Origin of the sequence: Cobetia sp. UIB-001, assembly GCF_044789135.1 — a bacterium.
Lineage (GTDB): Bacteria > Pseudomonadota > Gammaproteobacteria > Pseudomonadales > Halomonadaceae > Cobetia > Cobetia amphilecti.
Window position 1 is genome coordinate 2,818,769 of record NZ_CP058244.1, and the last position, 57,347, is coordinate 2,876,115.

General features: G+C 61.7%; 52 protein-coding genes and 3 tRNA genes (1 of these 55 cut by a window edge). 18 read left to right on the forward strand and 37 right to left on the reverse strand.

The features are described 5' to 3' along the window. Window positions 1–207 precede the first annotated feature (207 nt). Window positions 208–1,788: a ribonuclease J gene (locus HA399_RS11725; protein ID WP_404326969.1), complete on the forward strand. Its 1,581-nt coding sequence runs from the start codon at window positions 208–210 to the stop codon at window positions 1,786–1,788. A 209-nt stretch (window positions 1,789–1,997) separates the two neighbouring features. Here the strand turns inward: HA399_RS11725 and HA399_RS11730 are convergent, their stop codons facing one another. The 10 genes from HA399_RS11730 to HA399_RS11775 form a co-directional block, all read right to left on the reverse strand. Then, window positions 1,998–2,282, reverse strand: coding sequence for a hypothetical protein (locus HA399_RS11730; RefSeq protein ID WP_043336782.1), 285 nt, complete (start codon window positions 2,280–2,282; stop codon window positions 1,998–2,000). Window positions 2,283–2,522: 240 nt separating this feature from the next. After that, entirely contained in the window at window positions 2,523–3,512 is a 990-nt protein-coding gene (gene moaA / locus HA399_RS11735; RefSeq protein WP_404325077.1) for a GTP 3',8-cyclase MoaA, read from the reverse strand. Continuing rightward, window positions 3,509–4,129 carry a molybdenum cofactor biosynthesis protein MoaE gene (locus tag HA399_RS11740; RefSeq protein WP_404325078.1) on the reverse strand — a complete coding sequence of 207 codons (621 nt, stop codon included), beginning with the start codon at window positions 4,127–4,129 and terminating at the stop codon, window positions 3,509–3,511. Before HA399_RS11740 ends, moaA begins: the two co-directional genes overlap by 4 nt. Window position 4,130: 1 nt before the next feature. Continuing rightward, complete coding sequence (gene moaC / locus HA399_RS11745; protein WP_404325079.1) at window positions 4,131–4,979, reverse strand: cyclic pyranopterin monophosphate synthase MoaC; 849 nt, start codon at window positions 4,977–4,979, stop codon at window positions 4,131–4,133. A 163-nt stretch (window positions 4,980–5,142) separates the two neighbouring features. Then, window positions 5,143–6,582, reverse strand: coding sequence for a gephyrin-like molybdotransferase Glp (glp, locus tag HA399_RS11750; RefSeq protein WP_404325080.1), 1,440 nt, complete (start codon window positions 6,580–6,582; stop codon window positions 5,143–5,145). After that, a complete protein-coding gene (gene mobB / locus HA399_RS11755) occupies window positions 6,579–7,178 on the reverse strand; it encodes a molybdopterin-guanine dinucleotide biosynthesis protein B (RefSeq protein ID WP_054556297.1) in 600 nt (199 codons plus the stop codon). The genes glp and mobB overlap by 4 nt, the downstream gene beginning before the upstream one ends. 518 nt (window positions 7,179–7,696) lie before the next feature. After that, entirely contained in the window at window positions 7,697–8,413 is a 717-nt protein-coding gene (mobA, locus tag HA399_RS11760; RefSeq protein ID WP_404325081.1) for a molybdenum cofactor guanylyltransferase, read from the reverse strand. Window positions 8,414–8,566: 153 nt separating this feature from the next. Next, window positions 8,567–9,379 (reverse strand): ATP-binding cassette domain-containing protein, encoded by an 813-nt coding sequence (locus HA399_RS11765; protein WP_404325082.1) that lies wholly within the window; start codon window positions 9,377–9,379, stop codon window positions 8,567–8,569. A gap of 118 nt (window positions 9,380–9,497) precedes the next feature. Beyond that, entirely contained in the window at window positions 9,498–10,172 is a 675-nt protein-coding gene (locus tag HA399_RS11770) for an ABC transporter permease (protein WP_199852303.1), read from the reverse strand. Window positions 10,173–10,198: 26 nt separating this feature from the next. Next, window positions 10,199–11,122, reverse strand: coding sequence for a substrate-binding domain-containing protein (locus HA399_RS11775; protein ID WP_215823197.1), 924 nt, complete (start codon window positions 11,120–11,122; stop codon window positions 10,199–10,201). 628 nt (window positions 11,123–11,750) lie between these two features. On the opposite strand from HA399_RS11775, the gene HA399_RS11780 reads away from it, so the two are divergent. The 3 genes from HA399_RS11780 (at window position 11,751) to HA399_RS11790 (ending at window position 16,435) form a co-directional block, all read left to right on the forward strand. Next, window positions 11,751–13,340, forward strand: coding sequence for a sigma-54-dependent transcriptional regulator (locus HA399_RS11780; RefSeq protein WP_404325083.1), 1,590 nt, complete (start codon window positions 11,751–11,753; stop codon window positions 13,338–13,340). Further along, window positions 13,337–15,613 carry a cache domain-containing protein gene (locus HA399_RS11785; protein WP_404325084.1) on the forward strand — a complete coding sequence of 759 codons (2,277 nt, stop codon included), beginning with the start codon at window positions 13,337–13,339 and terminating at the stop codon, window positions 15,611–15,613. Before HA399_RS11780 ends, HA399_RS11785 begins: the two co-directional genes overlap by 4 nt. A 183-nt stretch (window positions 15,614–15,796) precedes the next feature. Beyond that, window positions 15,797–16,435, forward strand: coding sequence for a helix-turn-helix domain-containing protein (locus HA399_RS11790; protein WP_404325085.1), 639 nt, complete (start codon window positions 15,797–15,799; stop codon window positions 16,433–16,435). A 109-nt stretch (window positions 16,436–16,544) separates the two neighbouring features. Here HA399_RS11790 and HA399_RS11795 read toward each other — a convergent pair whose 3' ends face one another. The 15 genes from HA399_RS11795 to HA399_RS11865 all read right to left on the reverse strand — a co-directional run bounded on the left by HA399_RS11795 (window position 16,545) and on the right by HA399_RS11865 (window position 31,325). Next, window positions 16,545–17,768, reverse strand: a complete 1,224-nt coding sequence (locus HA399_RS11795; RefSeq protein ID WP_404325086.1) for a glycosyltransferase — start codon at window positions 17,766–17,768, stop codon at window positions 16,545–16,547. A 190-nt stretch (window positions 17,769–17,958) separates the two neighbouring features. After that, window positions 17,959–19,245, reverse strand: a complete 1,287-nt coding sequence (locus tag HA399_RS11800; protein ID WP_404325087.1) for a uracil-xanthine permease family protein — start codon at window positions 19,243–19,245, stop codon at window positions 17,959–17,961. A gap of 121 nt (window positions 19,246–19,366) precedes the next feature. Beyond that, window positions 19,367–19,996, reverse strand: a complete 630-nt coding sequence (gene upp / locus HA399_RS11805; protein WP_043335602.1) for a uracil phosphoribosyltransferase — start codon at window positions 19,994–19,996, stop codon at window positions 19,367–19,369. Window positions 19,997–20,278: 282 nt separating this feature from the next. Then, window positions 20,279–21,340: a pseudaminic acid synthase gene (gene pseI, locus HA399_RS11810; RefSeq protein WP_404325088.1), complete on the reverse strand. Its 1,062-nt coding sequence runs from the start codon at window positions 21,338–21,340 to the stop codon at window positions 20,279–20,281. A gap of 6 nt (window positions 21,341–21,346) precedes the next feature. Then, a complete protein-coding gene (pseH, locus tag HA399_RS11815; protein ID WP_404325089.1) occupies window positions 21,347–21,865 on the reverse strand; it encodes a UDP-4-amino-4,6-dideoxy-N-acetyl-beta-L-altrosamine N-acetyltransferase in 519 nt (172 codons plus the stop codon). After that, the gene (gene pseG, locus HA399_RS11820; RefSeq protein ID WP_404325090.1) at window positions 21,862–23,004 is read right to left on the reverse strand and encodes a UDP-2,4-diacetamido-2,4,6-trideoxy-beta-L-altropyranose hydrolase; all 1,143 of its coding nucleotides are present in this window, start codon (window positions 23,002–23,004) and stop codon (window positions 21,862–21,864) included. The genes pseH and pseG overlap by 4 nt, the downstream gene beginning before the upstream one ends. Next, window positions 23,001–23,738, reverse strand: coding sequence for a pseudaminic acid cytidylyltransferase (pseF, locus tag HA399_RS11825; RefSeq protein ID WP_404325091.1), 738 nt, complete (start codon window positions 23,736–23,738; stop codon window positions 23,001–23,003). Before pseF ends, pseG begins: the two co-directional genes overlap by 4 nt. After that, window positions 23,735–24,898, reverse strand: coding sequence for a UDP-4-amino-4,6-dideoxy-N-acetyl-beta-L-altrosamine transaminase (gene pseC, locus HA399_RS11830; RefSeq protein WP_404325092.1), 1,164 nt, complete (start codon window positions 24,896–24,898; stop codon window positions 23,735–23,737). Before pseC ends, pseF begins: the two co-directional genes overlap by 4 nt. Further along, a complete protein-coding gene (gene pseB, locus HA399_RS11835) occupies window positions 24,899–25,897 on the reverse strand; it encodes a UDP-N-acetylglucosamine 4,6-dehydratase (inverting) (RefSeq protein ID WP_404325093.1) in 999 nt (332 codons plus the stop codon). Window positions 25,898–26,078: 181 nt separating this feature from the next. Beyond that, window positions 26,079–27,089 (reverse strand): hypothetical protein, encoded by a 1,011-nt coding sequence (locus HA399_RS11840; RefSeq protein ID WP_404325094.1) that lies wholly within the window; start codon window positions 27,087–27,089, stop codon window positions 26,079–26,081. A gap of 96 nt (window positions 27,090–27,185) precedes the next feature. Then, complete coding sequence (ung, locus tag HA399_RS11845) at window positions 27,186–27,896, reverse strand: uracil-DNA glycosylase (protein WP_404325095.1); 711 nt, start codon at window positions 27,894–27,896, stop codon at window positions 27,186–27,188. A gap of 1 nt (window position 27,897) precedes the next feature. Beyond that, window positions 27,898–28,395 carry a xanthine phosphoribosyltransferase gene (gene gpt / locus HA399_RS11850; RefSeq protein ID WP_043335607.1) on the reverse strand — a complete coding sequence of 166 codons (498 nt, stop codon included), beginning with the start codon at window positions 28,393–28,395 and terminating at the stop codon, window positions 27,898–27,900. Between the two features lie 171 nt (window positions 28,396–28,566). Beyond that, the gene (locus tag HA399_RS11855; RefSeq protein ID WP_043335609.1) at window positions 28,567–29,112 is read right to left on the reverse strand and encodes an adenine phosphoribosyltransferase; all 546 of its coding nucleotides are present in this window, start codon (window positions 29,110–29,112) and stop codon (window positions 28,567–28,569) included. Continuing rightward, window positions 29,112–30,413, reverse strand: coding sequence for an NCS2 family permease (locus tag HA399_RS11860; protein WP_192837612.1), 1,302 nt, complete (start codon window positions 30,411–30,413; stop codon window positions 29,112–29,114). Before HA399_RS11860 ends, HA399_RS11855 begins: the two co-directional genes overlap by 1 nt. 300 nt (window positions 30,414–30,713) lie before the next feature. Then, window positions 30,714–31,325 (reverse strand): riboflavin synthase subunit alpha, encoded by a 612-nt coding sequence (locus HA399_RS11865; RefSeq protein WP_404326971.1) that lies wholly within the window; start codon window positions 31,323–31,325, stop codon window positions 30,714–30,716. Between the two features lie 693 nt (window positions 31,326–32,018). On the opposite strand from HA399_RS11865, the gene HA399_RS11870 reads away from it, so the two are divergent. From HA399_RS11870 to HA399_RS11890, 5 genes are all read left to right on the forward strand, one after another. Beyond that, a complete protein-coding gene (locus HA399_RS11870; protein ID WP_107336315.1) occupies window positions 32,019–33,062 on the forward strand; it encodes a methionine ABC transporter ATP-binding protein in 1,044 nt (347 codons plus the stop codon). Beyond that, window positions 33,043–33,696: a methionine ABC transporter permease gene (locus HA399_RS11875; protein WP_107336314.1), complete on the forward strand. Its 654-nt coding sequence runs from the start codon at window positions 33,043–33,045 to the stop codon at window positions 33,694–33,696. The genes HA399_RS11870 and HA399_RS11875 overlap by 20 nt, the downstream gene beginning before the upstream one ends. 160 nt (window positions 33,697–33,856) lie before the next feature. After that, window positions 33,857–34,675, forward strand: a complete 819-nt coding sequence (locus HA399_RS11880; protein ID WP_153636936.1) for a MetQ/NlpA family ABC transporter substrate-binding protein — start codon at window positions 33,857–33,859, stop codon at window positions 34,673–34,675. 218 nt (window positions 34,676–34,893) lie between these two features. Further along, a complete protein-coding gene (locus tag HA399_RS11885; protein ID WP_107336313.1) occupies window positions 34,894–35,382 on the forward strand; it encodes a GAF domain-containing protein in 489 nt (162 codons plus the stop codon). A 164-nt stretch (window positions 35,383–35,546) separates the two neighbouring features. Further along, window positions 35,547–36,596 carry an alpha/beta hydrolase gene (locus HA399_RS11890; protein ID WP_404325096.1) on the forward strand — a complete coding sequence of 350 codons (1,050 nt, stop codon included), beginning with the start codon at window positions 35,547–35,549 and terminating at the stop codon, window positions 36,594–36,596. A 103-nt stretch (window positions 36,597–36,699) separates the two neighbouring features. On the opposite strand, the gene HA399_RS11895 is transcribed toward HA399_RS11890, so the two are convergent. The 6 genes from HA399_RS11895 to glpK form a co-directional block, all read right to left on the reverse strand. Further along, window positions 36,700–36,776: transfer RNA gene (locus HA399_RS11895), tRNA-Val, on the reverse strand. 42 nt (window positions 36,777–36,818) lie between these two features. Next, window positions 36,819–36,895, reverse strand: a tRNA-Val gene (locus tag HA399_RS11900). Between the two features lie 37 nt (window positions 36,896–36,932). Further along, window positions 36,933–37,009, reverse strand: a tRNA-Val gene (locus HA399_RS11905). Between the two features lie 353 nt (window positions 37,010–37,362). After that, complete coding sequence (locus HA399_RS11910; protein WP_404325097.1) at window positions 37,363–38,085, reverse strand: MIP/aquaporin family protein; 723 nt, start codon at window positions 38,083–38,085, stop codon at window positions 37,363–37,365. A gap of 215 nt (window positions 38,086–38,300) precedes the next feature. Then, window positions 38,301–39,023: an MIP/aquaporin family protein gene (locus HA399_RS11915; RefSeq protein WP_052384798.1), complete on the reverse strand. Its 723-nt coding sequence runs from the start codon at window positions 39,021–39,023 to the stop codon at window positions 38,301–38,303. A gap of 2 nt (window positions 39,024–39,025) precedes the next feature. Further along, the gene (gene glpK, locus HA399_RS11920; RefSeq protein ID WP_404325098.1) at window positions 39,026–40,558 is read right to left on the reverse strand and encodes a glycerol kinase GlpK; all 1,533 of its coding nucleotides are present in this window, start codon (window positions 40,556–40,558) and stop codon (window positions 39,026–39,028) included. A gap of 471 nt (window positions 40,559–41,029) precedes the next feature. On the opposite strand from glpK, the gene HA399_RS11925 reads away from it, so the two are divergent. Both HA399_RS11925 and glpD read left to right on the forward strand, forming a co-directional pair. Further along, complete coding sequence (locus HA399_RS11925; RefSeq protein ID WP_052384800.1) at window positions 41,030–41,821, forward strand: DeoR/GlpR family transcriptional regulator; 792 nt, start codon at window positions 41,030–41,032, stop codon at window positions 41,819–41,821. Between the two features lie 589 nt (window positions 41,822–42,410). Next, window positions 42,411–43,913: a glycerol-3-phosphate dehydrogenase gene (glpD, locus tag HA399_RS11930; RefSeq protein ID WP_404325099.1), complete on the forward strand. Its 1,503-nt coding sequence runs from the start codon at window positions 42,411–42,413 to the stop codon at window positions 43,911–43,913. A gap of 105 nt (window positions 43,914–44,018) precedes the next feature. Here the strand turns inward: glpD and HA399_RS11935 are convergent, their stop codons facing one another. Next, a complete protein-coding gene (locus HA399_RS11935; RefSeq protein WP_279838507.1) occupies window positions 44,019–45,410 on the reverse strand; it encodes a class II fumarate hydratase in 1,392 nt (463 codons plus the stop codon). Window positions 45,411–45,980: 570 nt separating this feature from the next. On the opposite strand from HA399_RS11935, the gene HA399_RS11940 reads away from it, so the two are divergent. Together HA399_RS11940 and nadB are read left to right on the forward strand one after the other, a co-directional pair. Continuing rightward, complete coding sequence (locus tag HA399_RS11940; protein ID WP_404325100.1) at window positions 45,981–47,330, forward strand: FUSC family protein; 1,350 nt, start codon at window positions 45,981–45,983, stop codon at window positions 47,328–47,330. After that, entirely contained in the window at window positions 47,327–49,033 is a 1,707-nt protein-coding gene (gene nadB / locus HA399_RS11945) for an L-aspartate oxidase (RefSeq protein ID WP_404325101.1), read from the forward strand. Before HA399_RS11940 ends, nadB begins: the two co-directional genes overlap by 4 nt. Before the next feature lie 5 nt (window positions 49,034–49,038). On the opposite strand, the gene HA399_RS11950 is transcribed toward nadB, so the two are convergent. Both HA399_RS11950 and HA399_RS11955 read right to left on the reverse strand, forming a co-directional pair. Beyond that, entirely contained in the window at window positions 49,039–49,908 is an 870-nt protein-coding gene (locus HA399_RS11950) for a hypothetical protein (RefSeq protein ID WP_404325102.1), read from the reverse strand. Continuing rightward, window positions 49,868–50,143 carry a succinate dehydrogenase assembly factor 2 gene (locus HA399_RS11955; RefSeq protein ID WP_043335628.1) on the reverse strand — a complete coding sequence of 92 codons (276 nt, stop codon included), beginning with the start codon at window positions 50,141–50,143 and terminating at the stop codon, window positions 49,868–49,870. Before HA399_RS11955 ends, HA399_RS11950 begins: the two co-directional genes overlap by 41 nt. 269 nt (window positions 50,144–50,412) lie before the next feature. On the opposite strand from HA399_RS11955, the gene HA399_RS11960 reads away from it, so the two are divergent. From HA399_RS11960 to lapB, 3 genes are all read left to right on the forward strand, one after another. Next, on the forward strand, window positions 50,413–50,709 hold the full coding sequence (locus HA399_RS11960) for an integration host factor subunit beta (protein ID WP_043335630.1): 297 nt from the start codon (window positions 50,413–50,415) through the stop codon (window positions 50,707–50,709). 242 nt (window positions 50,710–50,951) lie between these two features. Beyond that, window positions 50,952–51,257: a lipopolysaccharide assembly protein LapA domain-containing protein gene (locus tag HA399_RS11965; RefSeq protein WP_024952295.1), complete on the forward strand. Its 306-nt coding sequence runs from the start codon at window positions 50,952–50,954 to the stop codon at window positions 51,255–51,257. Beyond that, window positions 51,258–52,436: a lipopolysaccharide assembly protein LapB gene (gene lapB / locus HA399_RS11970; protein WP_043335632.1), complete on the forward strand. Its 1,179-nt coding sequence runs from the start codon at window positions 51,258–51,260 to the stop codon at window positions 52,434–52,436. Window positions 52,437–52,600: 164 nt separating this feature from the next. Here lapB and HA399_RS11975 read toward each other — a convergent pair whose 3' ends face one another. Further along, window positions 52,601–54,064, reverse strand: coding sequence for a sodium-dependent transporter (locus HA399_RS11975; protein WP_348472807.1), 1,464 nt, complete (start codon window positions 54,062–54,064; stop codon window positions 52,601–52,603). A gap of 433 nt (window positions 54,065–54,497) precedes the next feature. Here HA399_RS11975 and HA399_RS11980 point away from each other — a divergent pair, with 433 nt between their 5' ends. Both HA399_RS11980 and HA399_RS11985 read left to right on the forward strand, forming a co-directional pair. Further along, window positions 54,498–55,151, forward strand: coding sequence for a TrkA family potassium uptake protein (locus HA399_RS11980; protein ID WP_043335637.1), 654 nt, complete (start codon window positions 54,498–54,500; stop codon window positions 55,149–55,151). Then, window positions 55,148–56,542: a TrkH family potassium uptake protein gene (locus tag HA399_RS11985; RefSeq protein ID WP_404325103.1), complete on the forward strand. Its 1,395-nt coding sequence runs from the start codon at window positions 55,148–55,150 to the stop codon at window positions 56,540–56,542. The genes HA399_RS11980 and HA399_RS11985 overlap by 4 nt, the downstream gene beginning before the upstream one ends. A gap of 126 nt (window positions 56,543–56,668) precedes the next feature. On the opposite strand, the gene ihfA is transcribed toward HA399_RS11985, so the two are convergent. Beyond that, window positions 56,669–57,025, reverse strand: a complete 357-nt coding sequence (ihfA, locus tag HA399_RS11990; protein WP_107336300.1) for an integration host factor subunit alpha — start codon at window positions 57,023–57,025, stop codon at window positions 56,669–56,671. A 26-nt stretch (window positions 57,026–57,051) separates the two neighbouring features. Continuing rightward, a protein-coding gene (gene pheT, locus HA399_RS11995) for a phenylalanine--tRNA ligase subunit beta (RefSeq protein ID WP_404325104.1) crosses the window boundary here: on the reverse strand, window positions 57,052–57,347 show its 3' portion. 2,089 nt of this gene lie beyond the right edge of the window; the window shows 296 of its 2,385 coding nt (coding positions 2,090–2,385); its start codon lies off the right edge, out of view; the stop codon is at window positions 57,052–57,054.

Below are 57,347 nucleotides of genomic sequence, written 5' to 3' on the forward strand. Positions count from 1 at the left end.
TCAAGGCGTCACGCTGACGGCCGGGCCGCCCTCGAATCGACGCGACCGGACAACAGCGCCATTTGTGGCGCTTCGCGGGATTCCCGTATAGTTGAGCCACATTTTATAGATGGCATGACATCCATGTTGAAACCCCGCGTTCAAGTCCGTCAGAGACAACGTCCGCCGCTGCACCTGCTACCGCTGGGTGGCTGCGGCGAGATCGGCATGAATCTGACGCTGTATGGTTATCAGGATCACTGGATTGCCGTGGATTGCGGCATGATGATTCGCCAGGACCTGCCGGAAGGTCCGCTGCAGGTGCCGGATATCGAGTCTCTGGCAAGCCTGGGCATCAGCCCGCAGATGCTGGTGATCACCCATGGCCACGAAGACCACATCGGCGCGGTCGCCTGGCTGTGGCCGAAATGGCGCTGCCCGATCATCGCCACGCCCTTGGCGGCCGGCCTGCTACGCGCCAAGTTTGCCGAGCGCGAGCTGGAAACCTCCAGCCTGCAGATCATCGAGGTGGATGAAGGCTTCGAATCCGGCCCCTTCGCGCTGCGATTGTTGCCGCTGACCCACTCCATTCCGGAAAGCTGCTCGTTGTTGATCGTCACGCCGGAATATCGCGTGATGCATACCGGCGACTGGAAGCTGGACCCGGAGCCGTTGATCGGCGAGCCCACCGATCCGGAGCGCTATCAGGCATTGGCGCCGGTCGACCTGGTCGTCGGCGACTCCACCAATGCGCCGCTGGCGGGTCATTCGCGCAGTGAGGGCGAGGTGGCACGCGCACTGGAGAAGACGCTGGCCGGCTGTCGCGGACGCGTCGTCGTGACCTGCTTTGCCAGCAACCTGGCCCGCATCCTGGCGCTGGGGCGCGCCGCCGCACGCAATGGCCGCCGCATCACACTGCTGGGTCGCTCGATGGAGCGCATGGTGCGCGTCGCCCGCGGTCTCGGCTATCTGGAAGACTTCCCGCCGCTGGTACCGGTGAAGGACCTGGGCTACCTGCCCCCGGAAGAGGTCATGGTGATCGCCACCGGCAGTCAGGGCGAGCCGCGCGCCGCGCTGTCACGCCTGGCCAATTCCCGCCATCCGGACTTCGAGCTGGCTGCCGGCGACACCGTGATCTTCTCTTCCAAGGCGATTCCCGGCAATGAGCTGGCCATCGGCAAGCTGCACAACGCCCTGACACGCCTCGGCGTCGGCATCATGGAAGAGAAGCAGTTCCCGGACCTGCACGCCTCCGGGCACCCGGCGCAGGAAGAATTGCGCACCTTCTATGGCTGGCTGAAACCGGTACGTCTGCTGCCGGTGCATGGCGAATATCGCCACCAGCTCGCTCACACCCAGGTGGCACAGTCCCTGGGCATCGAGGCACCGCTGATTCCCGTCAATGGTGACGTGATTCGCCTCGATGCTCAGGGGCTGTCGGTGGAAAAACGCCTGACACTGCACGAGCGCATCATCGAGCATGACAAGGTGCGTCCGCTGGATTCCATGGACCGCCGTGCCCGCGCGCGTCTCGGCCGGCATGGCAGCGTCTCGCTGGCGTTGCCCGTCACGCTGCAGGAGGCCGGCTGGGTTCGCATCGGCCGCTTGATGCTGGATATCAGCGGCACCTCAAGCCTCGATGAAGACAGCTTCGCCGAGTGGCTGGATGACACCCTGGCAGGCCTGGATGCCAGCAATGAACGTGAACTCAAGCAGCAACTCGATGGCCGCATCAATCGCTGGCTGCGCAACAACCTGCGCCATGAGCCGGTGCTATTCCTGCATATCATGGCCATGAATCAGGAGTGAGTGTCGCGCCATCATTGAAGTGATGGCCGCCTTGAGCTCACTGCCCTGCACAAAGCAGCGCATGAAAAAGCCCGCCCGGGAAATACCGGGCGGGCTTTTCTGCTGCTGGGAGGCGCTCAGGGACTGGTGATGGCGAGATTGCCGACTGGCCGACTGGCAATCTCGATCTCAAGCGCTTCAGCCACCTCCATGACGTCAGACCGAAGGTCTCAAACGGACTTGTTCTTCGGCGGACGGCCACGACGCTTGGGCTGATCACTGACCAGATCATCCACGGAAAGGCCTGCTTCGATCATCGCATCACGAATCTCGGCAAGCTTGCGCTCCTTGGCGATTTCTTCTTCGCGGCGCTGCTCGTCTTCTTCGGCTTTCTGCTCGATCACCTCATTGATGACCTCGGACAGCTTGTGCAGTTGTTCCATGGACAGCTGACGCGCTGCTGCACGAGCAACATTCTTGTTACGAGCGATCTTTTCGAGAGAATCGGCTGTCATTTCGCTACCTCCACCATATGCACTGAGCTGGAATCCCTGCGAGTCATCGCATTGGATGTGATAATGCAGCAAAGTATAAGCGCTAAATATGAACTAACAAGCCTTGTCAAAAGCAAGGCAGTGTTTCCATAGGATAGACCAACAAAAACCCCGCTTGATAGCGGGGTTTTTGTCAGCGCCTGTGAGTTATCCGAGATAGCTCGATCAACATGAGCGCCACGACTGATGACGAAAAAGGACTCAGCCTCCCGTCATGTTCATGAAGCGAACGATCTGGACATCACCATCTGTCGTGAAGTGATGACGCTCGGGCTTGAGGTGCATGGCATCGATGATCGCGGCCTTGAGCGGCCCGATGTCACCCGGGTGGCGACGCATGATGTCACGCAGGTCAAGCGAGTGCTCATTGCCAAGACACAGCAACAGACGCCCCTCTACCGTGACGCGAACGCGGTTGCAGGTCGAGCAGAAGTTATGACTGTGCGGTGAGATGAATCCCACCCGTGATTCGCTGTCCGCCATGCGGAAATAACGGGCTGGCCCCAGACTGTCTTCAAGCGTGGGAATCAGCGGATAACGCGTCTCGATGCGCGCCTGGACATCATCACTGGAGCAGAAGGTCTCGTCACGACCGTGGTCAGAGACCTGGCCCAGCGGCATCTCCTCGATGAAGCTGATGTCCAACCCTTCCTCACGAGCGAATTCGACCAGCGACACCACTTCGTGATCATTGCGCCCTTTCAGCACCACTGCATTGAGCTTGATGCGGAAACCTTCCTCGCGCGCAGCACGGATGCCGGCGATCACCTTGTTCAGGTCGCCGGTACGCGTCAACGCCTTGAAGCGCTCCGGGTCCAGAGAATCAAGGCTGATATTCAGCCGTGACATGCCGGCGGCCTTCAACTGCGCGGCGTGCTTGGCAAGGCCCGCGCCGTTGGTGGTCATCGAGAAGTCCTTGAGCCCCTCGAGCGCGCCGATTTCATCGACCAGCTTGCCGATATCACGCCGCACCAGCGGCTCCCCGCCGGTCAGGCGAATCTTCTCGACCCCCAATTCCACGAAGGCGCGCGCCAGCAACGCGATCTCTTCGAGGCTCAAGACCTCGTCGCGTGGCAGAAAGGTCATCTCTTCGCTCATGCAATAGACGCAGCGAAAGTCACAGCGGTCCGTCACTGACAGGCGAACATAGCGGATGCGACGACCGAAGTCATCGACCAGGGTTTCCATCATGACTCTCCCGAAAACTTGGGTGTTGCCAGCGCTGATTGTCTCTCTTCGCTGCTGGCCTCGGCCAATGAGTCATCAGCCTTGTGTTGCTCGACAAAGGGGGATACCGCTTCACCCTCTGCTGTCACCGCGGACTCTGGATGCCAGCGCTCGAGTGCCTCGCGATCGCTCGAGCGTTCCCGCACCCAATAATCTCCCGTGGCGGTGTGCTCCTTTTTCCAGAAAGGCGCCCGCGACTTGAGGTGGTCCATCAGGAAGTCACAGCCGGCAAAGGCAGCCTGACGATGCGCACTGGCGACCAGCACCAGCACGATATTGTCGCCGGGCTCGAGCCGTCCGACACGGTGAATGATGCGCACCCCGGTGAGCGGGAAGCGCTCGCGCGCCTCTGTGATCAAGCGCTCGAGGCTACGCTCCGTCATGCCGGGGTAGTGTTCCAGCGTCAGCGCGACGACATCCGGTCGCTGATTGAAATCACGCACCAGCCCCGTGAAGGACACCACGGCACCGATGTCGCCGCGCCCACGCGTCAGGACGTCCTGCTCGACACGCAGATCAAAATCGCTGGCCTGAATACTGACAGAAAAGGCCTGCGAGGCTTCGTTTGCGACCTGGGTCATGTCAGCCCCCCGTCACCGGTGGGAAGAAGGCGACTTCATCACCGGCATTCAATGGGTGGTCATCGCGCACCATGTCCTGATTGACGGCGCATAGCACGCGAGTGTCATTGAGCGCTTCAAGCTGAGGGTCACGCAGCGCCAAGGTGCGCTTCAGGCCCCCGACCGTCGCTTGGGACAGCGTCGTCAGGTTAAGCGCCAGACTGTCGAGGTCCAGGCGTTCCCGCAGTTCCGCCAGGAAGAGAACCCGCACGGTGGCATCACCGCGGGCCGCCGGAGCGGCCTGTCCCGCTGTCGCTTCGATGGGCTCAGCTGTTGCAGCACGGCTTGGTTCAGACCGGCTTGGCTCAGCCGACGTCTGCTCGACAGCGGCGGCTTCGTCCGGGCGCTGCCAGTCACCACTCTTGCCGCCGGTCTTGGTCTCGAGCTGGATATCGCCGATCACGATACCCTTGTCGACCGCCTTGCACATGTCATAGAGCGTCAATGCCGCCACCGAGGCCGCCGTCAGTGCCTCCATCTCGACACCGGTACGCCCATTGAGGCGGCACAGCACCTGAATTTCCACGCAGCTGTTGGCGCTGTCCAGCGTGAAGTCGACCGTCACCTTGGAGAGCATCAAGGCATGACAGAGCGGAATCAGCTCATGAGTGCGCTTGGCCGCCTGGATGCCGGCAATACGCGCCGTCGCCAGCACATCCCCTTTGGGCAGGCCACCTTCGGCGAGCAGAGCGAGCGTGGCAGGCAGCATGCTGACGCGTGCGCTGGCTCGCGCCTCGCGGCGGGTTTCCTGCTTGTCCGCAACATCCACCATATGGGCTTCGCCGCGTGCGTTGAGATGAGTAAGGCTCATGAGCTGTCTCGTATCCGTATCGGGTGCGCCTGACTGGCGGCAATCTCAGAAATACCAAAGCCTGAAGAAGCAGGCAGGCAAGCCCTGATGGACAGGACTGGCCAAGAAATTAGCAGACTATCTTTTCATGAATCAGCTGGCATGACCACTGGGCGGGCATCGCCTAGACGATGCCGCGACTGCCCAGCCACTGCACCATGACCGGCTCACCGGCGTGAAGCGTGGCGCAGCCGGCGGGAATCTCGATCAGGCATTCGGCCAGCAACATCGAGGTCAGAATACCCGAGCCCTGCCGCCCCGTGGTCATCACCACCTGACGCCCCTGGTCATCCAGCACGATCTGGCCGCGATGATAGTCGACACGCTCGGCACGTGAGCACAGCGTCTCGCCGGCGATCAACTGCAGGCGCGGGGCTTGCCACTGCGCCAGCGTCGTCGCGGAGGCGCTCGCCTCATCCTTCGCCAACCGCTGCTGGCCCGACAACAGGCGCAGCGCGGGCAGCACGAACTGCAGGAAGGTGACCATGGTCGCCACCGGATTGCCCGGCAAGCCGAAGAACGGCACCTGGCCAGATGACGACTCGGCGTCGGCGGGAGTGGCACGCAACATGCCGAACGCCAGCGGGCGCCCCGGACGCATGGCGATGCGCCACAGCGCGAGCTCACCACAGGCAGCGAGGGCGCTGCGCACATGATCGGCCTCGCCCACCGACACGCCGCCGGAGGTGATGACCATGTCGGCACGCGTCGCGGCATCCCGCAGGGCAGCACTCACGCTCGCCTCGTCATCGCTCAGGATGCCGAGATCCAGCACCTCGATGCCCTGGTCGCGCAGCAGCGCCACGAGGCTGAAGCGATTGGCGTCATAGATACCGCCGGCCGGCAGCGTCTCGCCGGGGGCCGTGACCTCGTCACCGGTGGAGAAGATCGCCACCATCAGTGGCCGATAGACGGCGACCTCGGCGAGCCCGAGCGACGCCAGCACGCCCACGGCGGCAGGCGTCAGCCACTGGCCCGCCGCCATCACCTGGCTGCCGCGCGCGATGTCCTCTCCGGCCTGACGCACATTCTGGCCACGGCGAATGCTGGTCACGCCCTCGATCACCACCCGCTCGCCTGCTTCGCTCTCAATCAAGCCCTCGCCCAGCCCTTCGCCCTGCGCGGAGCGATATTCGAGCTGCTCCTGCATGATGACGGTGTCGGCGCCTGCGGGCAGGGCCGCACCGGTCGTGATGCGCATGGCCTCCCCCGCGGCCAGCGCCCGGCCCGTCCAGGGATGGCCCGCCAGCGAGCTGCCGATCACGCTCAGCTCGCAGTGATCGCTCAATTCGCCGCGATCGCTCAGGGGCTCGCCGCTCTCCGCGTCTGGCAATGAAGCCCGCGCCAGCGCGATGCCATCCATCGCCGCGTTGGTCTGCGCCGGGACATCCAGCGGCGAGATGACCGTCTCGGCGAGCACACGTCCGGGCGCCTGCGCCAGGGCGACACGTTCGCTGCGTGGCGTGCGCATCACGCCCGCCAGGCTCTCCCCCAGCACGCTCAAGGCTTCATCGACACTCAGCATGCGCTCGCCGAAACGCGGATCGAAACACGACAGACTCATGCGCCCACCTCGCCACGCGGCTTGCCGCCTTCCAGACGCCAATGCACCGGCCAGGCGGCGATCCAGGCGGCCAGCGCCTGAGGATCGTCAAGATCGAGCCGCTTGAGGTCCTGCGGCACATCATCACGAGGCGGCAGCTGCGCCGCCGGTGTCGCCAGCGCATGGATCCAGGGGTCCTCTGGGGCTCGCAGCGGCTTGCCCACGGCCTCGCGGTACAGCTCAAGCTTGGGCAGCGGCCACTGCTTGAAGCCCTCGACCAGAATCAGGTCCACCTCCAGCCCCTCAAGTTGCGCCACCAGCTGCTCCAGATCGGCCTCCGCCTGGTCCGGCGTCTCCATCATCAGCGCAAAGCGCTTGGCGGACGCCACCAGCATCGGCACGGCACCGGCCGTTCGCAGACGATGGCTGTCCTTGCCCGGCGTATCGACATCGAAGGCATGATGCGCATGCTTGATCACGGCGACGCGGAGGCCGCGCGCTCTCAACTCGGGCAGCAGCTGCTCGAGCAGCGTGGTCTTGCCGGTGCCGCTCCAGGCCGCGATGCCCAGCAGCGGACACGCTGACGCCGCCAGACGTGCCTGCCAGGCGGGCGACATCCCGACTTCATGAGAAATATCACCACGCGGCGTGGGAGCATCACTGCGGGGGGAGGAATGTTCAGCACTGACAGCGGTATCAGCACGCTGGTCAGTCGTGGAGGAAGACTCAGGCATGAAGGTTCTCTTGATGATTCCGGCGTAAGGCGGCCTGTCGACGGGCTCACCGCAGCGCTCCCGCGCCCGCAAAGGAAAGAGGTGACGATGACAATGCGGGCTGAGCGGATGCCATGAAGGTGAACACGCATGGCGCTCATTTCAATGGGGCAACGGCTCGATATGAGCAAGGGTTCAATGGGGGCAACGACGCAGAGTGGCAAGACAGCCGCCAGAACCGCCAGACACGACACTTTCAAGTGTGCAACGCCAAGGCCATCAATACCGGGCAGGCAAAGACAATAACCCGCCAGACTCCTGAAGAGACGCCCCTTGCGATGACGACCTGCATCACAATGACACACTCTGAGCGTGCAAGCGGGAACGGATGACACGCAGAGGACGTCAGGAAAGAAGCACGCTCAGCGCGAGCCGGCTTCCATCTCACGGCATTCTTCAAGGGTATTGAGATTGGCGAAGTCCTGCTCGCTGCCCGCCTGCACCTTGAGCCAGACATGCTGATCGAACCAGCGGTCGATCTTGCGCTCGCCAGCGGCCAGCGCCGCCTGCAGCGAGGGCAGCAGGCCACGGTGCATGAGACAGATCACCGGATGGTAACGGAACTCGTCTGCCGCCACGGCCAGCAGCGCAGGCCCGGCATCAACCGCGTGACCGCCCTCGACAGTGAAGCCTTCCAGATGATCGCCGTTGGCATGGTCGATCAGCGCCACACTCAGCGTCTCGACCAGCTCATTGGGCAGATGCGGCACATCGCAGGCCACCATCATCACCCAGGGCGTCCGCGCTGCCGCCAGCGCACTGGCCATGCCCATCAGGGGGCCGTGGTAACCCTGCTCGCTGTCTTCGACCAGCGGATGCCCATAGGCGGCATATTCGGCGTGCGAGCGATTGGCATTGATCAACAGCTCACCCAGCTGAGGGGTCAGGCGCGCCAGCACATGCGCCACCAGCGGCACCTCATTGAGCATGACCAGACCCTTGTCGACGCCACCCATGCGCCGCGCCTGGCCACCGGCCAGCACCACCCCGGTGATATTGGCGGGCGTGAGCGAGGCCTTGAGCTGCTCGGCATCGCTCGGCAGTGGCGTGGCGTCAGAGGTGTGATTGGAGCTCGGCATGAAGGCGTATCCCGGTCGAGTGCGCAAAGGCGCAGGTAATGTCATGCAGCAGGGCTGATGGCAGAGCATCCAGTGCAAGGGGCTGATGCACAGGGCTTTCTCAGCCCTGAAGCTTGAGGTGCTTGCACTGAAGGCTCAGCCCATGAAGACGACTCAGCCCGCTGAGGGCTCAGTGTGCAGGCTGGCAGCGCTCAGCGTCCAGCGCGCACTCGAGCCCTGACTCAAGGCATTGTCCTGATGCGAGGACAGGATCACCGCACACCCCTGCTGGCACATCTGCTCCAGTCGCAGCGCCAACTGCTCGACGGCGGCCTGGTCCAGATTGGCGGCAGGCTCATCCAGCAACAGCACCGGCGGACGCGACAACCAGGCGCGCGCCAATGCCAGTCGCGCCCGCTCGCCACCCGACAATGAGCGGGCGGGCTGACGGGCCTGATCGCTCAGCCCGCTCCAGCGCAGCATCTCCTCAACCTGATCGCGCTGCTGGCCGGCAGAGCCGCTGTCGGGTTGCCAGCGAGCCGCCAGCACCAGATTGCCGGCCACGCTGGTGTCGAACAGATACGGCTGCTGGTGCAGGTAGCGCACCGGATGAGCGTCACGGGTCTGCCATTCAAGCTTGCCGCCTGTCGCTGGCTGCATGCCGGCCAGCACGCGCAGCAGCGTGGTCTTGCCACTGCCGTTGTCACCCTTGAGGTGCACCCAGCCGGACGCCGGGGTCGGCGCCCAATCCAGCGCCGCCACATGCCACAACAGGCGCCCTTGCGCCTCGGCGCCCTCGCCGGATGCCTGCGCCGCAGGCGGCAAGCGATATTCGAGGCCGCGCACACGCAACAGAGGGGCAACGCTTGCGTCGGCAGCGAGTACCTGGGCAGCAGGCGGCGCGGCTTGCGCGAAGCCAGTCCCCGCCACCGGGCAGGAGGGGGCGCCCGGGGGAACAGACGAGGACGAAGAACTAGGGGGGAACATCATGACTCCATACGACGATTCAGCCTGACACGATCAGTGCTGGTGTGCTTGTCTCAACTGGCAGGCAGGCGGCTTGCAGGCTGCGGGAGCAGAACGTGACTTGTGGCGAGGCCGCGGGTCACGCCTGCACCACCAGCTGACCACGACCACGCAACAGCCCCAGCATCAGATTGAGCGCCAGTGCCAACACCAGCAATACCATGCCCAGGGCGACCCCCTGGGCGTACTCGCCCTTGAGGGTTTCCAGCGCGATGGCCGTGGTGATATTGCGCGTGAAACCGGCAATGTTACCACCCACCATCATGGCGCAACCCACTTCAGCGATGATTCTACCAAACGCGGCCACCAACGCCGCCATCACGCCGAACCGGGCCTCCATCACCAGCCGCCACAGCGCCGCCCGGCGCGACGCCCCCAGCTGCAAGGCCGTCTCCCAGGCACGCTTGTCGACGCCCGCCAGCGCGGCATGCAGCATCACTACAAGAATCGGCAGGGCGAGCAGAATCTGCCCGATCACCATCGCCGGCTGGGTGAACAGCAGATGCCAATCGCCCAGCGGGCCAGCGCGCGACAGCAGGATGAACAGCAGCAGCCCCACCACCACGGTGGGGACAGCCATCAGGGTATTGATCAGCGAGATCAGCAGCCAGCGCCCCGGGAAGGCACAGCGAACCAGCACGAAGGCGATCAACAGTGCCGGTGGCACCGCGATCAACATCGCCATCAACGAGACACGAAACGACACGCCGATGATCTCCCACAGCGCGCCATCCATGCTCAGCAGGAGGCTCATGGCCTCCTGCGTGGTTTGCCACAAGCTCACGAACGCGGCTCAGCCTGTGCGCCCTGCGCCTTCACCGGCGTGCGCTCAGAGGCGCGGTCCGCTGTCTGGCGAGCATCGAAGCCGGTCTCGCCGTGGCTGGCATGGAACAGCGCTTTGCCCTTGAGACGGTAATCATCGATTGCCTGCTGCCCTTCGCTGGAGATCAGCCATTGGGCCAGCTCACGCGCACCACGGGTATTGAGCCCATCATGATTGGCCGGGTTGACCAGGATCACCTGATAGGGGTTGAAGAGGCGCGCATCGCCCTCGACCAGAATCTCAAGCTCGAGCTTGTCTTCCATCGCAAGCCAGGTGCCACGATCACTCAGGGTGTAGTCCTGCAGCTCACTGGCCATGCTCAGCACCTTGCCCATGCCCTGGCCGACGGCCTTGTAGCCGGAGAAGTCAGGGGTGACATCGGCACTCTGCCACAAGGCCAATTCCTTCTTGTGGGTGCCGGAGTCATCGCCGCGCGAGATGAAGCCGGCATTGGCGCCGGCGATCTTGCCCAGTGCCGCGTCCACATCCTGCATGCCGTCGATGGCCGCCGGGTCCGCCTCGGGGCCGAGCAGCACGAAGTCGTTGTACATCACGCCATGCGGCTCGACACCGTAGCCGGCATCGACGAACTTGCGCTCGGCGCCCGGGGCGTGGGTCATCACCAGATCCACATCGCCATCCTGTCCCATGCGCAACGCCTTGCCGGTACCGACCGCGATGACCTGAATGGTGACATCGTGGGCTTCTTCATACTCCGGCAGCAGGTGATCGAGCAGGCCTGAATTGTAGGTACTGGTCGTGGTGGCCAGACGGATGATGTCGTCGGCTGCCTGGGCCGGCAGAATACTCAGCGCACCGAATGACAGGCCTGCGAGGGTGGCCAGCAGGCGACGAGAAGACAAGGTATGGCGTTGCGGCATGGGGGTGCTCCCTGAATATTTTTCCTGGCGTGACGGTCTTGATGACATCAGCGTGAATGCTGACTCTGCAAACGACATGCCGAAAGCGCTCTGGTGACGAAACGGACGATCCAATAAAACGGACGATCCAATAAAAGGCTTTCAAGGCTTTGCCAGACAGCGCTGATACATGGACTGGCACGCAAGACAGCCGGCGATGATACCGGAATCTTCTCCAGCAGGCAGACTTGCCGGCTCCCGCCTCCTGTCGTCCCTGTCGCCCTGCTGACATCGCTATATCGACTGGAGCGAATGGCGCTGCTGGAATGGCACTGCCGGAATGGCACTGCTGGAATGGCCGGAAAAATACTGACAATAACTCCAGGCATGACCACCACTGACCCATGACGACCCGATTGCCGAGTCATCGCCGGGCCTTGCGTAGCGCAACGGGACAGCCTGCCAACCCTGCCTGCCAGCGCCGCGTGCTGACAAGGCTGCAAGGCCCTGCCTGTGGCCAGCGTAAGCAGAAAGAGGCAGCAATGTGGCATCCAGCGCTAGATTACCAGTGAGCAGCACGCCACAATGCCCGCATGATAGAGATGATCTCCCCTGCGACCATTACTGCCCTGTTGACTCGAGGAATGCCATGACTGCCCACGCCCCCTCCACACCCCGTGAGACCCGGCGTAGCGGCAGCGACCCCCTCCCCACCGCCTCGGTACTGATCGTCGATGACGAGCCCGGCATGCGCCGCTATCTGGAGAAGGCACTGTCCTCGCGCTTCGCGCTGATCGAATGCGCCGACAGTATCGAGCAGGCCGAAGCCCTGCGCTCGCGCCTGCACTTCGACCTCATCCTGCTCGACATTCGCCTGCCGGGGCGCGATGGCCTGGATTGGGATGAAGCGCTTGCGCCCTCTTCGGTCAGCGATGTCATCTTCATGACGGCCTACGCCGATCTCGAGACCGCTGTGCGCGCACTGCGGGCCGGGGCCTGTGATTTCATCATCAAGCCGTTTCGTCTCGAACAGTTGCAGGCCGCGCTGGACCGCTGCCTTGAGCGCCGCCAGCTGACGCGGGAAAACTTCCTGCTCCGGCGCGACAATGCCCGCCATCAGCAGGAAGAGGCCAGCCTCAAGGGCGAGAGCCCTGCCATGCAGGAGCTGGCGCATATCATCGCGCGCGTCGCCCCTGCGCCCTCACCGGTGCTGATTCTGGGGGAGTCCGGCACCGGCAAGGAGCTGGCGGCGCGTGATCTGCATCGCCTATCCGGTCGGCACGGCGCCTTCGTGCCGGTCAACTGCGGCGCCATCAGCCCGGAGCTGTTGGAGAGCGAGCTGTTCGGCCACCTCAAAGGTGCCTTTACCGGCGCGCACCGTGGCCGTGATGGCCTGTTCAGCTTCGCCGATGGCGGCACGCTGTTCCTGGATGAAATCGGCGAGATGCCATTGGCAATGCAGGCCAAGCTGTTGCGAGTACTGGAGACGCGCCGCGTGCGACCCGTCGGCGGCGAGCAGGAACAGGCGGTGGACGTGCGTATCGTCGCCGCCACTCACCGCACGCTGGAAACGGAGGTGGCCACGGGCCGCTTCCGCGAAGACCTCTACTATCGCCTCAACGTGCTGAGCCTGACACTGCCGGCCCTGCGCGAGCGCCCGGAAGACATCCCGGCGCTGGCCCAGCATTTCTCGCGCCAACTGTCGCGTGAGCTCAACCTCCCCGCCGTGCCCTGGCAGCATTCTGATCTCACTCGCCTGTGCCACTATTCCTGGCCCGGCAATGTGCGGGAACTCAAGAACGTCATCGAGCGCGCCTTGCTGCTCGGCCGCCTGCCCGGCGATACCCTGCCGGTCGACAGTCAGGCCGCACAGGCACCAGGCCACGAGATATGGGACGACAGCGGAGACGCGACCACCTCCACCGAGGAAGAGGCCACCAGCAGCGGCTATCCACTCGAGTGGTCATTGGATGCGGTGGAAAAGGCCCATCTGTGCGCGGTACTGGAGCGACATGCCAACAACAAGTCCGCCGCCGCCCGACAGCTGGGCATCTCGCGCAAGACGCTGGATCGCAAACTGACCACCTGGCGCGCCGAGCAGCAAATCAGTGAGGACAGTGGCGCTGAGAATGCCACTGAGAGTGGCACTGAGATTGGTACTGAGAGCGGCACTGAGAGCGATCAACCCGCCTCCGCCACCACGTCCGCCGCTCCCTACGGAGCCGACGGCAGCGCATGATCAAGCGCCTGCGCCATTACTTCGCCGGTTCGCTGCGGCGCAGGCTGCTGCTGCTGACACTGGCGCCGCTGCTGGCGCTGATGCTGGCGCTGGTCGGCCTGACCGCCTACTGGACCACGGCCTATACCGACCGCCAGCTGTACATGAACGTGCGCAGCGATCTTGATGTCGCCAGCCGCACGCTGCAGAGCCAGCATCAGCGCCTGCGTGATGGCCTGGAGGCGATGCGTCGTAACCTGCGCCAACTGGTGGCACCCGATGAGCAGACCGCGCAGCTGTTGCCACGGCTGGTGCCGCGCCTGAATACCATGCGGGACACCCTCAATGCCGACTGGCTGCGCTGGCTGCCCACCGAGCAGTTGCGCCAGACGCCCGGCGTCGCCGCGCTGATTCCGCAACTGGCGCGCGGCGAAAGCCTGGATGGCCTCGACATGCTGTCCAGCGACTCACTGGCGACGTTGGACCCTGCCCTTGCCGAGCGCGCGCGCCTTGCGCTGCGCCAGACGCCCTACGCACAACCCAGTGCCCGCCGCGAGGAGAACCGCGGCATGCTGCTGCGGGCGCTGGTGCCCATCCTCGATGGCGAGGGCAAGCTGCTGGGCGCGCTGGATGCGGGCCGCCTGCTCAACCGTGATCCGCGTCTGGTCGATGAAATCCGCGATCTGCTCTACGGCCCCGGCACTCTGCCGGAAGATGGCACCGGCACCATCACCCTGTTTCTCGACGATGTCCGCATCGCCACCAATGTCACCGACGCCAGCGGCGAGCGCGCGCTGGGCACGCGCGCCTCGCTGGAGGTGAAGCGTCAGGTGATCGGCAATGGCGAGCGCTATATCAATCGTGCCTTCGTGGTTCGTGACTGGTTCGTGGCCGCCTATGCCCCGCTGGATTCTCTGGATGGCCAGCGGATCGGCATGATCTACGCAGGCTATCCGCAGGCGCCCTACGCGCGACTCTATCGCGAGACGCTGGCGCATATCAGCCTGGTGCTGATCGCGGTCAGTCTGTTGGGGGTACTGCTGGTGTGGAGCAGCATCGAGCGTCTGATGCAGCCGATCCGACAGATTCGCCGTGTGGTGCATGCGGTGCGTGATACCCCCTCACAGGAAGGCTTGCGCATAGGCCCGTTGTCCTCACTGGGGCCGGCGCAGCGGCACGGTGATGAGCTGGATGAACTGGCCGAGGAATTCGACGCCATGCTGGCGCGACTGGAAGCGCACCGCCACGAGATACAGCTCGCGGCCCAGACGCTGGAAGCCCAGGTGGAGGATCGTACCCGCGATCTGAGCGCCCAGACCGCCACGCTGCGCGAACGCAGTCAGGCGCTGGAGGAGCACGTCCGCCTGCTGCGCGAAGCGCGTGCACGCCTGCTGACCCGCGAGAAACTGGCGGCACTAGGCGAGCTGACGGCGGGTATCGGCCACGAGATCAACAACCCCGCCGCGGTGATTCTGGGTCATGTCGAGTTGATCGAGGTGATACTCGGTGAACAGGCCGAGCCGGTGCGCGAGGAAATCGCCACCATCATCCATCAGGTCGAGCGCATTCGCGCACTGGTCGACAACCTGCGTCAGTACGCACGCGACCCGCTCGCCTCCAACGACATTGGTGACGACAACTCACTGACACCGTCGCTCGGTGCGCCTCACCTCAGCCAGATTCATCCCGACGAGGCGATCCACAGTGTCGAGGTGCTGGTCAGGCACGCGCTGGATCATCATGGCCATCAATTGCAGCATGAACTGGCGGCGACCCGCTTGATCGAAGCCGATCGCGCGCAACTGACCCAGGTGCTGGTCAATCTGCTGATCAACGCCATCGAGATGGCGCCTGCGCCGGATACGCTGTGCATCACCAGCCGTGATCGTGATGCAGCGCTGGCCGTAATGAACGGCGAGCCAAACAGCCGTCCGGATACATCAACCTCAGCGCCAGCGTCAGCCTCAGTGCCAGCGCCAACAGCGGAGCTCGCCCCCGTGGCGGGAGTCGAGATACGCGTCATCGATCACGGCGCTGGCGTGCCCGAGCACCTGAAGTCGCGCATCTTCACGCCCTTCTTCACCACGCGCGCCAATGGCTCGGGCATCGGCCTGTCGGTCTCATCCGGATTGATCACCCAGCTGGGGGGCAGGCTATGGCTGGAAGATACGCCCGGTGGCGGCGCCACCTTCTGCCTGTGGCTGCCGTGCATCGCACGCCGGCATCATGAGGATGATCAAGGGCGCCATCTGCTCGAGACGCTCAGCGCCGGGGGCAGCAGTCGCTCGCCTTGAGCCACAAGTAACAAATGAACTCACCCGGGCGTGGCGAGGCGCACTGCCACGGACTCCCGCCCGCGTGCTAGCCTGCGCGCATGCTCACTCAATCAGGCACCACTGATGTCGCACGATAGCTCCCCTACTGTCCCCGAACCTCTCACTGCTGGCAAGGCAGCGCAGCCCACTGACGATGGGGAGATGGCAGCGTCTCGCACGCTGGGCAAGCGGCTGCGCGAACTGCGCACGCGTCATGGCCTCTCGCAGCGTGAACTGGCCAAGCGCGCCCAGGTGACCAATTCGACCATCTCGCAGGTCGAGCAGGACGCGGTCAGCCCTTCCGTCAGCTCGCTGAACAAGATTCTCGAGGTATTTCCGATCTCGCTGAGCGTCTTCTTCAGCGATGAGATACCCGTCGAACCACCACGCATCCTGCGTGACAGCGAGCATGAACCGGTCGCGGGCTGTGGACCGGGACTCACGCTGCGGCGCATTGATCAATCCCGGCAGACATCGCCACAGCCCCAGGTCGAGCTGGGCAGCCTCGCACCGGGGTGCAGCGCCTATCTGCAGGCCGCGCATGACAGCCTGGTGCTGGTGACGCACGGCGCACTGTGTATCGAATTCCCCGCGACGGCGGCCTGCCAGGAGGCACTTCTCGAATGTGGTGATGCAGCGCGATTGCATGCCGGGGAGCGCTATCAACTGCATTGGCGCAAGCCTGAGACATCGCAAGCCGCAAGCCATGAACTCTCAAGCAGTGAAGTCACCCACCACGGGACCTCCGACGCTGCCGAGGCCCCAGACTGCCAGTGGCTATGCATCGCACAGAGTCGCTAGGCAGGCATTCGCTCGAGAACTGCTCGGCCCTGCCAGCTCGGCCCTGGCCAGCACGCCATTGACCAGTAAGTCCCAAGCCAGCTCGGCCGAGTTGGCGTAAAGCGCGTCGCTAGCCTCTTGCAGCGCGGGAGTGAGGCTGGCCCGCAGCATCAGGCGACTGCTCGCGCGCCTCATCCCAGGGCTCATTGGTGGCCGGCTCGGCCAGGAAACGCTCCACCATGGTGTGCGGGCAGAAATCTGCCAACCATTCCTCGCGAATCGGATAGCCCTCCTCTGCCAACAACTCGTTCATGCGTCGCGCGAGGCCTTCGGCGGAATGCGGCGCGATGGCGTGTTCCAGCTCGCCCTTGAGGATCTCGCGTATTCCACCACGGCAATCCACCGAGACTACCGGTGTGCCGCAGGCCAGCGCCTCCATCAGCACGATACCCATGCCCTCGACACGCGAGCTGAGCACGAACAGCTTGGCGGCACGCATCCAGGCATAGGGGTTGTCACGCTGACCGGCGAAGATCACCCGCTCGGCGATGCCAAGCCTTTCAGCCTGGGTTTCCAGGGCTTCCCGGCAATTGCCCGCCCCCACGATCACCAGCGGCTCCTTCGGATTGGCCAGGGCATAAGCCTCGAGCAACAGGGCATGGTCTTTCTGCGGCACCAGGCGCGCCACATTGAGAATGAAGGGCTCAGCGGGGATATCCGGCTCTTCCATGGCGGCCTGCTCGCGGATCCGGGTGATCGGACAGGCATTGACGATCGTCTCGATATGCGCCGGTGTCACCCCGTGCTGGTGAGCAATGTCACGTGCCCCTTGCGCCACATCCTCGGACACCGCCACCAGATGCTTGTCTTCCAGCAGACAGCGGGCAAACATGCGCTGCTTCCACTGCGGGCCGGTAAAGTTGACGCGATTTTCCAGCACGTAACGTGCACGGGAATCCTTGAAGCCCCACACCTGCTCGAACGTCCCCAGGCCCCGGAAGATGATGCGGTCAACCTTGCCGTGTTCCTGCTCGAATTCCTCGAGCCAGCGGGCGAATTCCTCACCACCGGCCTTGCCGATCCACACGAAATTGGAGCGGCGGATCACGGGATTGAGTACCAGCCGTGACGCCAATGTCGTCAGGGCGCCGCCGACTGAACGCTGGACGCGCTGTTGAATCGGCACGATGTGCTGCTGAACGCTGGCATCCTGCGGTTCAAGCACCTGATCACGACCGCGCCAGATGACCATATGTGTCTCGTGGTCATTCGCGGCCAGACTGTCGGCAAGATTGACCGCCACTCGCTCCATGCCGCCCATCTTCAGACTTCTCACTACGACCAGGGTACGCAAGCATCACTCCTTCGAATGTCCGCCAATACCGCTCCGTGTCGCGTGCAAGACATACGAAAACGATATCTGGCATCTTGTCAAAAAACGAAAAATGCAACTCTCATGTGCCAGTCGCTCAGCACACGGGAGTTGCATTTATCAGAACAGACTTTCGCTGAAATGTTCCCTGCTACCACTAATCAAATGGCAATCATTCTCCCTCTTTCGCCGGCGGCAGAATCAGGTTGAGCACGATGCCCAGAATGGCGGCCAGGCTCACGCCCTGCAGCGTGAATTGACCACCACCGACCTGCATGCCACCGATCCCGAACACCAGGATCAAGGAGGCGATCACCAGATTGCGCGGTGCGGTCAGTGAATCCCCCGCGCGCACCAGCGTGTTCATGCCGACCACCGCGATCGAGCCGAACAGCAGACACATGATGCCGCCCATCACCGGCGTGGGAATCGTCTGCAGCACGGCACCGACCTTGCCGATGAAGGCCAGCGAGATCGCGACACAGGCCGCGACCGTCATCACACGCGGATTGAAATTGCGGGTCAGCATCACCGCGCCGGTCACTTCGGAATAGGTGGTATTGGGCGGACCACCGAACATTGACGCCGCCGACGTCGCCAGGCCGTCACCGAGCAGAGTGCGATGAAGCCCCGGCTTCTTCAGGTAGTCACGCCGTGTCACCGAGCCGATCGCCACCATGTCGCCGATGTGCTCGACGGCAGGCGCGATGGCCACGGGAATCATGAACAGAATGGCCGAAAATTCGAAGGTCGGCGCAGTGAAGCTTGGCAGTGCCAGCCACTCCGCCGCATGCACTGGCGAGAGATCGATCACTCCCATCACCAGCCCCAGCACATACCCCGTCAGGATACCGCCGAGGATCGGCACCAGACGCAACATGCCACGCCCGAAGATCGACAGCACCAGCGTCACGCCAAGACTGGCCAATGACAATGTTAGCGCCTGGGCATGCGAGATGTTGTCGCTGAATTCGCCGGTGGCCATCTGCACCGCCGTCGGTGCCAGCGCCAGCCCGATGACCATGATCACCGGACCGACCACGACGGCCGGCAGCAGGCGATGCACGATGCCGACACCCTTGAGACGAAGGCATTGCGCCAGCAGCACATAGACCAGGCCCGCGACGAACAAGCCGCCCATGGTGGCAGGAATGCCGAAGTTCGCGACCGAGCTCTGGATGGGCGCAATGAAGGCAAACGATGAGGCGAGGAAGACCGGCACGCTGGCCTTGGTCACGCACTGGAAGACCAGGGTGCCGACACCGGCCGTAAACAGGGCGACGTTGGGGTCAAGCCCGGTCAGCAACGGGACCAGCACCAGCGCACCAAAGGCGACGAACAGCATCTGCGCGCCGGTGACGAGAGTCGTCAGCGAGAACCCTTCCTGTTCCGGCAAGGGCACATGGGCAGACGACGCATGGGGAGAGGAGGTATCAGAGGACGGTGATGAAGACGACATGGCAGCACTTCTTTTCACGGGCGGAGGAGTCAACCGCCTGATCCTGACTGCTCAGACAGGTCAGACAGATACAAAAACGCCCCGCGCAGATGCGCAGGGCGTTGTCATCTCTGGCGGGCGCTCAGCGCGTGCCGAAGATCTTGTCACCGGCATCGCCGAGACCCGGCACGATGTAACCGTTCTCGTCGAGGCGGTCATCGACGGAGGCGGTGTAGATCTCGATGTCCGGGTAGGATTCCTGCACCTTGGCAATCCCCTCAGGCGCCGCGACCAGCACGATGACCTTGATCTGCTGGCAACCCTTGGCCTTGAGCATGTCCAGCGTGGCGATCATGGAACCGCCGGTCGCCAGCATCGGGTCGATCACGATGGCCAGACGCTCGTCGAGATCTGACACGAACTTCTCGAAATACGGTACCGGCTCCAGCGTCTCTTCATCACGGTACAGACCCACGACGCTGATGCGTGCCGGGGGAATCAGGTCCGTCACGCCATCCAGCATGCCCAGGCCGGCGCGCAGGATCGGGACGATGGTCACTTTCTTGCCCTTGATGGTCTGGACATCCAGCTCGTTGCCGCTCCAGGCATCAATGGTGGTAGTTTCCAGCTCCAGGTCCTGGGTTGCCTCATAGGTCAACAGCTTGGCGACCTCACTGGCCAGCTCACGGAAGCTCTTGGTGCTGATGCCTGCTGCACGCATCAGGCCGAGCTTGTGCTGGACCAGTGGATGATTGATGGCATGGACGCTCATGGAAATACCTCTTGGGACAGAAGATGGTGCAAACGATACGCAGCACTACCCCCGCCGGCTCGGACGGTAGCAGCGGGAAGGCTGGTAAATTGAGCGCATTCTAGCGTAATGCGCTCAACAAGTTAAGGTCGAAAATGGTTCTTGGTGTGGAGGTACGCTGCGCAAGGCAACATACATAATGACTAAACCATTATAACTTATTAGGTAATTTTTACCTATATGCTGATCTGACAGTGATTCAAATTAACAACTCTTTATATTATATACCAGAATACTGCAAAATCAAGATTCTTTCGAAATGATAGAAAAAGAGACTGGGGTATTGATATCGACGTCATTCAGCACTCGAGAACCAATGATATCATTCAAATATTTTGGAGCCACACCAAACCCAGGCCTTACACTCCGAACACACTCGCTAGTTATCCTTTCACCTTTCACCAGACTTCTCACAAAATAGAGTGATCGTCTGAACTGTACATTCCCAACTTCACTGGACTTTCGACCATAGTTGACTTCACCCAGGGACTTCCAGGCAGTTTTCGTATCACGGCATAATGCCCGCAATTCTTCAGGCTCTATAGAAAAGCTATCATCAGGCCCACCACCATTACGATCCAACGTAAAATGCTTTTCAATCAGGCTTGCACCAAGAGCGACACTGGTAATAGCGGTAGTATTGTCTACGGTATGATCCGACAGACCCGTTACCAAGCCGAAACGGCTTATCATATCGGCAATTGTATTCAAGTTATAATCTTCAGATGGTGCCGGGTATCCACTGACACAGTGCAATATCGCCAGCTGGTGACAGCCTGCACGTTGGGCAGTTTCAATAGCCTCCTGAATTTCTTCCAAATTTGCCATGCCCGTTGAAATAATCATCGGCTTACCCGTCTTGGCGACATACTCGATCAACGGCAAGTCAATAGCCTCAAAAGAAGCAATTTTATATGCTGGCGCACCAAGCTCTTCAAGAAGATCAACTGCTGTAGTGTCGAAGGGTGAACTAAAAATCGTGATCCCTAACTTTCGTGCATGCTCAAAAAGCGGCTGGTGCCACTCCCAAGGCATGTGAGCTTCTTCATAAAGCTCATAGAGAGTACGCCCGTCCCAGAGACCGCCTTTGATCTTGAACTCTTCACTGTTGCAGTCGAGGGTAATGGTATCGGGTCGGTAAGTCTGCAACTTGATAGCATCAGCACCTGCTTTGGCAGCCTCTTCGACAATACGCATGGCCGTTTCGAGCCTGCCATTATGGTTGGCGGAAAGTTCAGCGATAATATAGGGAGATTGATCAGGCGCGACACGGCGACCAGCGATCTCGATAGAGGGGACTGTCATGTAACGTCATACTCCTTGCTGCAATTGCCATTCGCTACGAAAGAGCCCGAAGCCAATGACATCGTGATAAGTATTTCCATCAAAGTGATGGTCTCTTAATAATGACTCGCGCACAAATCCGAAACGCTCGTGAAACGCTAGCGAGCGTTGATTGCTGGCAAGAGCTTCACCACAAAGTTTATGCAGACCAAGCTGATCAAACGCGAATTCCAAAGCGACTTCCCCAAGCGCTTGACCGCTGCCTCGCGGTGCCTCAGGAGCAAGATAGAACCCCCATACAGCGCGATGCGGCTCATCATTTTCCAGCTGAATGCTGACAAACCCAAATGGCTGGCCATTTGCTTCAGCCAGCATGAGATGCCGATTTGGGTCGTGCTGTGAACGCTTGAACCAAGCGCGATGCTCCCCCTCAGAAATCTCATGCTGTGTGTACATGTAACGCCGAATATCAGGATGGTTACGCCATTGACGTACCAAGAAGAGATCGGCCTCCTCGAGAGTGCGTAAAGTTGCGGGTAATATCATCTAAACTGTGACTCCCCATTTAGAGCCCGGCAGAGGGCCAGCGTTCCGCCGCCAGAGGTCAGTTGAGCAGCAGCTACGCTCATTTCATACAAGGCATGAGGAACCTGAAGGGCTGATAAATGTCGAGACAGCCCCTCGACCAACTGCTCTTGGTTGCCTAGACAAACCGCCGCGCCCTCCATATCCAGCGCCTTGGCAATAGATTTCTGATTCTCGGCCAGTACCAGCATGAGAGTAGGCAGCCCCAGGCAACAGCGCTCCCAGGAAGTACTACCTGCGGCACCAATTGCGAGGTCAGCCTCGGCCATCCGCCTCGCCATATCTGATACATTGACGACCACCTCGGTGAACCACGGGAGCTCCCCGGCTCTAGCCTTGACCTCTCTCAACCAAGGCGCGGTGGCGCCCATGACTACGGTAATCTCGAGATCATGTGGCAAGTCGCAGTCGTTCAGAGCGTCAAGTACGCGACAGGTTGCATTGTCCTTGTCGACACCACCAAGGCTGATCAACATTCGCTTGATCGTCGGGCGTCGGAGCCGACGAGTCAGACTGCTCTCACGACGCTCAGCAAACTCCGGCCGCAATACCGCATGCTGTGGTCCCGCCAACACTTGGCATTCCACTGGCACCAATCCAGCATAGTCTTCTGATTGGCGACCCAGATTTTGATCAAGTAGCAGGTGGGCAAGATGGGGACGATCCGCCAGGTCATCCATGACGAGCAAACGGGTTCGGGCAGGCAATACCGCAGCTTCCCAGCGAGCATCCAGTGCGTAGTGGTCCACGACAAGCCAGTCTGGAGCCAAACTCCGCAGCAGAGTGGCACAGGCCTCGGCATCCTGCTGCCATGACACACCCAGCCAATGCGCGTGGCTCGGCTGAGGACTCCCGGACGCATCATCAATGTCCTGCTGGCTCCACACAGGCAACCGATGGATAACAAAGCCCCGCGCCTGAATGGTATCGATCAAATGCCCAACATGTTCACGACAAAGAAAGAGGCACTGAATACCCTGCGCCTTGAGAGCTTCGGCAAGCGTGAGGCAGCGCATGACATGACCAGTGCCAATCTCGACTGAGGCGTCTGCACGAAAAACCACCACAGAGGAGGGAGGCTGACTTGTCTCATCACTCATTTCTCTGCCCCCCGCTCCAATGCCATCTCGGACTGCCAGGCCCGGAATAGCCACTCGGCGCGCTTCCAATCTTCAGGAGTATCGATGTCCTGTACCCGATGGCGCGGTAGCCTTACCGGCACGGCACACTGAGTGAAAATCGCTTTCCCGGCAACCCAGGCTTCTGCGCGCCCCCAGTAAAATTGCCCGGCGTCGTGCCAGGCTTCCTCGAGGTCCTGAGAGCGCGTGGTGAAATGCTCTGGTTGAAACATTGTGACACGACTGTCAGACGTCAAGCGCAAGGCTCGCTGGATAGGGAATGCATAACTTGTGACTGAGAAGGCATAGTCTGCATCGCCACTTAGTAGCGCGAGCAAACCTGCTTTCAAATCATGTGGCTGAACAAAAGGTGCGGTTGCATAGAGACAGCACACCGACTGAGACGACTCACCCTGTTCGCGAAGCCAATCAATCGCATGAGCGATCACCGGGATGGTGCCAGTGTGATCGTCAGAGAGTGCGGCGGGACGACGGAACGGTGCCTCCGCGCCATTGGCTTCCGCTACGGCAGCGATTTCATCATCATCAGTCGAGACGATCACACGCGCGAAACATCCACTGTCCAACGCGGCTTTGATAGACCAAGCGATCATGGGCTTGCCAGCAAATTCCCGTATATTCTTGCGCGGAATCCGCTTGCTACCGCCCCTCGCGGGGATTATAGCGACCGGGCCAGCAACAGCGAGATTACTCATACCACCTCCATTGCCCGGCGCAAGGCAACAATCACGTTGTCCTGCTGTATATCAATCATGATGGGGTATAAAGGCAGGCTGATGGCCTGCTCGTAATAGCGCTCAGCCTCAGGGAAGTCCCCCGCCCGGAAGCCAAAATCCCGATAATAGGGCTGGGTATGCACAGGGATATAGTGCAGATTGACTCCAACCCCCTGCTCGCGCAGGGCATCGAAGACTTCCCGATGGGTCACACGGACTTGGTCAAGCTCGAGACGAATGACGTAAAGATGGCGACCAGAATAGCTATCGGGATGCTGATACGGGATCATCACGGGCAGATCGGCCAACAATTGATCATAACGATCTGCAAGGCTGTTACGCTTCGCCACATAAACGTCCAGGCGCTCAAGCTGGGACAACCCTAACGCGGCCTGCAATTCAGTCATACGGTAGTTAAAGCCCAAGGCAACCTGCTGGTAGTACCATGATCCATCGGCTTCGTGGCTCATCAATGCAGGATCACGAGTCACCCCGTGGCTCCGGAGCAGGTCCATGCTACGAGCCAGAGCATCATCATTGGTCAGTGCCATCCCCCCCTCTGCGGACGTGATGATCTTCACCGGGTGAAAACTGAACACTGTGATATCACTATAGCGACCGCTACCGATGTACTCGTTTTTATACTGACCACCAATGGCATGTGACGCATCTTCAATGATGCGAAAGCCATATCGCTGCCCCAAGGCATGGATTGCCTGCATGTCGCAGGGCTGCCCGCACAGGTGCACGGCCACTACCACCTTTGGCAGACGCTTGGCACGTTCGGCTTGCTCAAGCTTGGCTTCCAACGCTTTGGGACAGAGATTATAGGTATGCGGATCAATATCCACGAAGTCGACCTGAGCTCCACAATACAAACCACAGTTGGCGGAAGCCACAAAGGTGATTGGGGTAGTCCATAGCCAATCGCCCCGCCCCAAGCCCAATGCCAGGCAGGCAATATGCAAGGCTGATGTGGCGCTATTCACAGCCAAGGCGTGGCGTGCCCGCACCTTGTTAGCGACCGCCTGCTCAAAGCGCGGCACCATGGGGCCCTGTGTCAGAAAATCTGACTGCAAGACGGCTATCACGGCATCAATATCGGCCTGCTGGATATCCTGACGTCCGTAGGGAATCATTCAGATAGCTCCGATCTTGTCCCAGTTAGTCTCTATCCAGGCTTCGAGCTCGCCTTCACTCATCCACTCACTGTTGCTGTCACTGGAATAGACAAACCCTTCCGGCACCTTCTTGCCATCCTTGATACGATTGGCATCCTGGTCCCAGCTGTTGATAGCCGGCAGAATCTTGAAGTGCTCAGGATACTCATAGGTGTAATAAGCATCTTCAGCGCCAATCATTTGCTCGTGAAGTTTCTCTCCGGGACGAATGCCGACGACTTCCTGCTTGGCCTCCGGCGCAACGACACGCCCAAGGTCGGTGACTTTCATGGAAGGAATCTTCTTGACGTAAATCTCTCCACCTTCCATGTCTTCGAAAGCATGCCAGACCAACTCGACGCCCTGCTCCAGAGAGATCATGAAGCGTGTCATACGATCATCCGTGATTGGCAGCACTCCCTTGTCACGAATGGACATGAAAAACGGAATCACTGAACCGCGCGAGCCCATCACATTGCCGTATCGTACTACTGAAAAGCGGGTCTCATGGCCGCCTGCGTAAGAATTGCCTGAAACGAACAGCTTATCGGATGTCAGCTTGGTAGCACCGTATAGGTTGATCGGGCTGCTAGCCTTATCAGTGGACAGTGCGACGACCTTTTTTACGCCTTTGTCAATGCACGCATCAATCAGGTTCATTGCGCCTTGAACATTGGTCTTCACGCACTCGAAGGGATTGTACTCGGCAGTGGGAACAATCTTGGTGGCGGCCGCATGGACGACATAATCGACGCCATCCAGAGCACGATATACCCGGTCTCGGTCACGCACATCCCCTATAAAGAAACGCACACGAGAATCGCCCTGAAACTTCTTGGCCATTTCCCACTGTTTCATTTCATCACGTGAAAAAATGATAACCCTCTTGGGATTATATTTTTTCAACAACATTGGAATGAATGTATGACCAAAAGATCCAGTACCACCTGTGACCAAAATCGATGCATTATCGAACATGCCCTGCCGCCCTCAACGAAAACTGAATTTATAGAAAATTCTAACACATAGAAGCCATTGAATCCACTCAAGAACTTCACCACAAATTTGCCGCATGAAAAATCTGCAACGCCAATTATATGGGTAAAAAAACCTGCTTCATTTCATACACCAATAACCGTACACCTAATCACATTCAGACTTAAATCCGATCATGCTTATTGAAGTCCAAGCCCACTACATCAATACCGGCTTGACGGTACTCCTTATAAATATTACTTATTGCCCTTGAAGATTCTGCACGCAACACAGCAGAGGGAACTTCAAAAGAAACCACAGACTCAAAATCGAAAAGCTTGTCGAGGCTAAGAAGTGCACTTGTGAAAGCTCCAGCAATCCCCCAAGGCAAGTAATCCAGCTTCAACAAGTATAGTTCCGCTGGCAAGCCGAGAGGGTTGACAGGAATATTGAGTTGGCTCTCAATCAATTCAAGCTTACCGAGTGTATCAGCCCTGTGTGGTATATACTTTATTTTTTTCCCGCGTTCCTCAAAATATAGCTTGGCCTTACTGATAAGCACAAGCTCATCCTCCAACGACATGATACCAGCTTCACTATACTTGGCACCAAAATAAAAAACGGCCTCCACGTCAGTTGCCTTACTCCTGCTTTCCGCCCTCAAAGCCCTATAATCATTATGCACTGAACTCCCATCACCCGAGCTACTGACAAACGAACTAAAGATAATCGGCTGCACATAATCATCACCGGAAAGCCACCCCGATTTCTTGTTGCGATGAAATAAACCTTTATCTATATATTTTTCCTTCGCCTCTATTACACCTACCCCATCATCGGTCAGATAGACACTTTCTGGCAATAACTTTATCTTGAGATCATGCATCCATTCACTTTTAAAGTCCCCCATACATACTACACTTGCACGCCCCTCACATGCCTTGATGATCTTATATTTGACAAATCTTTTTTTAGCCCATGAAAACTGCTTGATTCTGCACAGAAAAGACACCTCAGTGCATTCAGGCCAATCCAAAGCTTCAATTGTTTTCTTGAGCTGATAATCATGAGTTTTTTTCTTTCTCTCGCCCGAATACTTCACTACGAGCAAAACCCTCTCGCCAGAAAACTTCTGCTTAAACAATTCGTAACATGAAATCACCTGTAGGGGTGATTCAGCGAGAAAAAGCACCATTTTGGCTTCCTTTCACAAACTACAATCGCCTCTCAGCTTGGGCAAAGAGAATAAGAACACTATAGAGCAAAGCAACTTGAAACTTTTTCTCAGCCTCTAGGTCGATACCGGCAACTGCCAGTCGATCGGCTTTTTCCCACGCGCTTCCAGCCAGGCGTTGGCTTGAGAGAAGTGGCGAGAGCCGAAGAAACCGCGGTGCGCTGCGAGGGGAGACGGGTGCGGCGCGTGGAGCACCAGGTGCTTCTGGGCGTCCACAGCGCGGGCCTTCTTCTGGGCATGACTGCCCCAGAGCAGGAAGACGACACCCTCACAGTGCTGGTTGATCACGTCGATGGCGCGGTCGGTGAACTGCTCCCACCCCTGCTTCTGATGCGAGGCAGCCTTGCCCTGCTCGACGGTCAGCACGCTGTTGAGCAGCAAGACGCCCTGCTTCGCCCAACTCTCGAGGAAGCCGTGATCGACGGGTTCGACGCCGACATCGGTGGCCAGTTCCTTGTAGATGTTCTTCAGCGAAGGCGGCGGGCGTACGCCGGGGCGTACCGAGAAGCACAGTCCGTGCGCCTGGCCCGGGCCGTGATACGGGTCCTGCCCGAGGATCACGACCTTGACGTTGGAGAGCGGCGTCAGCCAGAAGGCACGAAACCAGTCATCGGAATGCGGATAGATGACCTTGCCGGCATCTTTCTCGGCGCGCAGAAAGTCGCGCAGACGCTGCATGTAGTCAGCCTGAAACTCTTGGCCAAGATGCGCCTGCCAATCGGCAGGCAACACCTCGGAGCGGCCAGTCGCGGCAGTCTCCAACGGCATGTCAGCTATCGCTCTCTTGCTTCTTGAGCTGCTCGGCGATCGGCTCGACGTAGGCGATGCCCATGTCCCACGGGAACTGGATCCAGCAGTTCTGCGGCACTTCGGTGATGAAGCCATCGACCAGCGGACGCCCTTCCGGCTTGGCATAGACGGTCACGAAGTGCGCCTTGGGCAGCATGTCACGCACCGCACGTGCGGTGTTGCCGGTGTCGACCAGGTCATCGACCAGCAGCCAGCCGTCACCGTCGTGGTCGACGCCCTTGACCACTTCCAGACCACCCTGCTCCATGTGGTCGTGATAGCTCTTGATGCACACGGTATCGATGTGGCGGATACCCAGCTCGCGGGCGATCAGGCCGGCCGGAATCAGGCCACCGCGGGTGATGGCGATGATGCCCTTGAAGTCGCGACCACTGAGGTCGTGACACAGCGCGCGCACATCACGGTGCAGCTGGTCCCAGGAGACGATGAAGTGGTCGTGGTAGCGTTCGGAAGACATGTGGGTCACTCGCAATGACGAAACAGAAGGAAAGCATGGTGGCTGGCGCGCCACCGCACAAGGGGAAGATCCACTCAGCCACGCTAGAGCGCGGACAAGGGCCTCAGATTCGCTGCCCGCAGCAACGACGATGGCCCTGCCAGAAGACAGGGCCATCGCGTCAAGCCGGCATTACTCGGATTCGGTGAAGCTGCACGCCGCGAAGACACTGTGGCCTTCTTCACGAATGCGCGCGGAGCCGCCGATTTCCGGCAGATCGATGATGGCTGCCGTCTCGACGACCACACCACCGGTGCGCTCGATCAGCTTGCAGGCCGCCAGCATGGTGCCGCCGGTAGCGATCAGGTCATCCATCACCAGGATGCGATCGCCTTCACGGAAGGCATCGGAGTGCAGCTCGACGGTGGACTCACCGTATTCCAGCGAGTAGGTCTCGCTGATGGTCTTGAACGGCAGCTTGCCCTTCTTGCGCACCGGCACGAAGCTGCAGCCCAGCTCGTAGGCCAGCGGAGCGCCGATGATGAAGCCACGCGCATCGATGGCGGCGATGGCGTCGATTTCCATCTCCTGGTAGCGGTGCACGAAGGAGTCGATCAGCTTGCGGAACGCGGCGGAGTTCTGCAGCACCGGCGTGATGTCACGGAAGTTGACGCCTTCCTGGGGCCAGTCCGGCACGGTGCGGATGACAGACTTGATGTAGTCGCTGTAGATGCTCATTAGAGGGCTCCGTCGAGGAACAGGTATTTGCAGGCGAACAGGATGGCGAGAATCACCAGCCCCGGGCTCAGATCACGATAACGGCCGGAGAACAGCTTGATCACGGCGTAGCTGATGAAGCCCAGCGCGATCCCGTTGGCAATCGAGTAGGTCAGCGGCATCACCAGGGTGGCGATCACCACCGGTGCCGCTTCAGTAATGTCGTTCCAGTCGATGCGTGCCAGGCCGCCCGTCATCAGGCAGGCGACATACAGCAGCGCACCGGCAGTGGCGAAGGCCGGAATCGAGGTCGCCAGCGGCGACAGGAACAGGCTGACGAGGAACAGGCCGGCCACGACCACGGCCGTCAGGCCGGTACGCCCGCCGGCGGCCACGCCGGTGGCGGATTCGATGTAGCTGGTCACGTTCGAGGTGCCCATGACAGAGCCGACCATGGTGGCACTGGAATCTGCCATCAAGGCCCGTCCCAGGCGCGGCAGGTGGCCACGCTCATTGGTCAGACCAGCCTGCTGGGAGACGGCGATCAGCGTGCCCGAGGTGTCGAACAGATCGACGAACAGGAAGGCGAAGATGATCGACACCATGCCCAGATTGAAGGCGCCGGCGATATCGAGCTCTGCCAATGTCGGCAGCATGCTCGGCGGCATCGAGGCAAAGCCGTGGAAGTCGTTGTTGCCGGTCAAGGTCGCCAGCAGCGTGACGAGCAGTATGCCGATCATCACCGCACCGATCACCTTCCGATACGACAGCGCGACGATCAAAAAGAACGAGAGCAATGCATACATGGCCGCCGGGGAGGATAGATCGCCCAGCGTGACCAGCGTGCCCGGGGCGTCGACGACGATGCCGCTGCCCTGCAGGGCGATGATGGCCATGAACAGGCCGATGCCCGCGGCGATGCCGGTCTTCAGCGAGGCGGGAATGGCATTGATGATCCATTCGCGAATCTTGAAGGCGGACAGCAGGAAGAAGCTCACCCCGGACAGGAAGACCGCGCCCAGCGCGACCTGCCAGGGCACGCCCATCTGGCCGGCGACCGTATAGGTGAAGAAGGCCGTCAGCCCCATGCCCGGCGCCAGCGCGATCGGGTAGTTGGCGTAAAGGCCCATGACCAGACAGCCGATGGCGGCCGCCAGACAGGTCGCGACGAACACGGCACCGTGATCCATGCCGGTGGAGGCCAGCATCGAGGGAGCCACGAAAATGATATAGGCCATCGCGAGGAAGGAGGTAAATCCTGCGATGACTTCGGTACGCACATTGGTACCGTGCTCGGAGAGCTTGAAAAGACGTTCCAGCATTGAGGTAGCCCCTATCCTTGAGCAGTGCCTGTCCGGCAAGGCGCAGTGGTCGGTGATTGTCAGAATCAGCAGATCAAGACGAACTCGCTCGGACAGGTATGCCGCACAGGGCGTCGGATGAAGCTTTTCCCCTGTTCAGCCTGCCTGAACCACGATGCCCCGCCAGCGGCAGGGCATCGAAAGGCGCAACATGGTACCCAAAGGTCTGCAGCGAATCGAGCATTCCCGGCATATTTCCTGACCAGTCAGACGAGTTCTGGCGTCCTGCCAGTGAGTTGATCCGCTGCAGACCTGCAAGCCTCATGCCAGACGGGAGGCCATGACCCGCTCGACGGTCTCGACAATCGCCTGGGTCTGCGGATCGACTTCTAGGTTGACCTGATCACCGACGGCGCGCACGCCCATCAGGGTGCGCTCGAGCGTCTCGGGAATCAGATTGACGCAGAAGCGCGTGCCCTGCACCTCGCCGATCGTCAGGCTGACACCGTCAAGTCCCACATAGCCCTTGTCGAACAGAAAACGCATCAGCTCGGCCGGCGCCTGGAACCAGATACGACGATTGTCGGCAGTGGCCTCGATGGCATCGATGGTCACCATCGCCATCACGTGCCCGGACATCGAGTGCCCGCCGATCTCGTCGCCGAAGCGTGCCGCTCGTTCCACGTTCACGACGCTGCCCACTTCGAGTTCGCCCAGATTGGTCAGACGCAGCGTCTCGCGCATCAGGTCAAAACTGGCCAGCTGACCCTCAAGTGCCGTCACGGTCAGACAGCAACCGTTATGGGCCACCGAGGCCCCCAGCTCCAGCCCCGCCTCCAGTCCCGCCGGAAACCGGACCTGATGCGTGCGAAAGTCAGTGCGCTCTTCAATGGCCACCACTTCCGCCATGCCTTGTACGATACCCGTGAACATGCGTGATCTTTCCTTGCACTGCTGCTTCTTGCTGTCGAGAAGCCGTGAATAAGGGACGGCATGCAGCAGCGAGATGACCGGCATGCCCAGCCGAAATCCTAGCATGGTGGACTAGCCGTCGACATGCTGGCGTTGTCTGCCGTGGGAGTGCGCGGCGTTGCCGCCCTCGCCACCCGTCTCCCGTCTCCCGCCTCTCGCCACAGACGAGCACGGCTGACACCGCGAACGCAGAGTAGCCAGAGCGGGCCGCAACTCATCCCCGACTGACCGTCAAGACAGGAAAGCCGTCGCTGGCGATTGAAACCCGCGTCACGACAAGAACCTTGTAAGATATGGCTTACAGAGCGTATCGCCAAATTGCCATATCGAACGCCAGTTCGAATAAACGTCCAGCGCAAGACCAAAGTCGTTGACACCCCCAAGGTGACTGATAGAATGCGCCTCAAATCTGTTTGGCGCCGATTTGTACCCGGATTGCGGGCGCCCACCACGAGAGCTGGTCTCACGGGGTGCAAGTTCTGCTAAAAGGGTGTGTCCAGCGTTGATGGCCACCCGTCTTGGGTGGTCTTTTTTCTCCCCACTGGATCGCTCCCCTCTTCGCTGTCTGCCATGTGCGCAGACGCCGGCAGAACGTTCTGTCCTCTACAGACCTTCGCCCGCAATCCGGTTGGTGCCTTAACCACTCGGACCCCCATGATCACACTCAAGAACGTCTCCAAGACTTACGGCAGTGGTGACAAGGCCGTGGTCGCGCTCAAGGATGCCAGCCTCACGGTTCCTCAGGGCGCCATTACCGGTGTCATCGGCCTGTCCGGTGCCGGCAAGTCGACCCTCATTCGCTGCGTCAATCTGCTCGAACGCCCCACTGCCGGTAGCGTCGTCGTCGATGGCCAGGAATTGACCGAACTCGACGAGTCCGCCCTGCGCAGCGCTCGTCACCAGATCGGCATGATCTTCCAGCACTTCAATCTGCTCTCCTCACGCACGGTCTTCGCCAATGTGGCATTGCCACTGGAGCTGGCTGGCATCTCGAAGGACGAGATCAGAAAGCGCGTCGAGCCATTGCTGGAGCTGACCGGCCTGAGCGACAAGGCCGGCCAGTATCCTGCCCAGCTGTCCGGGGGTCAGAAACAGCGTGTGGCCATCGCCCGTGCGCTGGCCAGCCGCCCCAAGGTGCTGCTGTGTGACGAGGCCACCTCGGCGCTCGACCCGCAGACCACCGCCTCCATCCTTGAACTGCTCAAGGACATCAACACCAAGCTGGGCCTGACGATTCTGCTGATCACCCACGAGATGGAAGTGGTCAAGAGCATCTGTGATCAGGTCGCCCTGATCAGCGGTGGTGAACTGGTGGAAGTGGCCTCGGTGGGCGATTTCTTCACCGCACCGCAGACCCGCCTTGGCCGCGAGTTCCTCAATGACTTCCTGGAACTTGAGCCGCCGCGTGCGCTGGTCGAGCGCCTCGAAGCCACCGCGGGCCCGCACACCCACCCGGTGGTGCGCCTGGCCTTCAGCGGCGACGCCGTCTCCACTCCGCTGATCTCCCGCCTGGCACGTGAATGCCAAGTGGATGTCAGCATCCTGCAGGCCAAGGTGGAATCCATTCAGGACCGCACCCTGGGCCTGATGATCGCCGAACTGATGGGCGATAGCCGCCAGACCCAGCAAGCGCTCGATTATCTCGAATCCCACGACCTGAAAGTGGAGGTGCTCGGTCATGTCACCCGCACTGCTTGAACTCGTCCTGTCCTCCACCCTCGAGACGCTGTACATGGTCGCGGTGGCAGGCCTGATCTCCGCGGCACTCGGCATTCCGCTGGGCGTGGCCCTCTATACCTCGCGCCCCGGCCAGATTCTCGCACGCCCGGCACTCAACAGCGTGCTGAGCATCATCACCAACATCGGTCGCTCGGTGCCGTTCATCATCCTGATGGTGGCGATCATCCCGCTGACGCGCCTGATCGCGGGCAGCTCGATCGGCACCAATGCCGCCATCGTACCGCTGACCATCGCCTCGATTCCCTTCGTCGCCCGCCTGATCGAAGGCGCGCTGAATGAAGTCGGTCCCGGGCTGGTCGAGGCCGCACAGGCCATGGGCGCCACGCCGATGCAGATCATCACCAAGGTACTGCTGCCGGAAGCACGCGGCGGTATCATCAATGGCCTGACCATCACCGTGGTGACGCTGATCAGCTATTCCGCCATGGCCGGCACCGTCGGTGGCGGCGGCCTGGGGGATCTCGGCATTCGCTACGGCTACAACCGCTTCGACCCGATGGTGATGCTGGTGACCGTGGTCATCCTCGTCGTCATGGTGCAGGGCTTCCAGAGCCTGGGCGACCATCTGGTGCGCAAGTCGAACCACAAGTAAGCGTCGCTCCATGAGCAGCGACTGATCTGGAAGTGGCGTTCGATCTACAAATCACACGACTTTCGGTATCGTGACGGCTCATCACCATGAGCCGTCACTCATAACATCCCGCGGACCCCGCCGGTCACGTCGGATCACAAGGAGAACATCGATGCGCAACATGCTGACCACGCTTTCTTCCCCGCTGCGCCTTGCCGGCGCTGCCACCCTGCTCGGCGCCACCCTGCTGGCAGGCTGCGGCAACGACGCGTCCGACGAGAACACCCTCAAGATGGGCACCGTCGCAGGCCCGGAAACCGAAGTGATGAAGGTCGCGGCCGAGATCGCCAAGGAAAAGTACGACCTGAACGTCGAGATCACCGAATTCACCGACTACGTGTCTCCCAACGCCGCACTGGCCGATGGCTCTCTGGACGCCAACGCCTACCAGCACCAGCCGTACATGGAATCCATGGTGCGTGAGCGTGGCTACAAGTTCGCCAGCGCCGGCAAGACCTTCGTGTACCCGATCGGTGCCTACTCCGAGAAGTACGCAGACATCAGCGAACTGCCGGACGGCGCGACCATCGCCCTGCCGAACGATCCGTCCAACGAAGGCCGCTCCCTGATCCTGATGCACGACCTGGGCATGATCGAGCTGACCGACAAGAGCAACCTCGAAGCGACCCCGATCGATGTCGCCAAGAACCCGCATGACTACCAGTTCAAGGAAATCGAGGCTGCCCAGCTGCCGCGCATCCTGCCGGACGTCGACCTGGCCTTCATCAACAACACCTTCGCCCAGCCGGCTGGATTGAAGCCGGAAGACGCGCTGATCCGTGAAGGCGCCGAGTCTCCGTACGTCAACCTGATCGTCGTGCGTCAGGGCGATGAGGACAGCGAGAAGGTGCAGAAGCTGGTCAAGGCCTATCAGACGCCGGAAGTCGAAGCCAAGGCGGAAGAGCTGTTCAAGGGCGCGGCGGTGCCGGGCTGGAAGTAAGCCTCACCCCATGTCGCTGACAGACGCCTGAACGCAAAGCGCCGACCACTGGTCGGCGCTTTTGCATCCGGTGGATGACTCATCTCGTCACGCATCTCATCACACCCAGATGCCGACGCAGCGCGGGAAGAGACACGCGCAGGACACGCTTGAAACAGGCGACCCGCGACCGCATTCTTGCGCCATCTCGCCACCTTACCTATCCCTCAGGAGCCCTCATGGCCACTCGCCCCGACTATTCACTGCTGGCCCGCCAGCTGGATGCCATCCTCGATACCCGCGACTGGCTGACCAATGCCTCCCAGACGGCTGCCTTCGTCAACATGACGGTGGAGAACCTCAACTGGGCAGGCTTCTATGTGCAACGTCAGCCGCAGGTCCTGCACCTGGGGCCGTTCCAGGGTCAGCCGGCCTGCCACCCGATTCCCTTCACCAAGGGCGTGTGTGGCGCCGCCGCCACCGAACGCACCACCCAGCGTGTCGCGGACGTGCACGCCTTCCCGGGCCATATCGCCTGTGACGCCGCCTCGCGCAGCGAGCTGGTCATCCCGGTGCTCATCGAGCAGGACGGCCAGCAAGTGCTGTGGGGTGTGCTGGACCTGGACAGCCCGAGCCCCGAGCGCTTCGACGAAGAGGATCAGGCCGGCATCGAGCGCCTGGTCGAGATCTTCATCGCCTCCAGCGACTTCGACAGCGTTCCTGCCTGACAAACTGAGCGCCCGCCTGACAGACAGCCTGAATGTCAGCATCACGCTCTGCCGCCCGCCGCGCCACTCGCACGGCGGGCGGTTTGCGTTGTGGCCTTTCTGGCCTTGCACAGCCCCGTACGAGATGACAGGTTAAGAGCTCTCGCACCCGACAGGAGCCAAACATGTCATCCCGGTCGCCATCTCATCCCTCGTCGCCCTCTACTTCGCCCCCCACATCATCCTCTACATCGCCCTCCTCCCCGGATTCGCCGCCCCCACACGCGGAGGCCTCGCTGCAAAATCACGACGAAGCGCATGCCGGCCTTGAGCGGGTCATCAAGCATCTTGAGTGTATCAAGGCCTTCACGGCGCGCACCGGCAATGACCTCGGTGCCAAGCGCACCCTGCTTGAGGCTTACTTCGCCGCCGACGCCAGCATTCTCGACACCGGCGTGACACCGCGTCTCGCGATGGTACCGGGTGGCGAGGGAGAGCGTGTCTGTGAGGTATTGCCGGCACCCGATGACGCACCAGCGCGCCAGCGTCGCCTGCTGTATGTGCATGGCGGCAGCTGGATCGCAGGCTCGCCTGCCGGCCATCGTCCTCTGGCCAGCCGCCTGGGCCGAGCGGCACGCGCCGAGACCTACACCCTGGATTACCGCCTCGCGCCAGAGGCCGCCTTCCCGGCCGGCCTGCAGGACGTGCTGGCCGCGTGGCGCTGGCTGTGTGACGAATACCCGCAGGACCACCTGCTGCTGGCCGGTGACAGCGCGGGCGGCAACCTCACGCTGGCGGCCGTGAATGCGCTCAAGAGCGCAGGCGAGCGGCTGCCGGGTGCGGTGATCGCCTTCTCGCCCGCCACGGACCTCAGCTGGGGCAGCGCCTCACTGTCGCGCAAGGCCGAGGTGGACCCGATTCTCGACCCCAACCTGCTGCCCTTCGTGAGCATGGCCTACGTGCAGGACGGCACCGACATGAGCGATTCGCGCATCTCGCCACTGGAGGGGAATCTGTTTGACCTGCCTCCGACGCTTATCCAGTGCGGCGAGGCGGAGATCCTGCTCGACGACAGCCGTCGCTACGCCACTCAGGCGCAGGACTGCGGCTCGCCCGTCACATTGAGCCTGTGGCCGGACATGCCGCATGTGTTCGTCGGCTTCGCTCCGCTGCTGAGCGCTGCCAATGCCGCCCTCAAGGAAGCACGCGAATTCCTCGACGCTACGCTTGCCTGAGCGGCGCCTCTCTCGCCAAGTGTCACGCGCCGGTCACGCGGCAGATTTTCATGACACGCACACGAAAACGCCCGACTCGATGAGCCGGGCGTTTTCTGGAATCTGGTAGGACCAGGCGGATTTGAACCGCCGACCTCCACGATGTCAACGTGGCGCTCTAACCAACTGAGCTATGGTCCTGAAGTGTGGCAGATGACACTTGAAACATACCGTGGAACGGCTTGGTAGGACCAGGCGGATTTGAACCGCCGACCTCCACGATGTCAACGTGGCGCTCTAACCAACTGAGCTATGGTCCTGAATCAAGTGGCGCGATGTTGCCATCAGTGCCGATGCTGGTAGGACCAGGCGGATTTGAACCGCCGACCTCCACGATGTCAACGTGGCGCTCTAACCAACTGAGCTATGGTCCTATGTCAGCATGCTGAAACGCGCAGCAGTGTGATGCGAAGTGCTTTGCCCTGTCAGCGAGGACGTATTCTACGCAACTCCCGTTTTGATGCAACCCCTGATGATAAAAAATTTTCTCGCCATTCCGCCTTGCCATGATCAGGTAAAAAGAACGGGCACAGAGCAGGCACGGATCGGCCGCGCGAGTGAGGCACGCAAACGCGACACGTCATCGCGGCCAGGCCTGATAAGGACTCACCTGATCTGATCTACCCTGCTCTGCTCTGCCCTACGCCGCCAGCCACTCTTGCCGAATGGCACAAGGTTGGCTGGCAGCGCACGGACACGACAATGACTGACTGCGGCACCTCGACGGCTAGAGGAAGACCCGACGCAGCACAGCTGCCAACACGGTCCCCAGCAAGGGGCCGGCGATCGGCACCCAGGCATACTGCCAGCCCGAACTGCCCTTGCCGGCAATCGGCAACACCCAATGCGCGATGCGCGGCGCCAGGTCACGCGCCGGGTTCATCGCGTTGCCGGTCGGGCCACCCAGTGACAGGCCGATCGCCCAGACCAGCACACCGATCAGATACGGCAGCGCCTGATCAGTGATCAGCGCGCTGTCGACCATGCTGCCGATGGCGAAGATGAGCACCACCGTCGCGATCGCTTCACTGATGACATTGGCCGTCTTGTTGGCCACTGCCGGATCAGTACAGAAGACCGCGCGTTTGCGCAGCGGGTCTCGGGTCACCTCCCAATGCGGGTAATAGGCCGCCCACACCAGTACCGCCCCCATGAAGCAGCCGAGCAGCTCCGCCAGCATCATCCTGGCGACCTTGAACTCGTCGGTATGCACGCCCAGCAGGTATTTCGCGATCGTCACCGCCGGATTGAGATCGCCGTAGGGCGACCCTGTCGAGGTCGAGACCAGCACCCCGACCATCACGGCAAATCCCCAGCCGGCATTGATCATCAGCCAGCTGGAACCCGCTCCCTTGGTGCCCCTGAGCATCGCATTGGCGACCACGCCACCTCCCAGCAGAATCATGAAGGTGGTACCCAGAAACTCGCCCGTCATGACGTCAGTCCACATCTTGATGACCTCCGCCACTTGCCCCCTGTCAGTCGTCTACCGCCACCTCTCGCCCACACGAACGCGCCCCATGACAATGGGTGGTGCTATCGCCGGGGGATGGCAAGAAAAGGCGGAGACCCGAAATGACTTCGCCCCGTCGAGGGACGGGGCGAAGTCAGGCTACAGTGCCACAGGTGCAGGGGGCTGCTCCAGCGGATTGCGGCAAGGATTTGTTACAGCAGCAGATGCCACATTGAGGCCGCGATCAAGGCCCCCGCCAGGGGGCCGGCGATCGGCACCCAGGCATACCCCCAGCCGGAGGCGCCCTTGCCGTGGATCGGCAACAAGGAGTGCGCGATACGCGGGCCCAGATCACGTGCCGGGTTGATGGCATAGCCGGTCGCGCCACCCAGCGAGAGGCCGATGGCCCACACCAGCATGCCGACCAGATACGGCAGCAGGCCAGCGCTGATGGTGCCGGAACCGACGATGGCACCGATACCGAAGATCAGCACCACGGTCCCGATCACTTCGCTGAGCATGTTGCCCAGACGACACTCGACTGCCGGGTCCGTGCAGAACACCGCCCGCTTGAGGCCAGCATCGCTGGTGCGCTTCCAGTGCGGCAGATAGGCCAGCCACACCATCACGGCACCGGCGAAACAACCCAGCATCTGCGCGATGACATGTCGCGCCACATCCATGAGGGTGGCATGCACCCCGAGCAGATACTTGGCCAGCGTCACCGCCGGATTGAGGTCCGCCTGGGGCGAGCCGGTCGAGACGGCCACGAATACGCCGATCATCACGGCAAAGCCCCAGCCAGTGGTGATCACGATCCAGCCGGAACCATTGCCCTTGGTGTCAGACAACACCACATTGGCGACCACGCCACCGCCGAACAGGATAAGGAACAGACAGCCGAGAAACTCGCCTGTCATGACATCGGTCCACATGCTCAGTGGCCTCCGTCGCTTTTCACTCTTTCCACCGCTTCCAGCCAGCCGGCGTAGAGGCGCTCACGCTGCTCTTCCGCCATTTCCGGCGCGAAGGTACGCTCGCAATGCCACAGCTCGCTGATCTCATCCAGGCTTTCATACCAGCCGATATGCAGGCCAGCCAGATACGCGACGCCCAGCGCCGTGGTCTCCAGCACGCGCGGACGATCCACCTTCACGCCCAGCATGTCAGACAGGAACTGCATCACCCAGTTGTTGCTGACCATGCCGCCATCCACGCGCAGATTCGCGCAGTTGATGGCCACGTCATCCAGCATGCACTCCTGCAGGTCACGCGTCTGATAGCACACCGACTGCAGGCCGGCCGCCACGATATCGGTGATGCCGGTGCCACGGGTCAGCCCCAGAATCGCGCCACGCGCCTGCGGGTCCCAGTGCGGTGCCCCCAGGCCGGTGAAGGCCGGCACCATGTAGACGCCGTGGTCGGCCTTGGCCGCACGCGCTAGCGGTTCGGTCTCGGAGGCATCGGAGAACAGCTTCAGGCCATCACGCAGCCACTGCACGGTTGCGCCCGCCACGAAGATGCTGCCTTCCATGGCATAGGTCGGCTTGCCATTGAGGCGATAGCCCACCGTGGTCAGCAGACGATTGCGGGACAGCTCCATCTTCTCGCCGGTGTTCATGATCATGAAGCAGCCGGTGCCGTAGGTGCTCTTGCTCATACCGGGCGTGAAACAGGCCTGGCCGACCAGCGCCGCCTGCTGATCGCCGGCCACGCCGCGAATCGGCATCGCCGCACCGAACAGCTGCGGGTCGGTGGTGCCGAAATCATCACTGGAATCCAGCACTTCCGGCAGCAGGCTTTCCGGGATACCGAACAGCTCCAGCAGCTCGCTGTCCCAGCACTGATCGACGATGTTGAACAGGCAGGTACGCGAGGCGTTGGTGGCATCGGTGACGTGACGCTTGCCGGCGGTCAGCTTCCAGATCAGGTAGCTGTCGACGGTACCGAAGGCCAGCTCGCCCTTCTCGGCGCGTGCGCGAATGCCTTCGACATTCTCGAGAATCCAGCGCAGCTTGGTCGCGGAGAAATACGGGTCGATCAGCAGACCGGTCTTCTGCTGGATCATGTCACCATGACCGGCATCGGAAAGCTCACGACAGTACTCGTGGGTACGGCGGTCCTGCCAGACGATGGCGTTGTAGACCGGCACGCCGGTCTCGCGGTCCCAGACGATGGTGGTCTCACGCTGGTTGGTGATCCCGATGGCGGCCACCTGCTCGGCGCCGACATTGGTATTGATCAGCGACTGACGCACGGTGCGCTTCACCGACCCCCAGATATCATCGACGTTGTGCTCGACCCAACCGCTGTCCGGGAAATGCTGCGGAAATTCTTCCTGGGCCAGACCTGTCACCGTCCCTTCACGATCGAACAGGATGGCGCGGGAGCTGGTGGTACCCTGGTCGATCGCGAGAATGCGCGTGGGTCCATCGACGCGAGAGTCTTTCTCTGGCTTGGGGCTAGACATTATGACTGTCCTTGGCTTCGAGGCTGCTTCTGAGAGTACACGTCAGCGGAGACTGCGGTACTTCACTATATTGGCTCGGGTATCATGTGAGGGCGACAGGAGAAAGCGGGTTGGCTTTGTCCTCTCCGCGCTTGGCAGGCGCAGCGAGAACACTTCCTCTTGAACCATCACAACCGAACACGAAATGTTCGTCTTCGAATATCGCTGCAAACGTTAGCGCCAAATGCGCGCTATCACAAACGTATTACCAATCAATATCATTGTACCTTGGTCTCATGTCCATTGCGCCGACATGGCCTGTTGCAGCTTCGCAACACCTTGACGCCATTCGTCAAATTGCACTGACGCCCCCTTGTTGGATTAGGATGTACCCTCACTGGACGACCCCACTCCCCAACGGCAACCGTGATGCGCACTTGCTGACATGAAGTGAACTCACGTTCCGCAAGCCGCTGACAACAAGAGAGCAGGATGATGCAGCCAAAGCGCCATCGCGCCATTGTCGAACTGATCACGCGTCAGGGATACGCCTCCATCGAGCAGCTGGCCAGTCACTTCGAGGTCACGCCGCAGACCATTCGTCGCGACCTCAATCAGCTGTCCGAGGCCGGTGCGCTCAAGCGCGTACACGGTGGCGCGGGGCTTGAGTCCAGTACTGTCAGCACCGCCTACAGCACCCGCAAGACATTGAACCTGGGCGCCAAGCGGCGCATGGCGGCCGCCCTGGCCAGGCAGATTCCCGACCACGCCTCGCTGTTCATCAACATCGGCACCAGCAACGAGATGGTGGCCGAGGCGCTGTGTGATCACCACGGGCTTGAGGTCATCACCAACAACCTGAACGTGGCGGCCATCCTCCAGCACAAGGAGGATTTCAATGTCATCGTGGCCGGCGGCATGGTGCGTTCCCGCGATGGCGGCATCATCGGCGAGGCCACCATCGACTTCATCAACCAGTTCAAGGTCGACTTCGGGATCATTGGCATCAGCGGCATCGATGAAGATGGCTCGCTGCTGGAATTCGACTATCAGGAAGTGCGTGTCGCCCAGGCAATCATCCACAACTCACGCCAGGTCTTCCTGATCGCGGATCACTCCAAGTTCCAGCGCAATGCGGTCGTGCGCCAGGGCAACCTGAGCCAGCTCGATGCGCTCTTCACCGATATCCAGCCCCCGGAAAGCATCCTGACCCTGATGCGTCAGCACGAAGTTGCGCTGCATGTCGCCGGTGATGAGTCGTCGGGCGAGACTGGCGACGCTTGAGCTCGATGACGCGTCACCCAACCCACTAGTCGCCTCACCAACAAGTCATCGCGCAATCAGGTCATCGCGCAATCAAGGGGCCAGGCAATACGCCGACGTGCAGCCTGGCCCGGCTCTCGCCCCCCTTACCTTCTTCCCCCTCGCCTCTTTTCCCCCTTTTGCCCCCTTTTGCCCCCTTTGCACCGATGAACCTCGCATATCACGAAAACTGCCCAGCTGCTGACTGTGCGCTGCCCAGCGGCACCGCTTCGTCTCCGTACAACCTGTCATGACGCTTGATCAGTCACTGCGGGCATCGTCTGCGCCGCCCGCGCGGCAACATGACAGCCAGGCGCTTCATGAAAATGTCACGCCATGATCAGAGACTGAGAAAAACACCGGCAAGACAACAGGTTGAATATCAGGCAATCCTCAGTTGCCAGACACTCGCCCAAATGATCATTTCCGAAAGCCATCAGCGCAGAAGAATCCCCTTGATGTTCGACTTTTGCTAAGCTATGTTCACTTTCGAAAACCTATTATCGCGCACCTTGCCGGTGCAGACTCATTCGCCCCACCCGGTAGCGCCGGGCACGAGCAGGAGCAGCCCATGTCCCGCGACAACGATGCACTTCTTGACCTCTTCATCATCGGCGGAGGCATCAATGGCGCCGGTATCGCCAACGATGCCAGCGGCCGCGGCCTGAGCGTGGCCCTGTGCGAGCAGAATGACCTCGCCAGTGCGACTTCCTCCGCCAGCAGCAAGCTGATCCACGGCGGCCTGCGCTATCTGGAACACTACGAATTCCGTCTGGTGCGCGAAGCCCTGCAGGAGCGCGAGATACTGCTCAAGAAGGCACCGCATATCATCTGGCCGCTGCGCTTCATCCTGCCGCACCAGCCGCATCTGCGTCCGGCGTGGATGATTCGTGCGGGCCTGTTCCTGTATGACCACATCGGCAAGCGCGAGACCCTGCCAGCTTCCAAGGGCCTCAAGTTCGGCGAGCAGAGCCCGCTGGTCAGCGAGATCAACCAGGGCTTCGAATACTCGGATTGCTGGGTCGATGATGCTCGTCTGGTCATCACCAATGCGCTGCAGGCGCGCGAGCAGGGCGCCGAGATCATGACGGGCACCCGCTGTGTCGGCGCCCGTGATGTCGAGGGCCACTGGGAGCTGACGCTTGAAGATGTCAGCAGCGGCGAGACCTTCATCCGTCGCGCACGCACCCTGGTGAATGCGGCAGGCCCGTGGGTGGAGTCCTTCATCAAGGGCGCCACCGAGCGCACGCCGCGCTACGGCATCCGCATGATCCAGGGCAGCCACTTGATCGTGCCGCGCATCAACACCGATGACCGCGCCTTCATCCTGCAGAACAAGGACAAGCGCATCGTCTTCGTGCTGCCCTATCAGGAAGACTTCAGCCTGATCGGCACCACCGACGTGCGCTACAAGGGCGACCCCTCTGAGGTGGCCTGCTCCACCGATGAGACCGACTACATGCTCGAGGTGGTCAACCATCACTTCAAGCGCAAGCTGAGCCGCGATGACGTGGTCTCGACCTTCTCCGGCGTGCGCCCGCTGTGCGACGACGAGTCGGCGGACCCGTCCGCGATGACGCGTGATTACACCCTGCATCTGGATGACAGCGGCGCACCGATGCTGTCCATCTTCGGCGGCAAGATCACCACCTATCGCAAGCTGGCCGAATCGGCACTCGAAGACCTCAAGCCGCTGCTGCCGAGCATGGGCGAGCCGTGGACCCACGAGAAGGCCCTGCCCGGTGGCGATATCGAAAGCCGCGCAGCCTTCACCCGCCAGCTGCAGCGCGACTACCCGTTCCTCGGCGAAGCACGCACCAGACGCTTCGCCTCAAGCTACGGCAGCCTGTGCCTGCACTTCCTCGACGGCAAGAAGAGCGAGGCGGACCTGGGCGAGGACTTCGGCGCAGGCCTCAGCGCCGCCGAAATCGACTACCTGGTCGAGCACGAATGGGCGCGTGAGGTGCAGGATGTCGTCTGGCGCCGCACCAAGCTGACGCTGCGCCTGAGCGATGAGCAGAAGACGCGCATCGGCGACTACCTCAAGGAACGCCTGCTGGCACGCGCCGCCTGATGAAAACCGGCTGAGCCAGCAGCAAAAGAAAGCCCGCCCCTCCGGCAAGGAGGGGCGGGCTTTTCGTTCAGGGACAGGCGGAATTTTAGGTCATGTATTGACGACTTACTGGATACCGCCCGCCGTCAGCTTGGCCGGATCGAGCAGACGCTCCAGCTCCTCGCGTGACAGCTCAGTCTCTTCCTCGGCCACATCCAGAATCGGACGCCCGGCCTGATAGGCCACCTTGGCCACTCGCGCCGCCTCGTTGTAACCGATCACCGGATTGAGCGCCGTGACCAGAATCGGATTCTTGGCCAGCGGTGCCTCGATGTTGTCCTGACGCACGTTGAAGGTGGCAATGGCCTTGTCCGCCAGCAGGCGGCTGACATTGGCACTCAGCGTGATCGAGGACAGCAGGTTGTTGGCGATCAGCGGCAGCATGACATTGAGCTGGAAGTTGCCGCTCTGCCCGGCGATACCGATGGTGGCGTCATTGCCCATCACCTGCGCCGCCACCTGGGCGGCCGCCTCGGGAATCACCGGATTGACCTTGCCCGGCATGATGGAGCTGCCCGGCTGCAGGGCCTCAAGCTCGATCTCACCCAGCCCTGCCAGCGGGCCGGAATTCATCCAGCGCAGGTCGTTGCTGATCTTCATCATCGCCACGGCGTAGGTACGCAGATGGCCGGAGAGCTCGACTGCCGTATCCTGGGAGGACAGCGCCGCGAAGAAGCTCTCGGCGGGACGGAAGGCATGGCCGGTCTGGTGCGAGAGGCGGTCGGCGATGCGCTCGGCGAATTCCGGATGCGCGTTGATGCCACTGCCGACGGCGGTGCCGCCCTGGGCGAGGCGCTCGAGGCGCGGCAGCACCTGCTCGATGCGCTCGATGGCCTGCCCGACCTGCGCCTGCCAGGCACCCAGCTCCTGACTCATGCGAATCGGCATCGCATCCATCAGGTGAGTGCGACCGGTCTTGACGACGTCGTCCACCTCAGAGGCCTTGTGGGAGATCACCTCATGCAGATGGCGCAGCGCCGGCAACAGGGTGTCCGAGACAGCGATGACGGCGGACAGATGAATGGCCGTCGGGATGACATCATTGCTCGACTGGCCCATGTTGACGTGGTCGTTGGCGCCGACGCTCACGTCCTTGTCACCCAGATGCTGATTGGCAAGCTGCGTCAGCACCTCGTTGACGTTCATGTTGGTCGAGGTGCCGGAACCGGTCTGGAAGACATCGACCGGGAATTGATCGGCATGTTCGCCGTCGATGATCTGACGCGCCGCCTTGATGATCGCCTCGGCACGCACGTCATCCAGCAGCTCCAGATCACGGTTGACCTCGGCCGCGGCCAGCTTGATACGCGCCACGGCGCGAATGAAGGCAGCAGGCAACGGCTGGCCACTGACGGGGAAGTTGTCGACCGCTCGCTGAGTCTGGGCGCCATAGAGTGCGCTGGCCGGCACTTCGAGTTCACCCATGCTGTCGCGTTCACGGCGGGTCTGGCTGCTCATGCTTGTCTCCCTGTGCTGTTGCATATGACGTCGCACCTGGCTGGCGTCACTGATGGGCGGCTGGCAATAATTGATCAAGGACCTGATCGCCAGCTTCGATCCCCTGATGATCACTTGGGGACGTACAGGATACCAATCAAGCCACTTCATGAGAGTGATTATCAATAACAATCGCCATTTTTCGATCTTTCCCTTTGATGGCGCGCGCTCTGTACGCATCTCTCGTTGCCTGTTCCTCTTACCTCCCCTCTCTTGCTCGATCTCTCTTGAGCGGGCTCTCATGACCGCCTTCCGGTCTCTGCCCTGAGCGCCATCAGCAGCATTCGCAGAGCAAGGGCGCAGCGCCACAGTGCGCCGCAAGGGCCTGAAAGCCTCTGGGACGACCTTGAGGGGTCGGTTACACTGTTCAGCGCTTCCACCATGGTCATGGCCCCCTTGGCCACGCCTCTTGAATCCTGTCGACGGAATGACCGCGAACCTGATGTCCACCTCTTCGCTGCTGAAACCCGCCGTGTGTGCGGTGCGCACCATCCCTCACTTCCTCGTGCCTGCCGGAGGGGAGATCGCATCATGAAATGGTTCTCGCACAACCCTTACTTCACCTATCTGCACCGCCAGCGCCTGCATATCCTGCGCGTGACCGTCGCCCTGACGCTGTGCTTTTCCATCATCGAACTCTTCAGCCTGCCGCACAGTTCCTGGGCATTGGTCAGCACCGTGATGGTCATGGGCAACCTGCCCCACGTCGGCGGTGTCATCGACAAGGGCTGGCAACGTCTGGTCGGCACCCTGCTTGGCGGCCTGTGGGGCCTGATCCTGATTCTGGTCGCCGAGCCTCTGCCGGGCGTGGTGCCCTTCTGGAGCATCGTCGGCATCGCCCTGGCACTGAATGCCACCTTCAGCAATCGCTATGGCTACAGCTCGCTGCTGTTCTGCGTCACGCTGCTGATGGTGATCGGTGATGGCAATCATGATCTCGGCATCGGGCTATGGCGCGTTTTCAATGTGGTGCTGGGCACCCTGATCAGCATCGTGGTCAGCATGGTGCTGCTGCCCCAGAAGGCGACGGATGTCTTCCGCTTCCTGCTGGCCGACAACCTCGACAAGCTGGCACGTCTCTACCACGGCCATACCAAGGCCGAGCGTGAGGGCGTCAATGAAGGTCTCGCGCTGGTGCGTGCCACCTCGGCACAATTGGTCAAGCAGCGCGGGCTGGTCGATGCCGTCGCTCAGGAAGGCCGCATCAATCGTGCCGACATCGAGGAAATCCTGTCCTTCGAGCGCCGCATGATCTCGACCATCGAACTGCTGCAGGAAACCCACTGGAACACCCGCGAGGGGCATGAATTCATCGAGGGGCTGGATGGCCTGCGCGATGCCCAGCATCGTCTGGCCCGCGCGCTTGGCACCCTGGCCTTTCAGGTGCGCACCGGCCAGAGCATCGAACTGACGGTGACGCCCTTTGACCTGCAACGCTATGCCGATGTCCGCAATGTCGAGAGCCGCAACGGCCGCGCGCTGTTCAGCCCGGCAGGCTACCTGTGGCTCAACCGCGAGCTGGCACGCCTGACCGAAGCCCTGGGCGAGCGCCTGGCCTTGCTGGAGCGCCTGCCGAGCCAGCGCCTGCAACGCCGACTGCCGGGCCATGGCCTGATCAGTGATGCGCGCCGCCTGTTCCTGCCCGAAGACCCGACACCGGGCGATACGGCAGCCCCCACCAGGCGCGAGAACAACGCTGGCGAGCATCACTCTTCGGTCGGCAAAGCGCCGGCCAGCAAAGCGTCGGCCAATAATGAGACGACCAGCAAAGCGCCGGCGAGTGATGACAGCATCAATGACAACAACAGCGATGAGCCAGACCGCCACGACAGGCACCAGCCGGACTCGGCCGGCAATGAGACTGCCAGGAAAGACACATGAACTCAGTATCCGGAGTGACTCCCGCAAGCCAGCATGACGTGCTGATCGTCGGTGGCGGCGCGGCAGGTTTGACCCTGGCACTCAGCCTCGCCAATCGCCTGCCACCCGGCCCGCGTACCCGCCGCGTCACGCTGTTGCGTCCGGCGCGTGAGGCACAGGGCGCCAGCCGCTGGGCGCAGGGCGGTATCGCGGCGGTGCTGGCGCCCGAGGACGATGTGGAATCCCATGTCGCCGACACCCTGATTGCCGGCGATGGCCTATGCAACGAACGCGCGGTGCGCTTCACCGTCGGTCACTCGCGGGAGGCCATCGAATGGCTGATCGCGCTTGGCGTGCCCTTCACCCCGGCCGACGCCGACGCCAGCTACCCCTTCCACCTCACCCGTGAAGGCGGGCATGGTCGCCGCCGCATCATCCACGCCGCCGACGCCACCGGGCGGGCGCTGCTCGATACGCTCAGCGCCCACGTCGAAGCCCACCCGAACATCGAGATTCTCGAAGACCTGCTGGCGGTCGACATCGCGGTCAACGCGGGTCGCGCCAGTGGCCTGTGGGTAATGGACGGCACGGGCCAGCGCCGATGGCTGGCAGCCAATGACCTGGTGCTGGCTACCGGCGGTGCCAGCGGCCTGTTCGCCCACGCCACCAGCCCGAGCGCCAGCGTCGGTGATGGCATGGCGATGGCGACCCGCGCCGGCGCCAGCCTGATGAACCTAGAGTTCCAGCAGTTTCATCCCACCTGCCTGTATGACCCCGATGGCACGCCCTTTCTGATCTCCGAGGCGGTACGGGGCGAAGGGGGACTGCTGCTGCGCCCGGATGGGCATCGCTTCATGGCCGATCATGATCCGCGTCTGGAGCTGGCGCCGCGTGATGTCGTGGCACGCGCCATCCTCGCCGAGATGCGCACGCACGGTCTCGAGCATGTCTGTCTGGATATCAGCGCGTTGGGGGCCGAGGCCATCGAGCACCACTTCCCGACCATCGCCGAGCACTGCCTGGCACGCGGGATCGATATTCGTCATGCACCGATTCCCGTCGTCCCTGCCGCCCACTACAGCTGCGGCGGCATCGCCACCGGGCTGGATGGCGCCAGCGACCTGCCCGGGCTGTGGGCCATCGGCGAAGTCGCCTGCACGGGCCTGCACGGCGCCAATCGCATGGCCAGCAACTCGCTGCTCGAGTGCCTGGTGCAGGCGCGCGCCTGTGGTGAAGCGCTGGGGCAGCCGCGCCGCGCCGACGAGCCACGCCTGATGAGCACGCTCGACTCGCTGATGCCGCAGCACGCCGCCCTGCTCACGCAGCTTGCCGACAATGGTCAGGTCTGGCGCTGCGTGATGCGTTTGAGCGCCGATGAGGCGCGCACGCGCCTGCACAGCTTGCGCCAGCTGATGAGTCTGCAGGCGGGGATCGAGCGCAGCCAGCACGGCCTGAGGGAGGCGTTGCAGCAGATAGCGCAGTGGGTCTCGCTTGAGGCGGGGCAAACGGCGGAGCCCGAGCAGCACAGGCAAGCTTCAGCGCCGCGGGCAGGGCTCGATCACCTTGCGCTCTATCAGGCCCTGACGCTGGCACCGCTGCTGCTGCTCAGCGCCCATCAACGTCATGAGTCACGCGGCCTGCACTTCATCCGCGACTTCCCGATGCCGGCGCCGCGCGCCCGCGATAGCGTCATTCGGCTCTCGGCCTTCGCTGCCGCGATCTGAGCGGTTCAGCGTGGGTGGTCTCCCTGGGCAGCGACGCGCCGCAGAGTCTCCAATGGCGGCGGCTGACGCGGCAAACCATGCGGCAAGGGCGGCCACAGCAACCACAGGCGCAGCTGGTGAAGGTCTTCGCTGGAGGCGCTATCCGGCCACAGCCATACCCGCTGCGTTTTCAGGTGCTGCTGGCCCGCGCCTTGCGCTCTCAAGCCCTGTAGCCCCATCCCCTGTGGCCCCGCCCTCTGTGGTCCCACCCCCTGTGGCCCGAAACCCTGCGGCGAGATCTCAAGCCCGATCAGGCGTGGTGAGCACCACAGGCAGCGCACATTGACGGGCTGCCAGCTGCGTGAGGCACCATCAGCCCACCACCAGCAGAGCTGCATCTCCGGGTGACGATGGCGCGCCTCTGACGCAGGCGGGGTATCGCTGGCTTCGATCTCGGCTTCAGCCTCGTTCTCCGGCACTGGCGCCTGGCCACCGCTGGCAAGCGCCGCATCGGCGCAGAGACTGCCCCCCAGGGCCAGCCAGACTCGCGCCTCGGGGGCCTTGAGACGCCGCCGAGCCTGGCGCCACCATGACACCAGCTCTACGGCCTGCAGCAGCCAGCCCAGCCCCATCACGCCCAGCAGCGCCATGACGCCATCCGGCAGCTGAGCGAGCCCCTCAAACGCACAATGCCCCGCCTCGAAAGGCAGGGCATTGCGTAGATATTGCCACTGACAGGTCCACCACGTACTGACAACGAACTGGCCAGTCGCCAGCTCGCCAAGCCAGACCCACAAGGCGAGACTCGCCGCCAACAGCCCGACGCGCAGGCTGGCGTGGGTCGCGAACGCCTGTCTAGAGGCCCTTGAACTGATCGCGCTCGCCATTCTCGGCATTGGCGATCACCATGTTGATCAGACGCTGGTACTCGGCATTGCCGCACGGGTCGCGCTTCATCAGCCACACGAAGAGGTCCTGGTCCTCTTCGGCCAGCAGCTGCACATAGAGCGCCTTGTCGTCTTCGCTCAAGGCGTCGAAACGCTGCTCCAGAAACGGCAGTAGCAGCAGATCGAGCTCCCACATGCCGCGACGCGAATGCCAATGAAGCCGCTTGCGAATCACATCTTCCATTGCCTGAACCTCAGTCGTCACATCAATGCGCGCAGTATACCCGAGGGGGGCGTCAGCGGCATCCGTTGACCCGTTGCTCGGGCAGGAATTGGCAATCCGTGCCGTGATCGGCAATGATGTCCCTAGTGCGTTGTTTTCTCAGGATTTGCCCATTATGCTGAGGAGATAACAATCACAAGGATGCGTGTGCCTGTCCGGTGACAAGAGGTCGCCCGGCTGCCGCATCACGAACGCCTTTCGCGAGAAAGGTGCAGGCATGGAGAGATCCGATGACCAAGTCCGAGCTGATCGAACAGATAGCCATGCGACAGCCTGAGTTGTCGCTCAAGGATGTAGAGGCCGCGGTTCGCATCATCCTCGATGATGTGACAGACGCCCTGGCCCACGGCGGTCGCGTCGAGATTCGCGGTTTCGGCAGCTTCTCGCTGCACTACCGTGAGCCACGACTGGGGCGCAACCCCAAGACCGGTGAGCCGGTGGACCTGGATGGCAAGTTCGTCCCCCACTTCAAGCCCGGCAAGGAGCTGCGCGAGCAGGTCGATGCCAGTCGTGCCCTGGGGTATTGACGACAGCGCGACCGATGACAGTGCTAAAGACGACGGCGCGGCTGACTGACAGCGCTGCCCGCAGAGAAAGTCCCGGCGTGACGGGGCCGGCTGGCTCAGCGCCGGCCGACATCTGCTCAAGCCGTCATGCCAGAGACGACAGCCACCCACCTCACGGCGTCGCCGCCAAGACTCGCGCGATGGGCAGTGATACACTCGCTCCCAGATGATTCACGACTGCATTTCATGACAAGGAAACCGTTATGCGTTGGCTAAAAGGTCTCGTTCTGGCCGTGATCCTGCTGATCGTCCTGCTGGTCGGTATTCTCTTTGCCGTTCACAACCAGCAAGCCGTGCCCCTCGACCTCATCTGGGTAGAGCTGCCTGCTGCGTCCCTTTCCATGTGGCTGCTGTTCTCGCTGGCCATCGGCGTCGTGCTTGGCATGGTCGCGATGACCGGCATGTACCTGCGCCTGCGCACACTGTTGACCCGTGCCCAGCGTCGCAACCAGCAGCAACGCAAGGAACTGGACCAACTGCGCATCCAGGAGATCAAGGAAGTGGCATAAATGCCTGATCTGATATTGCTGGGATTGCTGATGGCGGCCATCGCCATCGGATTCTGGCTGGGGCGGCGTGATCGTCGCCCCGATGAACAAGCACCGGCTCCTGCCACCCTGTCCCGCGACTACTTCGTCGGCCTCAATCATCTGCTCAACGAGCAGCCTGATCGTGCCATCGAAACCTTCGTTCAGGCCCTGGAAGTCAACAGCGACACCGTCGATACCCACATCGCGCTGGGCAATCTCTATCGCAGTCGCGGCGAAGTCGATCGTGCCGTCAAGATTCACCAGAACCTGCTGGCCCGCCCTGCCCTGGATAGCGAACAGGGCGAGCGTGTCCAGCTGGAACTGGCCCGCGACTTCATGCGCAGCGGTGTCTATGACCGCGCCGAGAAGCTGCTGGAAACCCTCCTCAAGCAAGCGCAACACGACAGCCATCGGCGTGCCGGCCGCCGCCTGTTGATCGACCTCCTCGAGCGGGAACGCGAATGGGAGGCCGCACTCGAAGTCGCCCACGCCATTCTGCGCCAGGAAGGCGGCATCCGCCGCGCGGCGGCCCACTGGCACTGCGAACTGGCCGCGCTGGATATCGCCGAAGGCAGCCAGGCGATGGCCCGCAAGCGCCTCAAGCAGGCGCTCTCCACCGATGAGAAATGCGTCCGCGCCAACTGGATGCTGGCCGAGATCGAATTCGATCATGCCAACTACAAGCAGTGCATCCGCCTGCTGCAGCGCATTCCACGTCAGGACACCGGCTTCACCCCTATCATCCTCGAGCCACTGGGCAACGCCTTTCGCATGCTGGATGACGAGAGCGGCCTGGTACGCCTGCTGCATCAGGAAGTCGAGCGCGCGCCCTACACCACGACGGTCATCAGCCTTGCGCAACTGATCGAGCGCCGCGAGGGTGTCGAGGCCGCCGCCAGCTTCGCCAGCGAGCAGCTGCATCGTCACCCCAGCCTGCGCGGCGTCGACTATCTGCTCGATCTCTACCTACTGGATGCCGACGAGCGCGAGACCGAGCGTTTCAATCTGCTCAAGCGTCATACCCAGCAACTGATCCAGGCGCGTCCTCGCCATCGCTGTCATCGCTGCGGCTTCGAAGCCTCGATGCTGCTCTGGCAATGTCCGAAGTGCCGCCACTGGGGCACGGTCAAGCCGATCACCGGCTTGGAAGGCGAGTAACGGCGCCAGCTGGCACACAGATACCACCAGCAGACAGACAGACCACAGACATCAGAACGAAAAGCCCCCTGCAGCACGCTGCAGGGGGCTTTTTCATGCCGCTTTCATGACTACCGGGCTGGCGCTATCGAACTGATGCTATCGAACTGACGCTAGCGATCATATCAGCCCTGCTCGGCGGCACGCTCGCGCAGGCGCGGCGAGAGCAGCTCGCCCACGAGACAAGCTACCAGGATGACGGCCACGAAATACGGCCAGTCGTCGAATGACAGCTCTGCGACGCCCAGGGCATCGACGAAGATCGCCAGGATGCAGACCGGGCTGACATAACGAATCATGAACAGCCACAGGCGATAGCCGGCATCGCTCAGATTCAGCTCATCGCGCAGCATGCTGCTCTTGAAGACGAACCCGGCCAACAGCGCCATGGCGATGCCACCGATCGGCATCATCCAGCGCGAGGTCAGGTAATCGAGCCAGTCGAAGAAGTGCTTGCCGGCCAGCGTCCAGTCCGCGCCGAGATTGAACGACAGCATCGCGAACATCGCCACCAGCCACAGCACGCTGCCAGCCAGCCATGAGGCCTTGATGCGACTCATGTTGCGGTTCTCGCTCAGCCAGGCGACGGTCGCCTCGATCATCGAGATGGCGGAGGTCAGGGCAGCGATCGAGAGCATGGCGAAGAACAGCACCCCGAACAGCTGCCCGAAGGGCATCTGGTTGAAGGCCACCGGCAGGCTCATGAAGATCAGCCCCGGCCCGGAGGACGGGTCCATGCCATTGGCGAAGATGATCGGGAAGATCGCCAGACCCGCCATCAGTGCCACCAGGGTATCGGCAATCGCCACCGTGAAGGTAGTGCGGGCGATGGAGGTGCCCGACGGCAGGTAGGAGCCGTAGGTGAGGATGGCGCCGGAGGCCAGCGACAGGGTAAAGAAGGCATGCCCCAGCGCGGCCAGCACCCCTTCACTGCTCAAGCGCGTGACATCGAAATCGAACAGGAAGTGGAAGCCTGCCGAGAAGTTGCCCGAGGTCAGGGCATAGCCGATCATGATCAGCAGCATGATCACCATGCCCGGCATCATCCAGCGCACGCTCTTCTCGACGCCTTCCTGCACCCCGCGCCCGACGATCAGCATCGTCACCACCGTCACCAGCGTGGCCCAGCCACCCAGCGCCCATGGGTTGGCGTTGCCGGCCTCGAAGATGGCGCCCAGCTCCGCGACGCTGTGTCCGGACAGCGCGCCACTGGCCATCTTCCACAGGTAACTGAACGACCACCCCGCCACCACGACATAGAACGACAGGATCATGAAGCCGGCCAGCATCGCGATCCAGCCGAAGACCTTCCACAACGGACTGGCCCCCGCTTCACGCGCCAGATTGGCAATCGCCTCGATGGGGCTGCCGCGCCCGCGCCGCCCGAAGGCGATCTCCGCCATCATCACGGGCACGCCCACGGCGAGAATGCAGGCCAGATACACCAGCACGAAGGCGCCACCGCCGTACTCACCGGTGATATAGGGAAACTTCCAGATATTGCCCAGCCCTACCGCGGAACCGGTAGCTGCAAGGATGAAGCCCCAGCGACTGATCCAGAGATTCTTGGGTTGCTGTCTTGCCGTCATGGAATACCTTACGAGTTATTGTTGTGAGCCAGTGGTGATCGACGCAACGCCTGGCCGCCTTGGGTGCTCACACAGACCATTTTACTGATATGAAGCAGGTTCGTCCGCGATTCCCATCGAAAATCACCACGATTCCCTCAGAATTCCTCTGCGAAAACGCCATCACCACACGACGGCAATCACTCTACATTGAATACTTCAAATGGGTAACATTTGAAACGACACCTGCCTCCCAGGCCTGACAAGCAACCTCGCCTGAGACGCACCGCGCCGCAAAAGAGCCCGACATCACCGCATCACTGGAGTAGGCTCATTCAAGAGACGCAGACCAGAACGCTCTGGCTAGAGAGGGCTGGGCCTGAGAGTGCCTGGCCAGTGAGCGTCGGGACAAAGTGCGTCTGGCCTCACCCAGCAGCGCAGACAAGGAGTCGTCATGCATCGTCAATTCGCGGTTATCGGACTGGGCTATTTCGGCAGCACCGTCGCGCGGGAGCTCAGGCGCCATGACCATGAAGTGCTCGGCGTGGATGCCGATGAGAAGCGCCTCAATGCCGTGGCAGACCTGCTCAACCAGGCGGTGATCGCGGACCCCACCGACGAACATGCCCTGCAGGAGCTGGGGCTTGAGCAGTACGACGCCGTCCTGATCGATCTGGCCGACTCGATGGAACAGAGCCTGATCTGCGCGCTGCTGGCCAAGGAGCTCGGCGCCAGGGAGCTGTGGGTCAAGGCCACCTCGGATGCACACCACAAGCTGCTCAGTCGTCTGGGTGTCGATCACATCGTGCATCCGGAGTACGACCTGGGCGTGCGCGTGGCGGAAAGCCTCGCCTACCATGCCATGGTCGACTTCATCCATCTCGGCGATCACCAGTTCGTGGTCGAGCTGGAGGTCAGTGCACGACTGGGCGATGACTGCCAGCAGCTCGATCAGCTGCCCATCGATGACGACATCAGCGTGATCGCGCTGCGAAAGGGCAAGACACTCGATCGCCAACCCTCCGGCAGCACGCGACTGGCCGCCGGTGACCATCTGGTCCTGATCGGCGAGCTGAGCGCGCTGCGCAAGCTGGGAGCGCATCTATGAGGCAGCGCTACCGGCGCTATCTCCGCCCCCTGACCCGCAGCCCACGCGGGCCCATCATTCACCTGTCGCCGCCGGAGATTCTGCTGAGCGGCTTTCTGGGTCTCGGCATGCTGGGCGCCTGCCTGCTGAAACTGCCCGGCATGCACCAGCAAGGGCTGAGCTGGCTGTCGGCGCTGTTCACCGCAACCTCTGCCGTCACGGTCACCGGACTCTCCGTCACTCCGCTAAGCGACTTCACCCTCGCGGGCCAGACCGTCGTGCTGATACTGATCCAGCTCGGTGGACTCGGCTTCATGACCATCGCCGCCCTGTCGCTGGTGATGCTGGGCCAGCGCCTGCCGATGCATCAGACCAGCCTGCTGCGCGAGGCGCTCAATCGCAGCAGCTCACGCGAGATAGGCCGCCTGCTCAAGATCATCACCGCCTTTGCGCTGACGCTCGAGCTGGCAGGCGCCTCCTTGCTGGCGCTGGACTGGGTGCCCGAGTATGGCTGGCAGGAGGGGCTCTGGCTGAGCCTCTTCCACTCGGTCTCGGCCTTCAACAATGCCGGCTTCACCCTGTGGCCGGACAGCCTGATGCGCGAGGCGGCCAACCCTCTGACCAGCGGCGTGATCGGCATCCTGTTCATGACCGGCGGCATCGGCTTTGCCGTCATCGGCGAGCTGCGCGAGCGGCGCCGCCAACATGGCTGGCGCGTATTGCTGCAGCCGTCACGCTTCTCGGTGCAGACACGCCTGGTGATCGAGGCCACCGTGGCGCTCAACCTGCTGAGTCTGGTGGTGATACTGGCGCTTGAATGGCGCAACCCCGGCACGCTGGGCGCCATGACCAGTCATGGCGAACGCCTGCTCGCCGCCGCCTTCATGGCCATCACGCCGCGCACCGCCGGTTTCAGCGTCATCGATTCCGCCGAGATGACACAAGCCTCGACCCTGTGGACCATGGCGCTGATGTTCATCGGCGGCGGCAGCGGCTCGACGGCCAGCGGCATCAAGTTGACCACCTTCGTGGTGCTGCTGCTGACCACGCGCGCCTTTCTGCGCAGCGAGCCCTCCCCCACCCTGCACGGCCGCCGCATCGGCGATGACACCGTCTTCAAGTCGATCGCCGTGGCTCTGGCTGCCATGCTGTTGATCTTCAGCATGCTGTTCGGCCTGACCATCACCGACCCGGACCACGCCTTTCTGTCGCTGGCCTTCGAGACCGTCTCGGCCTTCGGCACCGTCGGCCTGAGCCACGGCCTGACGCCCGAGCTCTCGCCCGGCGGGCAATTGCTGATCATCGCGACCATGCTGCTGGGCCGCACCGGACCACTCGCCCTCGGCTATCTGCTGGCGACCCGCAGCCGCCCCGGCATCAGCTATGCACGCACTGAGCTCTCGATCGGCTGATGTGCACGGGTGATGGCACACCACAAACGACGCCTCAGAACGACGAAAGCCCCGACGCAAGGCGTCGGGGCTTTCGTGAGCATGGTCACCCGCTCAGGGAGCGGCGGGTGAGGTCAGGCAATGACCTCAGTGATCATCATCATGATCATCGTGGTCATCATGCTCTTCAAGACGCTGATGTGCGTGCGTCTCGCCGTCGTACTCATCCACTCGGGCCTTGAGCTTCTGACCTGGGCGGAATGTCACCACGCGACGCGCGGAGATCGGAATCTCCTCGCCTGTCTTGGGATTGCGCCCCGGACGCTCGCGCTTGTCACGTAGATCGAAGTTGCCGAAACCGGACAGCTTCACCTGTTCATTTTCCCGCAGGCAACCGCGAATCTCGTCGAAGAATACCTCTACCATCGACTTGGCTTCGCGCTTGGACATGCCGAGTTCTGCATGCAGATGCTCGGCAAGTTCCGCCTTGGTCAACGCTCCCATGTCCGCTCCCTCGTTCAAGTGGCGACTCATGCTCTCAGCGCCGCCCCGAAACGTGTGTGGCCATCGGTGACGATCGCATCGACTAACTGATTGATTTCCTCATCATTCAGCGTGCGCGAAGGATGCTGCCAGGTCAAGCCCAGGGCGAGCGACTTGTGACCATCGGCTACCCCCTGGCCCTGATAGACGTCAAACAGGCGCAGGTCCGTCAGCCATTCACCGGCTTGCGAGCGGATGGCGTCGAGCAGCGACTGCACGTGAACGCCCTCTTCGACCACGAAGGCCAGGTCACGGCGCACTTCCGGATACTTGGAGAGCGGCG

Coding starts and splice junctions, on each gene's coding strand:
- lapB (WP_043335632.1), top strand. CDS start 51,258: ATGCCTGATCTGATATTGCTGGGATTGCTGATGGCGGCCATCGCCATC.
- upp (WP_043335602.1), bottom strand. CDS start 19,996: ATGAGCGTCCATGCCATCAATCATCCACTGGTCCAGCACAAGCTCGGC.
- HA399_RS11890 (WP_404325096.1), top strand. CDS start 35,547: ATGTCATCCCGGTCGCCATCTCATCCCTCGTCGCCCTCTACTTCGCCC.
- ihfA (WP_107336300.1), bottom strand. CDS start 57,025: ATGGGAGCGTTGACCAAGGCGGAACTTGCCGAGCATCTGCATGCAGAA.
- glpK (WP_404325098.1), bottom strand. CDS start 40,558: ATGTCTAGCCCCAAGCCAGAGAAAGACTCTCGCGTCGATGGACCCACG.
- HA399_RS11885 (WP_107336313.1), top strand. CDS start 34,894: ATGGCCACTCGCCCCGACTATTCACTGCTGGCCCGCCAGCTGGATGCC.
- HA399_RS11775 (WP_215823197.1), bottom strand. CDS start 11,122: ATGCCGCAACGCCATACCTTGTCTTCTCGTCGCCTGCTGGCCACCCTC.
- nadB (WP_404325101.1), top strand. CDS start 47,327: ATGAACTCAGTATCCGGAGTGACTCCCGCAAGCCAGCATGACGTGCTG.
- HA399_RS11855 (WP_043335609.1), bottom strand. CDS start 29,112: ATGAGCATCTACAGCGACTACATCAAGTCTGTCATCCGCACCGTGCCG.
- HA399_RS11765 (WP_404325082.1), bottom strand. CDS start 9,379: ATGTTCCCCCCTAGTTCTTCGTCCTCGTCTGTTCCCCCGGGCGCCCCC.
- HA399_RS11840 (WP_404325094.1), bottom strand. CDS start 27,089: ATGGTGCTTTTTCTCGCTGAATCACCCCTACAGGTGATTTCATGTTAC.
- HA399_RS11860 (WP_192837612.1), bottom strand. CDS start 30,413: ATGCTGGAACGTCTTTTCAAGCTCTCCGAGCACGGTACCAATGTGCGT.
- HA399_RS11975 (WP_348472807.1), bottom strand. CDS start 54,064: ATGACGGCAAGACAGCAACCCAAGAATCTCTGGATCAGTCGCTGGGGC.
- HA399_RS11880 (WP_153636936.1), top strand. CDS start 33,857: ATGCTGACCACGCTTTCTTCCCCGCTGCGCCTTGCCGGCGCTGCCACC.
- moaA (WP_404325077.1), bottom strand. CDS start 3,512: ATGATGGAAACCCTGGTCGATGACTTCGGTCGTCGCATCCGCTATGTT.
- HA399_RS11940 (WP_404325100.1), top strand. CDS start 45,981: ATGAAATGGTTCTCGCACAACCCTTACTTCACCTATCTGCACCGCCAG.
- HA399_RS11935 (WP_279838507.1), bottom strand. CDS start 45,410: ATGAGCAGCCAGACCCGCCGTGAACGCGACAGCATGGGTGAACTCGAA.
- HA399_RS11740 (WP_404325078.1), bottom strand. CDS start 4,129: ATGACCCAGGTCGCAAACGAAGCCTCGCAGGCCTTTTCTGTCAGTATT.
- HA399_RS11910 (WP_404325097.1), bottom strand. CDS start 38,085: ATGTGGACTGACGTCATGACGGGCGAGTTTCTGGGTACCACCTTCATG.
- pseI (WP_404325088.1), bottom strand. CDS start 21,340: ATGACAGTCCCCTCTATCGAGATCGCTGGTCGCCGTGTCGCGCCTGAT.
- HA399_RS11925 (WP_052384800.1), top strand. CDS start 41,030: ATGATGCAGCCAAAGCGCCATCGCGCCATTGTCGAACTGATCACGCGT.
- HA399_RS11865 (WP_404326971.1), bottom strand. CDS start 31,325: ATGTTCACGGGTATCGTACAAGGCATGGCGGAAGTGGTGGCCATTGAA.
- HA399_RS11730 (WP_043336782.1), bottom strand. CDS start 2,282: ATGACAGCCGATTCTCTCGAAAAGATCGCTCGTAACAAGAATGTTGCT.
- pseF (WP_404325091.1), bottom strand. CDS start 23,738: ATGAGTAATCTCGCTGTTGCTGGCCCGGTCGCTATAATCCCCGCGAGG.
- HA399_RS11960 (WP_043335630.1), top strand. CDS start 50,413: ATGACCAAGTCCGAGCTGATCGAACAGATAGCCATGCGACAGCCTGAG.
- HA399_RS11790 (WP_404325085.1), top strand. CDS start 15,797: ATGGCAGCGTCTCGCACGCTGGGCAAGCGGCTGCGCGAACTGCGCACG.
- HA399_RS11980 (WP_043335637.1), top strand. CDS start 54,498: ATGCATCGTCAATTCGCGGTTATCGGACTGGGCTATTTCGGCAGCACC.
- mobB (WP_054556297.1), bottom strand. CDS start 7,178: ATGTCGCCCGCCTGGCAGGCACGTCTGGCGGCGTCAGCGTGTCCGCTG.
- HA399_RS11785 (WP_404325084.1), top strand. CDS start 13,337: ATGATCAAGCGCCTGCGCCATTACTTCGCCGGTTCGCTGCGGCGCAGG.
- HA399_RS11870 (WP_107336315.1), top strand. CDS start 32,019: ATGATCACACTCAAGAACGTCTCCAAGACTTACGGCAGTGGTGACAAG.
- HA399_RS11725 (WP_404326969.1), top strand. CDS start 208: ATGAATCTGACGCTGTATGGTTATCAGGATCACTGGATTGCCGTGGAT.
- gpt (WP_043335607.1), bottom strand. CDS start 28,395: ATGTCTTCCGAACGCTACCACGACCACTTCATCGTCTCCTGGGACCAG.
- HA399_RS11770 (WP_199852303.1), bottom strand. CDS start 10,172: ATGAGCCTCCTGCTGAGCATGGATGGCGCGCTGTGGGAGATCATCGGC.
- HA399_RS11915 (WP_052384798.1), bottom strand. CDS start 39,023: ATGTGGACCGATGTCATGACAGGCGAGTTTCTCGGCTGTCTGTTCCTT.
- pseG (WP_404325090.1), bottom strand. CDS start 23,004: ATGAGTGATGAGACAAGTCAGCCTCCCTCCTCTGTGGTGGTTTTTCGT.
- pseB (WP_404325093.1), bottom strand. CDS start 25,897: ATGTTCGATAATGCATCGATTTTGGTCACAGGTGGTACTGGATCTTTT.
- HA399_RS11780 (WP_404325083.1), top strand. CDS start 11,751: ATGACTGCCCACGCCCCCTCCACACCCCGTGAGACCCGGCGTAGCGGC.
- HA399_RS11875 (WP_107336314.1), top strand. CDS start 33,043: ATGTCACCCGCACTGCTTGAACTCGTCCTGTCCTCCACCCTCGAGACG.
- HA399_RS11955 (WP_043335628.1), bottom strand. CDS start 50,143: ATGGAAGATGTGATTCGCAAGCGGCTTCATTGGCATTCGCGTCGCGGC.
- pseC (WP_404325092.1), bottom strand. CDS start 24,898: ATGATTCCCTACGGACGTCAGGATATCCAGCAGGCCGATATTGATGCC.
- HA399_RS11985 (WP_404325103.1), top strand. CDS start 55,148: ATGAGGCAGCGCTACCGGCGCTATCTCCGCCCCCTGACCCGCAGCCCA.
- pseH (WP_404325089.1), bottom strand. CDS start 21,865: ATGATATTACCCGCAACTTTACGCACTCTCGAGGAGGCCGATCTCTTC.
- glp (WP_404325080.1), bottom strand. CDS start 6,582: ATGAGTCTGTCGTGTTTCGATCCGCGTTTCGGCGAGCGCATGCTGAGT.
- mobA (WP_404325081.1), bottom strand. CDS start 8,413: ATGCCGAGCTCCAATCACACCTCTGACGCCACGCCACTGCCGAGCGAT.
- glpD (WP_404325099.1), top strand. CDS start 42,411: ATGTCCCGCGACAACGATGCACTTCTTGACCTCTTCATCATCGGCGGA.
- ung (WP_404325095.1), bottom strand. CDS start 27,896: ATGCCGTTGGAGACTGCCGCGACTGGCCGCTCCGAGGTGTTGCCTGCC.
- HA399_RS11965 (WP_024952295.1), top strand. CDS start 50,952: ATGCGTTGGCTAAAAGGTCTCGTTCTGGCCGTGATCCTGCTGATCGTC.
- moaC (WP_404325079.1), bottom strand. CDS start 4,979: ATGAGCCTTACTCATCTCAACGCACGCGGCGAAGCCCATATGGTGGAT.
- HA399_RS11950 (WP_404325102.1), bottom strand. CDS start 49,908: ATGCCGAGAATGGCGAGCGCGATCAGTTCAAGGGCCTCTAGACAGGCG.
- HA399_RS11800 (WP_404325087.1), bottom strand. CDS start 19,245: ATGTCGTCTTCATCACCGTCCTCTGATACCTCCTCTCCCCATGCGTCG.